The sequence below is a fragment of the Xanthobacter sp. genome, assembly GCF_041911315.1.
Taxonomy (GTDB): Bacteria; Pseudomonadota; Alphaproteobacteria; order Rhizobiales; family Xanthobacteraceae; genus Xanthobacter; species Xanthobacter aminoxidans.
Map to the genome: position 1 here is coordinate 1 of NZ_JAYRPE010000035.1, position 40,483 is coordinate 40,483.

Annotated in this window: 35 protein-coding genes and 1 pseudogene; 20 read left to right on the plus strand and 16 right to left on the minus strand. The window is 68.0% G+C overall.

What is annotated here, in order from left to right; genetic code table 11:
- The coding region (locus ACE3QW_RS11510; protein ID WP_374251620.1) for a site-specific integrase at positions 1-440 on the minus strand (440 nt) is incomplete at its 3' end.
- A 152-nt stretch (positions 441-592) separates the two neighbouring features.
- Between ACE3QW_RS11510 and ACE3QW_RS11515 the strand changes: the two genes are divergently transcribed.
- The 8 genes from ACE3QW_RS11515 to ACE3QW_RS11550 all read left to right on the plus strand — a co-directional run bounded on the left by ACE3QW_RS11515 (position 593) and on the right by ACE3QW_RS11550 (position 8,988).
- The gene (locus ACE3QW_RS11515; RefSeq protein WP_374251621.1) at positions 593-1,309 is read left to right on the plus strand and encodes a PadR family transcriptional regulator; all 717 of its coding nucleotides are present in this window, start codon (positions 593-595) and stop codon (positions 1,307-1,309) included.
- A gap of 156 nt (positions 1,310-1,465) precedes the next feature.
- Positions 1,466-1,735: a helix-turn-helix domain-containing protein gene (locus ACE3QW_RS11520; protein WP_024276957.1), complete on the plus strand. Its 270-nt coding sequence runs from the start codon at positions 1,466-1,468 to the stop codon at positions 1,733-1,735.
- Position 1,736: 1 nt separating this feature from the next.
- Positions 1,737-3,758 carry a hydrogenase 4 subunit B gene (gene hyfB, locus ACE3QW_RS11525; protein WP_374251622.1) on the plus strand — a complete coding sequence of 674 codons (2,022 nt, stop codon included), beginning with the start codon at positions 1,737-1,739 and terminating at the stop codon, positions 3,756-3,758.
- On the plus strand, positions 3,758-4,717 hold the full coding sequence (locus ACE3QW_RS11530) for a respiratory chain complex I subunit 1 family protein (protein ID WP_374251623.1): 960 nt from the start codon (positions 3,758-3,760) through the stop codon (positions 4,715-4,717). Before hyfB ends, ACE3QW_RS11530 begins: the two co-directional genes overlap by 1 nt.
- Positions 4,717-5,442, plus strand: coding sequence for a hydrogenase-4 component E (locus ACE3QW_RS11535; RefSeq protein WP_156026286.1), 726 nt, complete (start codon positions 4,717-4,719; stop codon positions 5,440-5,442). Before ACE3QW_RS11530 ends, ACE3QW_RS11535 begins: the two co-directional genes overlap by 1 nt.
- The gene (locus ACE3QW_RS11540) at positions 5,439-6,896 is read left to right on the plus strand and encodes a hydrogenase 4 subunit F (protein WP_374251624.1); all 1,458 of its coding nucleotides are present in this window, start codon (positions 5,439-5,441) and stop codon (positions 6,894-6,896) included. Before ACE3QW_RS11535 ends, ACE3QW_RS11540 begins: the two co-directional genes overlap by 4 nt.
- 9 nt (positions 6,897-6,905) lie before the next feature.
- On the plus strand, positions 6,906-8,408 hold the full coding sequence (locus ACE3QW_RS11545; protein WP_374251625.1) for an NADH-quinone oxidoreductase subunit C: 1,503 nt from the start codon (positions 6,906-6,908) through the stop codon (positions 8,406-8,408).
- Positions 8,409-8,475: 67 nt separating this feature from the next.
- Entirely contained in the window at positions 8,476-8,988 is a 513-nt protein-coding gene (locus ACE3QW_RS11550; RefSeq protein ID WP_374251626.1) for an NADH-quinone oxidoreductase subunit B family protein, read from the plus strand.
- A gap of 18 nt (positions 8,989-9,006) precedes the next feature.
- Here ACE3QW_RS11550 and ACE3QW_RS11555 read toward each other — a convergent pair whose 3' ends face one another.
- Together ACE3QW_RS11555 and adh are read right to left on the minus strand one after the other, a co-directional pair.
- The gene (locus tag ACE3QW_RS11555; RefSeq protein WP_374251627.1) at positions 9,007-9,948 is read right to left on the minus strand and encodes a phospholipase D family protein; all 942 of its coding nucleotides are present in this window, start codon (positions 9,946-9,948) and stop codon (positions 9,007-9,009) included.
- Between the two features lie 346 nt (positions 9,949-10,294).
- On the minus strand, positions 10,295-11,815 hold the full coding sequence (gene adh, locus ACE3QW_RS11560) for an aldehyde dehydrogenase (RefSeq protein WP_374251628.1): 1,521 nt from the start codon (positions 11,813-11,815) through the stop codon (positions 10,295-10,297).
- Positions 11,816-12,089: 274 nt separating this feature from the next.
- On the opposite strand from adh, the gene ACE3QW_RS11565 reads away from it, so the two are divergent.
- Positions 12,090-14,033 (plus strand): sigma-54-dependent Fis family transcriptional regulator, encoded by a 1,944-nt coding sequence (locus ACE3QW_RS11565; RefSeq protein WP_374251629.1) that lies wholly within the window; start codon positions 12,090-12,092, stop codon positions 14,031-14,033.
- Between the two features lie 15 nt (positions 14,034-14,048).
- On the opposite strand, the gene ACE3QW_RS11570 is transcribed toward ACE3QW_RS11565, so the two are convergent.
- Together ACE3QW_RS11570 and ACE3QW_RS11575 are read right to left on the minus strand one after the other, a co-directional pair.
- Positions 14,049-14,855, minus strand: coding sequence for a TrmH family RNA methyltransferase (locus ACE3QW_RS11570; protein ID WP_374251630.1), 807 nt, complete (start codon positions 14,853-14,855; stop codon positions 14,049-14,051).
- Positions 14,852-15,949, minus strand: coding sequence for a LacI family DNA-binding transcriptional regulator (locus tag ACE3QW_RS11575; RefSeq protein ID WP_374251631.1), 1,098 nt, complete (start codon positions 15,947-15,949; stop codon positions 14,852-14,854). Before ACE3QW_RS11575 ends, ACE3QW_RS11570 begins: the two co-directional genes overlap by 4 nt.
- 18 nt (positions 15,950-15,967) lie before the next feature.
- Between ACE3QW_RS11575 and ACE3QW_RS11580 the strand changes: the two genes are divergently transcribed.
- The 3 genes from ACE3QW_RS11580 (at position 15,968) to ACE3QW_RS11590 (ending at position 19,014) form a co-directional block, all read left to right on the plus strand.
- Positions 15,968-16,981 (plus strand): NAD(P)-dependent oxidoreductase, encoded by a 1,014-nt coding sequence (locus ACE3QW_RS11580; RefSeq protein ID WP_280938457.1) that lies wholly within the window; start codon positions 15,968-15,970, stop codon positions 16,979-16,981.
- A 222-nt stretch (positions 16,982-17,203) separates the two neighbouring features.
- The gene (locus ACE3QW_RS11585) at positions 17,204-18,328 is read left to right on the plus strand and encodes an OpgC family protein (RefSeq protein WP_374251632.1); all 1,125 of its coding nucleotides are present in this window, start codon (positions 17,204-17,206) and stop codon (positions 18,326-18,328) included.
- Positions 18,325-19,014, plus strand: coding sequence for a hypothetical protein (locus ACE3QW_RS11590; RefSeq protein WP_374251633.1), 690 nt, complete (start codon positions 18,325-18,327; stop codon positions 19,012-19,014). Before ACE3QW_RS11585 ends, ACE3QW_RS11590 begins: the two co-directional genes overlap by 4 nt.
- A gap of 116 nt (positions 19,015-19,130) precedes the next feature.
- On the opposite strand, the gene ACE3QW_RS11595 is transcribed toward ACE3QW_RS11590, so the two are convergent.
- Entirely contained in the window at positions 19,131-19,586 is a 456-nt protein-coding gene (locus tag ACE3QW_RS11595; protein WP_374251634.1) for a hypothetical protein, read from the minus strand.
- 168 nt (positions 19,587-19,754) lie between these two features.
- The gene (locus tag ACE3QW_RS11600) at positions 19,755-20,036 is read right to left on the minus strand and encodes a DUF2188 domain-containing protein (RefSeq protein WP_374251635.1); all 282 of its coding nucleotides are present in this window, start codon (positions 20,034-20,036) and stop codon (positions 19,755-19,757) included.
- A 90-nt stretch (positions 20,037-20,126) separates the two neighbouring features.
- Between ACE3QW_RS11600 and ACE3QW_RS11605 the strand changes: the two genes are divergently transcribed.
- Positions 20,127-21,365: a site-specific DNA-methyltransferase gene (locus ACE3QW_RS11605; RefSeq protein WP_374251636.1), complete on the plus strand. Its 1,239-nt coding sequence runs from the start codon at positions 20,127-20,129 to the stop codon at positions 21,363-21,365.
- 1 nt (position 21,366) lies between these two features.
- On the opposite strand, the gene ACE3QW_RS11610 is transcribed toward ACE3QW_RS11605, so the two are convergent.
- Together ACE3QW_RS11610 and mutY are read right to left on the minus strand one after the other, a co-directional pair.
- The gene (locus ACE3QW_RS11610; protein ID WP_374251637.1) at positions 21,367-22,125 is read right to left on the minus strand and encodes an outer membrane protein; all 759 of its coding nucleotides are present in this window, start codon (positions 22,123-22,125) and stop codon (positions 21,367-21,369) included.
- Positions 22,126-22,239: 114 nt separating this feature from the next.
- Positions 22,240-23,334, minus strand: a complete 1,095-nt coding sequence (mutY, locus tag ACE3QW_RS11615; RefSeq protein WP_374251638.1) for an A/G-specific adenine glycosylase — start codon at positions 23,332-23,334, stop codon at positions 22,240-22,242.
- Between the two features lie 86 nt (positions 23,335-23,420).
- Here mutY and ACE3QW_RS11620 point away from each other — a divergent pair, with 86 nt between their 5' ends.
- Both ACE3QW_RS11620 and ACE3QW_RS11625 read left to right on the plus strand, forming a co-directional pair.
- Positions 23,421-23,915, plus strand: coding sequence for a DUF721 domain-containing protein (locus ACE3QW_RS11620; RefSeq protein ID WP_250164888.1), 495 nt, complete (start codon positions 23,421-23,423; stop codon positions 23,913-23,915).
- Positions 23,916-24,163: 248 nt separating this feature from the next.
- Entirely contained in the window at positions 24,164-24,823 is a 660-nt protein-coding gene (locus ACE3QW_RS11625) for a DsbA family protein (protein ID WP_029556588.1), read from the plus strand.
- Positions 24,824-24,910: 87 nt separating this feature from the next.
- Here the strand turns inward: ACE3QW_RS11625 and ACE3QW_RS11630 are convergent, their stop codons facing one another.
- Positions 24,911-25,318: a 4-oxalocrotonate tautomerase family protein gene (locus ACE3QW_RS11630; protein WP_374251639.1), complete on the minus strand. Its 408-nt coding sequence runs from the start codon at positions 25,316-25,318 to the stop codon at positions 24,911-24,913.
- A gap of 107 nt (positions 25,319-25,425) precedes the next feature.
- Between ACE3QW_RS11630 and ACE3QW_RS11635 the strand changes: the two genes are divergently transcribed.
- On the plus strand, positions 25,426-26,301 hold the full coding sequence (locus ACE3QW_RS11635; protein WP_029556586.1) for a LysR substrate-binding domain-containing protein: 876 nt from the start codon (positions 25,426-25,428) through the stop codon (positions 26,299-26,301).
- A 207-nt stretch (positions 26,302-26,508) separates the two neighbouring features.
- On the plus strand, positions 26,509-28,032 hold the full coding sequence (locus ACE3QW_RS11640; protein ID WP_374251640.1) for a YdiU family protein: 1,524 nt from the start codon (positions 26,509-26,511) through the stop codon (positions 28,030-28,032).
- A gap of 448 nt (positions 28,033-28,480) precedes the next feature.
- Here ACE3QW_RS11640 and groL read toward each other — a convergent pair whose 3' ends face one another.
- Together groL and groES are read right to left on the minus strand one after the other, a co-directional pair.
- Positions 28,481-30,127 (minus strand): chaperonin GroEL, encoded by a 1,647-nt coding sequence (groL, locus tag ACE3QW_RS11645; protein ID WP_029556584.1) that lies wholly within the window; start codon positions 30,125-30,127, stop codon positions 28,481-28,483.
- 56 nt (positions 30,128-30,183) lie between these two features.
- Positions 30,184-30,474, minus strand: coding sequence for a co-chaperone GroES (gene groES, locus ACE3QW_RS11650; RefSeq protein ID WP_029556583.1), 291 nt, complete (start codon positions 30,472-30,474; stop codon positions 30,184-30,186).
- 303 nt (positions 30,475-30,777) lie between these two features.
- Here groES and ACE3QW_RS11655 point away from each other — a divergent pair, with 303 nt between their 5' ends.
- Positions 30,778-31,332 (plus strand): hypothetical protein, encoded by a 555-nt coding sequence (locus ACE3QW_RS11655; protein WP_245279315.1) that lies wholly within the window; start codon positions 30,778-30,780, stop codon positions 31,330-31,332.
- 56 nt (positions 31,333-31,388) lie between these two features.
- Here ACE3QW_RS11655 and glsA read toward each other — a convergent pair whose 3' ends face one another.
- Positions 31,389-32,387 carry a glutaminase A gene (gene glsA / locus ACE3QW_RS11660; RefSeq protein WP_374251641.1) on the minus strand — a complete coding sequence of 333 codons (999 nt, stop codon included), beginning with the start codon at positions 32,385-32,387 and terminating at the stop codon, positions 31,389-31,391.
- Positions 32,388-32,802: 415 nt separating this feature from the next.
- On the opposite strand from glsA, the gene ACE3QW_RS11665 reads away from it, so the two are divergent.
- Both ACE3QW_RS11665 and ACE3QW_RS11670 read left to right on the plus strand, forming a co-directional pair.
- Positions 32,803-34,863: a TonB-dependent siderophore receptor gene (locus ACE3QW_RS11665; RefSeq protein WP_374251642.1), complete on the plus strand. Its 2,061-nt coding sequence runs from the start codon at positions 32,803-32,805 to the stop codon at positions 34,861-34,863.
- Between the two features lie 5 nt (positions 34,864-34,868).
- Complete coding sequence (locus ACE3QW_RS11670; RefSeq protein WP_374251643.1) at positions 34,869-36,128, plus strand: PepSY-associated TM helix domain-containing protein; 1,260 nt, start codon at positions 34,869-34,871, stop codon at positions 36,126-36,128.
- Between the two features lie 9 nt (positions 36,129-36,137).
- On the opposite strand, the gene lepA is transcribed toward ACE3QW_RS11670, so the two are convergent.
- The 3 genes and pseudogenes from lepA to ACE3QW_RS11685 form a co-directional block, all read right to left on the minus strand.
- Positions 36,138-37,943, minus strand: coding sequence for a translation elongation factor 4 (gene lepA, locus ACE3QW_RS11675; RefSeq protein WP_024281111.1), 1,806 nt, complete (start codon positions 37,941-37,943; stop codon positions 36,138-36,140).
- Between the two features lie 365 nt (positions 37,944-38,308).
- Positions 38,309-40,126, minus strand: coding sequence for a heme biosynthesis protein HemY (locus tag ACE3QW_RS11680; protein WP_374251644.1), 1,818 nt, complete (start codon positions 40,124-40,126; stop codon positions 38,309-38,311).
- Positions 40,123-40,483, minus strand: a pseudogene (locus tag ACE3QW_RS11685) (hypothetical protein); the annotation flags it as partial. The pseudogene ACE3QW_RS11685 and the gene ACE3QW_RS11680, both read right to left, overlap by 4 nt.

Genomic DNA, 40,483 nt, shown 5'->3' on the forward strand with positions numbered 1-40,483 from the left:
AGCGCGCGGGCGGCCGCGACGGAGACGGGCTTGGGCAGGCCCTTCGGCACCTTGGGCGCGCGCACCGCCGTGAGCGCGCCCACCTTGCCCTGCCCTTCCCGCTCCAGATGCCGGCCGAAGGAGCGTGCGGCGGCGAGCAGGCGCACCAAAGTGCGCGGGGCCACGCCCTCGGCCCGGCGGGAGGCGAGCACGGCCCGCACGTCCGCCGGGGTCAGCGCGGCGAGGTCGGGAAGCGTCGGGCGCTTGCCGAGATGGTCGGTGAGCCGGACGAGCACCACCGAAAGATCGCGCGCGTAGGCCTCCAGCGTCTTGGCCGAGAGCCGCCGTTCGTGGGCAAGGCGCGCCAGCCAGCCCTCGACGGCCGCCGCCACATCCGGCGCGGCGGCACTGGCGAGGCCGTGGGCGGCGCGGGCGGCGCGATCCTGATCTGACATGGCCATGGCGGGAGACTCCGGCGATCGGGTCGATCCTGCAAGCGCGGGCCTTCAGAAAGGCTGAACGGATTTTTCGGAGGGGCCTCTTGTCATCCAGATATATCGAACGATATAACCATCGTCGCTATATCTAACGACATATCTAAGGAGACTTCCGAATGTTCGGATGCAAACGAGACTGGCGGGACGCCCGCCGTGGCCGCGGCTTTGGCGGCGAAATGGGCGGCGACTTTGGTGGACGCGCGTTCGGCGAGCATGAGTTCGCGGGGCGCGGCGGCCACGGCCATGGTCCTGGCGAGTTCGGCGGCCATCGCGGCGGCGGCGGACCTGGGGGACCTGGCGGACGCGGTGGGCGCGGGGGCGGCGACATGTTCCGCATCGGCCGCATGCTGGCCCAGGGCGACCTCAAGCTTCTGGCCCTGTCGCTCATCGCCGAGCAGCCGCGCCACGGCTACGAGATCATCAAGCTGATCGAGGAGAAGACCGCCGGCTGGTATTCGCCGAGCCCGGGCGTGGTCTATCCCACCCTCACCTTCCTGGAAGAGGCGGGCTATGTGACCGCCGAGGCGGACGGCTCGAAGAAGCGCTACGCCATCACCGAGGAGGGCAAGGCCTACCTCGCCGAGAACCGTGACTTCGCCGACGCCATCATCGGCCGGCTGTCCGAGATCGGGCTCAAGATGGGTCGCGTGAAGAAGTGGATGGGCTGGAGCGAGAGCGGCCCGAGCCACGGCGCCGAGCTGCCCCGCCTGGTGGAAGCCGCGCTGGAGAACCTGCGCGACGTCTCCCGCGAGAAGCTGGAGCAGAACCGGGGCGCCGAGACGCGGATCGTCGAGATCCTCGCCCGTGTGGCCAACGACATCCGCGAGGCGTGAGCCGCGCGGCAAGGGCGGGCGGCAAAGGGCGGGCGTCGACCGTTGCGCCCGCTCTCGCGACGAAGTGATGTTTTAAACATCACTAATAATGCTTGATCGCTTAATAGACCGGGTGTAAGCAGCACAAATCACGCTAAACGCCTGCCGTCAGCGATCATGATCACAGCTGCCCAGCTCCGTGCCGCCCGCGCCATCCTCGGCCTCGACCAGCGCGCCCTTGCCGGCCTGTGCGGCCTCTCGCTCCCCACCATCCAGCGCATGGAAGCCAGCGACGGCGTGATCCGCGGCAATGTGGATTCGCTGATGAAGCTGGTGGGGGCGCTGGACGCCGCCGGCGTCGATCTCATCGGCGAAGGCGTGGTGAGCGACAGCGGCGGACGCGGCGTGCGGCTCAAGACGCCGGCCCCCCGGCCATCTGGGGACTGAGATGGCTCTCGCTCCCACAATCCAGCTTCTCGCCGCCCTTTCCGCGGTGGCCGCGCTGCTCGTGCTGGCGGTGGCCGGTGCCGTGCTCGCGCGCGGACCTCTCGGACGCCCCGTGGTCTATGGCGGCGCGCTGGCGGTGACGCTCCTTGCCGCCGTCTCGGCCCTCACCGCCATCCCGGCGCCCACGGGCGGGCTGGTGCTGCCGCTGGGCATTCCGTGGATCGGCGCCAATCTCCGGCTTGATGCGCTCTCCGCCGTCTTTCTCGTCGTGGTGAACCTCGGCGGAGCGGCGGCGAGCCTCTACGGCCTCGGCTACGGCCGACATGACCATGCGCCCGAGCGGGTGCTGCCCTTCTTCCCCGCCTTCCTCGCCGGCATGAACCTCGTGCCGCTGGCGGCGGACGCCTACACCTTCCTGCTGGCGTGGGAATTCATGTCGCTCGCCTCCTGGGCGCTGGTGATCTCCCACGACAAGGAGGCCGGCAATGTGCAGGCGGGCCTCGTCTATATCCTCATGGCCTCGTTCGGCACGCTGGCGCTGATGCTGGCCTTCGGCCTGCTGGCAGCGGGCGGCGGCGGCTTCACCTTCGAAGCCATGCGCGCCGCGCCGCCCACCGGCTGGGCCGGGGCTGTCGTGCTGGTGCTCGCGCTGCTCGGCGCCGGCTCCAAGGCCGGCCTCGTGCCGCTGCACGTCTGGCTGCCGCTGGCCCACCCCGCCGCGCCGAGCCACGTCTCCGCGCTCATGAGCGGGGTGATGACCAAGGTGGCCGTCTACGGCTTCATCCGCATCGTGTTCGATCTCGCCGGCCCGCCGGACTGGTGGTGGGGCATTCCGGTGATCGTCGCGGGCGCCATTGCCGGCGTCGTCGGCGTGCTGCAGGCGCTGCTGCAGAGCGACACCAAGCGCGTGCTCGCCTTCTCCACCATCGAGAATATCGGCCTCATCTTCGTCGGCCTCGGCCTCGCCCTCGCCTTCAAGGCTTCGGGCTTCGGCGGGGCGGCGGCGCTGGCCTTCACCGCGGCGCTGTTCCACGTGTTCAACCACGCGGCCATGAAGAGCCTGCTCTTCTTCGGCGCCGGCGCGGTGCTCACCGCCACCGGGTCGCGGGTGATGGACCGCCTCGGCGGGCTCATCCACCGCATGCCCGTGACATCGGTGGTCATGCTGATCGGCGCGGCGGCCATTTCGGCTTTGCCGCCGCTGAACGGCTTCGCCTCCGAATGGCTGGTGTTTCAAGCCATCCTGCTCAGCCCCGAGCTGCCGGCCTGGGGCCTGAAACTCTCCGTCCCGGCGGCCGGCGCGCTGCTGGCGCTGGCCGCGGCGCTGGCGGCGGCCTGCTTCGTGCGGCTCTACGGCATCGTCTTCCTCGGCCGGCCGCGCAGCGAACAGGCGGCGAAGGCTCATGAGGTGGACGCCTTCTCCCGCGCGGCGATGATCGCGCTCGCCGCCATCTGCGTCGCCGCCGGCCTGTTCCCCGGCCTCGTCATCGACGCGCTCCAGCCGGCAGTGACGGCGCTCATCGGCGTGAAGATGCCGGCGCAGAGCGAGGTGGCGTGGCTCTCCATCGTGCCGGTGGCGGAAAGCCGCTCGTCCTATAACGGCCTCCTCGTCTTCCTCTTCATCGCTTCCTCGGCGCTGCTCACCGCCTTCATCATCCACCGCCTCGCCACCGGCGCGGTGCGGCGGGCACCGCCATGGGACTGCGGCTTTCCCAATGCCGATCCGGTGACGCAATATTCCGCCGGCTCCTTCGCCCAGCCCATCCGCCGGGTGTTCGCCCGCACCCTGTTCGCCGCCCGCGAACGGGTGGAGATGCCGCCGCCCGGCTCGCTCGCCCCGGCGCGCATCGAGATCACGGCGCGCGATCCCGCCTGGGCCTTCCTGTTCCTGCCCCTGGCGGGGCTGGTGGACCGCATCGCGACGCGGGCCAACCGCCTGCAATATCTCACCATCCGCCAGTATCTGGCGCTGGTGTTCGGCGCCCTCGTCCTCCTGCTGCTGGTGCTGGCGCTATGGACCTGATGGCGAACCTCCAGATCGCAAACCTTCTGGTGCAGGGCACCCAGATGCTGCTGGTGCTGGCACTGGCACCGCTGCTCACCGGCCTCGTGCGGAAGGTGAAGGCGCGCCTCACCCGGCGGCGCGGCGCCTCCGTGTTCCAGCCCTATCGCGACCTCGCGCGGCTTCTGAACAAGGAGGCGGTGCTCGCCCACAACGCCTCCTGGCTGTTCCGCGCCGTGCCCTACCTCCTCTTCGCGGCAACCTGGGTGGCGGCGGCTCTGGTGCCCACCTTCGGCACCGGGCTCATCTTCTCCTGGTCGGCGGACCTCATCGCCATCACCGCCCTGCTCGGCTCGGCCCGCTTCTTCCTCGCGCTGGCGGGGATGGATGTGGGCACCAGCTTCGGCGGCATCGGGTCGAGCCGGGAGGTGATGATCTCGTCGCTGGCCGAGCCGGCGATGATCATGATCGTCTTCTCCCTCGCCCTCGTCGCCCATTCCACCCAGCTCTCCACCATCGCCTCGGTGATGGTCGCGGGCGTCGGCCTGCGCGTGTCGCTGGCGCTGGCGCTCGTTGCATTGGCCATCGTCGCGGTGGCGGAGAACGGGCGCATCCCGGTGGACAATCCCGCCACCCATCTGGAATTGACCATGGTGCACGAGGCCATGGTGCTGGAATATTCCGGCCGCCACCTCGCGCTCATCGAATTGGCGGCGCAGCTGAAGCTGCTGCTCTTCATCTCCCTCGTCGCCTGCGTGTTCGTGCCGTGGGGGCTGGCGCCGGCTGGCGCCGGGGCGAGCGCGGTGGTGCTGGGCATGGCGAGCTATGGCTTGAAGCTCGCGGCGGGCGCGGTGCTGCTCGCGGTGTTCGAGACGTCGATTGCCAAGATGCGGGTGTTCCGCGTGCCCGACTTCCTCGGCGCCGCGCTCATGCTGGGGCTGCTCGGCACCCTGCTCCTCTTCGTGTCGAGGATCCTGTGATGGACCGCACGCTGGAAATCGCGCACGGAACGCCGCTGGACGCCGCCCTCTCGGCGAGCCTCGTGTTCGACGTGGCCCATCTGTTCGCCGGCGCGCTGGTGCTCATCAGCTTCCTGATGCTCTATCAGGACCGGCTCTATGCGCTGCTGAAAGTGTTCGCGCTGCAGGCGGTGGTGCTCTCCCTCTCCGTCGGCTGGCAGGCGCTGGCGCAGGATGCGCCGCACCTTTATGTCACCGCCGCCATCGCCCTCGTCTTCAAGGCGGTGGTGATCCCGCTGGCGCTGGCGCGGATGGTGGCTCGCCTCGGCATCCACCGGCAGGTGGAGACGGTGGTCTCCATCGGCCCCACCATGCTCGCCGGCATCGCCCTCGTCGCCCTCTCCCTCGTGGTCATGCTGAAAGCCACCGCCGCGGTGGGCGGCGCGGCCGATGCGCTGGCGCGGGAGGACCTCGCCTTCGCCCTCTCGGTGGTGCTGCTGGGCCTCCTGATGATGGTGACGCGGCGCAATGCCGTCAGTCAGGTCATCGGCTTCATGTCGCTGGAGAACGGGCTCATCCTCGCCGCCACCGGCGCCAAGGGGATGCCGCTGGTGGTGGAGATTTCCGTCGCCTTCTCGGTGCTCATCGCCCTCATCGTCATCGGCATCTTCCTGTTCCGCATCCGCGAGCGGTTCGACACCGTGGACGTGGACGCCCTCGACCGCTTCCGGGGAGGGCGCGCATGAGCTTCCTGTCCGGCCTCCTCGTAGATCCCGCCCCGCTGCTGGTGGCCGTGCCGGCGGCGAGCGCGGTGCTGCTGGCGCTGGTGCCGTCCTATCGCGTGGGCGCTCTGGTCAACGTCGCCGCCTGCGGCCTCACCTTCGCGCTGGCGCTGCTGCTGTTCGGCGCGCCGCGTATCGCGGGGCCGTTCCTCATCGTGGACGACCTCAACATCGTCTTCGTGGTGCTGAACACCTTCGTCGCCTTCACCACCGCATGGTTTTCCGCCGGCTACATCGCCCATGAGCTGGAGACCGGGCGGCTGACGCCGCTCAACCTGCGCTTCTACCACGCCATGTATCAGGTGCTGCTCGGCGCCATGACGCTGGCGCTGCTCTCCAACAATCTCGGCGTCATGTGGGTGGCCATCGAGGTGGCGACGCTCACCACCGTGCTCATGGTCGGCCTCTACCGCACCGAGGCGGCCATCGAGGCGGCGTGGAAATACTTCATGCTCGGCTCGGTGGGCATCGCGCTCGCTTTGTTCGGCACCATCCTCGTCTACATGGTGGCGCAGCCGGTGGTGGGCGAAGGCGCGGGCGGAATGATCTGGAGCGTGCTGATGAAGCGCGCGCGGGATTTCGACCCCGCTTTGCTCAATGTCGCCTTCGTCTTCCTGCTGCTCGGCTACGGCACCAAGGTGGGCCTCGCCCCGCTCCATGCCTGGCTGCCGGATGCGCATTCCGAAGGCCCCACCCCCATCTCGGCGGTGCTCTCCGGCCTCCTGCTCAATGTGGCGCTGTTCGCGGTGCTGCGCTTCAAGTCGCTGCTCGCCGCCCATCCCGGCACGCTGGCTCCGGGGCCGCTGATGATGGCCATGGGCCTCGGCTCCCTGCTGCTCGCCGGCTTCATGCTGTACCGCCGGCGCGACATCAAGCGCCTGTTCGCCTATTCCTCCATCGAGCACATGGGCATCATCGCCTTCGCCTTCGGGCTCGGCGGGCCGCTCGCGAATTTCGCCGGGCTGCTGCACATGACCATGCACAGCCTCACCAAGTCCGCCATCTTCTTCGCCGTGGGCCATGCCTGTCAGGTGAAGGGCACGCAGGAGCTGGCGCAGATCCGCGGCCTCACCACCTCGCACCCGCTGCTGGGCTGGAGCCTCGTCGCCGGCGTCGTCGCCATCGCCGGCCTGCCGCCGGCCGGCGTATTCATGAGCGAGTTTCTGGTGGTGACGAGCGCCTTCGGCGCCCGGCCGTGGCTGGCGCTGATCCTCGTTCTCGGGCTGCTCCTCGCCTTCGGCGCGCTGATGGTGAAGCTCTCCGCCATCGCCTTCGGCGAGCCGAGCCCGGGGACCGATCCGGTGAAGGCGAGTTTCGTGCCCATGGGCGTGCACCTCGCCCTCGTCTTCGCCGCCGGGCTTTACCTGCCGCCCGAGCTGGTCGCGTGGTTCCGCCACGTGGCCGCGGTGCTGGGCTAGGAGGGCGGCATGATCAACCTCTCCGATCTCTTCGCCCGCAACGGCACCCTGTGCCGCCCCTGGCCGCGCGTGAGCGTGAACGAGACCGAATGGACCGGCCTCTGCGCCGAACTGGCCGCCGGCCGGCTCACGCTCTCCGCGTTGTTCGGGGATAGCGGCGCCGTCCACATGGCACTGCTGGAGGAGTCCACCGGCCGCCTCGCTCTCGCGAGCCTCCCCTGCCCCACCGGCGCTTTCCCATCCGTGGCGCGGCACCATCCCCCCGCCGCCCGGCTGGAGCGGACCATCCGCGACCTCTTCGGCCTGACGCCCGTGGGCGCGCCCGATCTGCGGGCGTGGCTCGACCATGCCCGCTGGGGCGTGCGCGCGCCGCTCGGCGCCGCCACGCCCGATGCGGGCGCGGGCGAGGCCTATCCGGTGCTGCCGGTGGAGGGCGAGGGACTGCACCAGATTCCGGTCGGCCCGGTCCATGCCGGCATCATCGAGCCCGGCCATTTCCGCTTCTCCGCCTATGGCGAGACGGTGGTGCGGCTGGAGGAACGCCTCGGCTACGTCCACAAGGGGATGGAAGGCCTGATGGCCGGCCGCGCGCCGGAAGAGGCCGCCCGCATCGCCGGCCGCCATTCGGGCGATGCGACGGTGGCCTATGCGCTCGCCTTCTGCCGCGCCTTCGAAGCCGCGCGCGGCGTCGCGGTGCCGGAGCGCGCCCATGGGTTGCGCGGGCTGATGGCGGAGCTGGAGCGCCTCGCAAATCATCTCGGCGATATCGGCGCCATCTGCAACGATGCCGCCTTCGCGCTCATGCTCGCCCATTGCGGCGTGCTGCGCGAGCGCGTGCTGCGCGCCTCGGCCCGTGCCTTCGGCCACCGGCTGATGATGGACCGCGTGGTGCCCGGCGGCGTCGCGCAGGACATTCCGGCGGAGAGCGTCACAGGCATGAAGGCCATGGTGGCCGAGGTGCGCCGCGCCTTCCCCGCCCTCGTCCGCCTCTATGACGAGACCGCTTCGCTTCAGGACCGCACGGTGAGCACCGGCTTCACCAAGCCGGACTATGTGCGCCAGTTCGGCGCCGGCGGGTTCGTCGGCCGCGCCTCGGGCCGCGGCTTCGATGCGCGCCGCGCTCTGCCCTATCCGCCCTACGACCGGCTGCCGTTCGAGGTGCCGGTGCGCTCCGATGGGGACGTGAACGCCCGCGTGTGGGTGCGCATCCGCGAGGTGGAGGAAAGCCTCGGCCTCATCATCCGCCTGCTCGACACTCTACCCAAAGGCGACATCAACGTGCCCGTGCCGGCGGGCGGCGGCGAGGGCGTGGCGCTGGTGGAGAGCTTCCGCGGCGATGTCTTCGCCTTCGTGGCGCTGGAGAGCGACGGGCGCGTGCGCCGGGCGCATCTGCGCGATCCCTCCTGGTTCCAGTGGCCGCTGCTGGAGACCGCCATCGAGGGCAACATCGTCGCCGACTTCCCCCTCTGCAACAAATCCTTCAACTGCTCCTATTCGGGGGTGGACCTCTAAAAGCGTTTTCAAGCGAAGTGGATTCCGGTTCGCGTGAAGAAAACGCGTAAACGCAAGAAGTGAAACGATGCGGAAGCTCCTGCTTCAGGGCCTCCTCAAGGCCCCCCTCACCGAAAAAGGCCCCGACGACGCGGCGGTGGAGGCCCTTGCGCGCGAGCTCGACGCCGCCGCCCGCGCCCGGCTCGGCCGCAGCCTCTCCATCCGTGAGGTGGATGCGGGCTCGTGCAACGGCTGCGAATTGGAAATCCACGCGCTGGGCAACGCCTTCTACGATCTCGACCGCTTCGGCATTCGCTTCGTCGCCTCGCCCCGCCATGCGGACGTGCTGCTGGTGACGGGACCGGTGGCCAAGAACATGGCCGAGGCCCTGAAGCGCACCTATGACGCCACGCCCGGCCCCAAATGGGTGGTGGCGGCCGGCGACTGCGCCATCAATGGCGGCGTCTTCGCGGGCAGCTATGCGGTGACGGACGGCGCCGGGGCCGTGGTGCCGGTGGACCTGAAGATCCCCGGCTGCCCGCCGACGCCGGTGGACCTGCTGACGGGGCTGCTGGCGCTGCTGAAGGCGGGGGAGGGATGAGCAGACCCCGGACAGCCGCTACCTTAAGAATTTACTGGCGAACTCAGAAAGAGACCAATCTTCTCTTTTACTCTTCTTTCTGGCCACTCTAGCCGCATCTATCCAACGACTAACATCTCCAAAATCGTGACCGTCCATTTTTTCTATTTCTAAACATAGATGAAGATATGTTTTATTTCCATTTTTTATGAATTCTCTCTTTGGATAATCTTTAATTATTTGGAAAAACGACACAGAAATTGGATTGCTTTTCATATCGATGTCGATGATGATCGAACCCGGCTTCAAATCTCCGCATTCCTCGTAGAATGTTAAGTCATCATTCTTCCAATTCTTTTTTTCGATTTCGAGATGTCTATAAGCAGAAGCAGATGCTTCCGGACGATCCCAAACCCAAACCTCTATATCTCGGCCATCGAATTCGGACGGGTCATTAGCCGCCAGATCAATAATTGAACCGTCCTTTAGTGGCAAAATATTCTTTATTTTTCTATATAACAGTTTGGCCTCATCTAAATCTGATTTCGTAATATTTCTGGATTTTGATTCAATAGAATTGTACCATTTCTCTAGATTTTTTATTTTATCAACATTTTCTATCTTTATATTCATTTCATTCAGAACTTCTGATTTAGACCCCTCTGAACCGAGCCCATTCGTCGATGCATTCGATGATCCCAATACAACGCCTTTGTCTGTAAGATACACTTTTGCGTGAATATTGTTATTTGTTTTAATATTATTTCCAAATATCTTATTAAGCTTTTCGATTTCGTCCGGATTGCATCCTCCGCTAAGCAAATTACAGACTATCCGCACGTCATCTGTACGCAATCGATCTAGACCCAGCCTCGTCACTGCATTTTTACCCCAATAGGGCACTGCGATTCTTACCCACTCAGCGGCATCCAGCAGCTTCTTGATTTCCCGCTCCGCTTCCGGCCCGTCCAAAAGCTGCATCGCCCCCCCTCCGGTTCACTGAAATCGGACACACTTTGCATTGGCAGAAGGGTCGACACAACGCAAAGTTGGAGACTGGTCGCGCTACGTCTTCTTCCAAGACCCGACGCCGATGCGCGCACGCCCTCCAACCACCGACGCCGCAGACCCGGGGGAAACGGGTCTGCGGTCGAAGCGCATGGCTGTCGGCCCTCCGTATTTTTTCTTTACTCACGCACACAAAGGAAAAGCCGGGGATGGCCGCTTTTTGAGGCCACCGCGCGCGCCGATGGGACGGTGAAACAAACGCGCGCGGGGCCGCGGCCACCCCCGGTGAAGCCCCGGGAGGGGGCAGTCGGTTCGCCGATCAGAAGAAGCCGAGCTTCTTGGGCGAATAGCTGACCAGCAGGTTCTTGGTCTGCTGGTAGTGGTCGAGCATCATCTTGTGGGTCTCGCGGCCGATGCCGGACTGCTTGTAGCCGCCGAAGGCCGCGTGGGCCGGGTAGGCGTGGTAGCAGTTGGTCCACACGCGGCCCGCCTCGATCTCGCGGCCGACGCGGTAGGCGCGCGAGCCGTCGCGGGTCCACACGCCGGCGCCGAGGCCGAAGAGGGTGTCGTTGGCGATGTGCAGCGCCTCTTCCTCGTCCTTGAAGGTGGTGACGGAGACCACCGGGCCGAAGATCTCTTCCTGGAAGATGCGCATGTTGTTGGTGCCGAGGAAGACGGTGGGCTTCACGTAGAAGCCGTCCGCAAGATCGCCGTCGAGCATGTTGCGCTCGCCGCCGGCCAGCACCTGGGCCCCCTCGGCCTTGCCGATGTCGATGTAGGACAGGATCTTGTGCATCTGCTCGGACGACGCCTGCGCGCCGAGCATGGTTGCGGGATCGAGGGGCGAGCCCTGCTTGATGGCAGCGACGCGGGCGAGCGCCTTCTCCATGAACCTGTCGAACATGCTCTCCTGAACCAGCGCGCGGCTGGGGCAGGTGCAGACCTCGCCCTGGTTGAGGGCGAACATGACGAAGCCTTCCACCGCCTTGTCGAGGAAGTCGTCGTCGTGGGCTGCCACGTCCTCGAAGAAGATGTTGGGCGACTTGCCGCCCAGCTCCAGCGTCACCGGAATGAGGTTCTGGCTGGCATAGCCCATGATGAGGCGGCCGGTGCCGGTCTCGCCGGTGAAGGCGATCTTGGCGATGCGGGTGGAGGCGGCGAGCGGCTTGCCGGCCTCGAGGCCGAAGCCGTTGACGATGTTGAGCACGCCCGGCGGCAGCAGGTCGCCGATGAGTTCGGCCACCAGAAGGATGCTGGCGGGGGTCTGCTCGGCCGGCTTCAGCACCACGCAATTGCCGGCCGCCAGCGCGGGCGCCAGCTTCCACACCGCCATCAGGATGGGGAAGTTCCACGGGATGATCTGCCCGACCACGCCGAGGGGCTCGTGATAATGATAGGCGACGGTGTCGTGGTCGATCTCGGAGAGCGCGCCTTCCTGCGCCCGCACGCAGGCGGCGAAATAGCGGAAATGGTCGATGGCCAGCGGGATGTCGGCGGCCATGGTCTCGCGGATCGGCTTGCCGTTGTCCCAGGTCTCGGCGCGGGCGATCAGCTCGAGATTGGCCTCCATGCGGTCGGCGATCTTGTTGAGCACCAGGGCGCGGTCGGCGGCGGAGGTGCGGCCCCAGGCCTTCTTGGCGGCATGGGCGGCGTCCAGCGCGCGCTCAATGTCATGTTCGTCGGAGCGGGCGACCTCGCAGATCACCTTGCCGGTGATGGGGGAGGTATTCTCGAAATAGCGGCCGTTCACCGGCTCGACGAAGGCGCTGCCGATGAAGTTGCCATAGCGGGCCTTGAAGGGCGAGGTGTGAGTGCTCGACAGAAAGGCTGGGCTGTTCATTGTTTCCTCCCATTGGTGGTGCAGGAGGATTTGCAGCGGCCGTGCCAGTTCTCGAAGGTGCACTGCACGCCTTTATTTGCAGCGCGGGAAGATGCTGCGAAAACTTGATTTTGTCCGCGCCAGGAGGACCTACGCAGAACCCCGACTTTACGGCCGGCGAATAGTCGTGCGAGACTGTCGCGCATAAGAACAAGGTGTCGCGACACCTGTCGCAAAATGCGACAGTCGCCGCGGGAAACGTCGCGCTAGGGAAGTGAAACGAGCCGAGGGACGAATGCCTGCGCCATTTCCGCCCCTCTCGCCGGTGCCGCCACCGGACGAGCTGCTCACCGCCCGCCGCCGGTTCTTTTCCGGCGCGCCCGGGGCGGAGCAGGCGCTCGCCCTCCCCATCATCCGCTCCTGGACCCGTTGCGCCGAGCGCGGCCTGCCCGTGGGCGGCCGGCTGAAGGCCGAGCCGCTGACGCAGGGCGAACTCTCCGTCCGCCGCGAGCGGTATGAGGCGCTGCGTCGTCGCTGCCGGCCGGAGCTGGAGGCGCTGCACCTCAGCGCCAGCGCCGCGGGCGGCATCGTCATCCTCACCGATCCCACCGGCCTCGTGCTCGACACCGTGGGCAGCGCCGATTTCGCCGACCGCGCGGCGCAGGTGGCCCTGCGGCCCGGCGTGAGCTGGAGCGAGGCGGACAGCGGCACCAACGCCATCGGCACGGCGCTGATCGAGCGGCGCGGCATCGAGGTGCGCGGTGCGGAGCATTATGCCGAGCCGCACGGCATCCTCACCTGCGCCGCCGCGCCCATCCACGATCCGTTCGGCGAGCTGGTGGGCCTGCTCGACCTCTCCGGCCCCTCCGCCGTGCCGCATCTCCATGCGCTGGCGCTGGTGGAGCTGGCGGTGGGGCAGGTGGAGCACCGCCTGTTCGAGGGCGCCTTCCCCGGCCGGGACGTGGTGCGCTTCCACGCCGATCCCTCCTTCCTCGGCACCGCGCGCGAGGGCGTGCTGGTGTTCGAGGACCACCGCCTCGTCGCCGCCAACCGCCCCGGCCTCGCACTGCTGGGCCTCGGCTGGGATGCCCTGGGCGCGCGGCGCTTCTCCGAGCTGTTCGAGGGCAGTCTCGGCCGCCCCGGCGACGCCCGCCGCGCCCGCACGCCCAACGGCGCCGTCATGCTGCGGCTGGAGCGGCAGTCGCCGGCCCCGGTGCGGGCTCCCGTCGCCGCGCCGGCTCGCGCCGTGCCCCCCGCCGGCCCCAGCTTCGATGCGGAGACCGAGCAGGCGCTGGGCCGTGCCATCCGCCTGATGAATGCGGGCGTGCCCGTGCTCATCCAGGGCGAGACCGGTTCCGGCAAGGAGGTGTTCGCCCGCCAGATCCATGCCCGCGGCCCGCGCGCGACCGGCACTTTCGCGGCGGTGAACTGCGCGGCCCTGCCGGAAGGGCTGATTGAATCCGAACTGTTCGGCTACGAGGACGGCGCCTTCACCGGTGCCCGCCGCGCCGGCTTCAAGGGCCTGTTCCGCGAGGCGGACGGCGGCGTGCTGTTCCTCGACGAGATCGGCGACATGCCCCTCGGCCTCCAGAGCCGCCTGTTGCGCGTGCTGCAGGAGCGGGAGGTGACTCCGCTGGGCGGCGGCAAGGCGGTGAAGGTGGATTTCGCCCTCGTCTGCGCCTCCCACCGCGATCTGAAAATGCTGGTGGAGCACGGCAGCTTCCGCGCCGATCTCTATTTCCGCATCGCCCAATACACCGTCACGCTGCCGCCTTTGCGCAGCCTCGCGGACCGGGAAGCGCTGGTAGAGCGGCTGTGGCGCGAGATGGCCGGCCCCGGCCCGGATGCAGCGCGTCTCTCGCCGGACTGCCGCGAGGTGCTGGCGCGCCATACGTGGCCGGGCAATTTCCGCCAGCTCACCGGCGTGCTCAAGGTGCTCCTCGCCCTCGCCGAGCCGGGCGAAACGGTGGGGCCGGAAGCGCTGCCCGCCGACGTCCGCGCAAGCGATCTGCGCGCAACCGATCTGCGCAGTCCCGCGCAGCCCCCCGCCGCATCGACGCTCCCGGCCTCTCAAGCGGCCGATCCGGCGCCCGGCCTGTCCGGCGATCTCGGCAGCGTCACCCGCGCCGCCATGGATGCCGCCCTGAAGGAATGCGACGGCAACATCTCCCGCGCCGCCCGCCGCCTCGGCATCCACCGCTCCACCCTCCACCGCCACCTCGCCTCCCGCGGGCATTGAGCGGCGCGGGCGGGCCTAGACCCCCGCCAGATGATGCAGCACGATGCCCGAGGTGGTGGCGACGTTGAGGCTGTCGAAGCCCTCCGCCATGGGGATGGCCACGGTGCGCACCCGCGCCATCACGTCCGCCGGAAGGCCCGGCCCCTCGGTGCCGAACAATGCGGCGACGCGCGGCGGGCGATCGAGACGGGAGAGGGTTTCCCGCCCGGACGGGGACAGCGCCACCGCCTCGAACCCCCGCTCGGAAAGCTGTTCGATGAGCACGCCGGCATCCCGCACCCGCGCGAACGGCACCACGAGGCTCGCCCCCACGGAGACGCGGATGGCCTTGCGGTAGAGCGGATCGCACGAGGCCTCATCGAGGATCACCGCATCGGCGCCGAAGGCCGCCGCATTGCGGAAGATGCCGCCCATATTGTCGTGATTGGTGAGGCCGAGGGCCGCCACCACCAGCGCGCGCGGCCCCAGCCCATCCAGCAGCGCGCCCACGTCCGGCAGCGGCCGCGCCGTGCCCAGCGCGAGGATGCCGCGATGGATGTGAAAGCCGACGATGGCGTCCATCACCGGCTGCGGCGCCACGTAAACGGGCAGGTCTTCCGGCAGAGCGGCAATGAGGTCAGACAGCCGCTCCGCCTGCGCCTGCGACAGCAGCACGGAGGAGAGGCGATGGCCGCCGCGCGTGCCCAGCCGGCCGGCGAGCAGGCGCAGCACCACCTCGCCCTCGGCCATGAAGCCACCCTGCCGCCCCACCAGATCGCGCTCGCGCACCTCCCGGAAACCGGCGATGCGGGGATCGTCGGCCTCGGATACCGGAACGATCATAGGGGCCGGCGCTTCACCGGCACGGGGGCGCAGGTGCTGGCGCGCACCACCAGCTCGGGCGTCATCTCCGCCCGCTCCACGGGACGACCGGGATCGGCGATGCGCTTGAGGGCCAAGGTTGCGGCGGCGCGGCCGTATTCGGGAATGAAGGTGTGCACCGTGGTGAGCGGCGGGTACCACACCCGCGCCTCCTCGATGTCGTCATAGCCGACAAGGGAGAAATCGCGGCCCGCGAGAAGACCGGCCGCCTGCAATTCCATCAGTGCGCCGAAGGCGGAGAGGTCGTTGAAGCACACGGCGGCGGTGGGCGGCTCGTCCAGCGCGAGCAGGCGCGCCATGGCCTTGCGGCCTTCCGCGCGCAGGCCCGGCCCCTCCATCACCAGCGTCGGATCGAAGGAAATGCCGGCCGCGGCAAGGCCCGCCTTGTATCCCGCGAAGCGCTTGCGGCCGGTGGAGATGGCGCCGAAGCCGCCGATCATGCCGATGCGCCGGTGCCCCAGCGCCACGAGGTGGGCGACGCCGAGCGCGACGCCGGTCACGTCGTCGGACCCTGCGAAATCGAAGCCGGAGCCCTCGATCTCGCGCGTCACCTGCACCACGGCGATGCCGGTGGAGGCGAGCGCCTTCAGATCCTCCACCCGCGAATGGGCGGCGGGGGAGACGAGGAAGGCGTCGGGCCGGTATTCCGCCAGCGTGCCCAAGGTGCGGGTCTGGCGCGCCACATCCTCCTGGCTCACCCCCAGCAGCACGGTCTTGCCGGCCTCGGAGAGGGCATCCTCCACCGCCGCCAGCAGCTCGGTGAAGGAGGGGTTCACGATGTCATGCAGGCCGAGGGCGACGATGTTGGTGCGCGCCGTGCGCAGGGCCGCGGCGCCGCGATTGGCCACATAGCCGCGCGCCCGCGCCGCCTCCTGCACCTTGAGGCGCGTCGCCTCGGCGACCATGGGGCTGTCGCGCAGGGCCAGAGAGATGGTGGCCGTGGACAGCCCCAGCTCCCGGGCGAGGCCCTGCAGCGTCACCTTGCCGATGGGCGCACCGGCGGGAGATGCACCGGGGTGAGCGGCACCCGGCGGAGGAGGATTCGTCTCGTCCATGGGCCATCCCTATAGCGGATCTGTCGCGTCTCGCGCCGTCCTTTCGGTCATGCTAAACGATTTAGCGACAACAGCAACGACAGCTGCGACGATACGAATCGGGAGGATGCCATGGCGGGTACGCGGGTTGGTTTCATCGGGGTCGGCCTCATGGGGCACGGCATGGCGAAGAACATCCTCGCCAAGGGCTTTCCCCTCGCCGTCATGGGCCACCGCAACCGCGCGCCGGTGGAGGATCTGGTCTCCCGCGGCGCCACCGAGGTGAAGACCCCCGCCGAGATGGCGGCCCAGTGTGACGTGATCGTGCTCTGCGTCACCGGCGCGCCGCAGGTGGACGAAGTGCTCAACGGCGAGAACGGCATCCTGAAGACCGCCAAGGCCGGCCTCCACATCATCGACACCTCCACCTCCGAGCCGACGCTGACCATGGCGCTGGCGGCGAAGCTGGCGCAGGACGGCATCTTCCTGTGCGACGCGCCGCTCGGCGGCACGCCCATCCAGGCGGAGGAAGGCGCCCTTTCCGCCATGGTGGGGGCGGACGACGCGGCGTTCGCGGTGATCGAGCCGGTGGTGGCGGCCTTCGCCAGCCGCATCGTGCGCGTGGGCGCACCGGGCGCGGGCCACACCATGAAGCTGCTGAACAACTTCCTGTCGCTGGGCTACGGCGCCATCTATGCCGAGGCGCTGGCCATCGCCGGCAAGGTGGGCGTCACGGCGGAGGTGTTCGACAGCGTCATCCGCGGCTCGCGCATGGATTGCGGCTTCTACCAGACCTTCATGGGCTATGTGCTGGACGCGAACGTGAACGCCCACCGCTTCACCATCACCAACGCCCACAAGGACATGCGCTACGTCACCAACCTCGCCACCAACACCGGCGCTTCCGCCTTCATCAGCGCCACGGTGAAGAACCTCTATGCGGCGGCCGAGGGCCTCGGCAATGGCGGCAAGAACGTGCCGCAGATCACCGACGTGCTGGCGCAGATGAACGGGCTTCCCACCGTGCTCGAGCTGAAGGCGGCGGCCGAGTAGCGTTACCGCAATTTACCGTCGCCCCGCCCCGGATTCACACTTCCGACACCGCCGCGCGCCAGCCTTCCCCGGGCATGGCGTGCGGCGCAATGACTCACGGGCAAGGCGGAACCTTCCGGCCCCGAAAGCATTTGCCGCCATATCGCGCCCCCTGCCGGGGGAGCGCCGGCAGGCAATGGGATCGGGAGGCTGCCAGACGTGTCGCAGACCGGGCAACGATTGGTGAGCATCGATTTCTGGCGGGGCTTCGCCCTGCTGACAATCTTCATCAACCATATTCCCGGCCACGTCTTCGGCGGCTTCACCTATCGCAACTTCGGCTTCTCGGACGCGGCGGAACTGTTCGTCTTCCTCGCCGGCATCTCCGCCGCCTTCGCCTATCTCAGGCCCTTCTCCGCCGGCGAGCGCGTGCGCACCACGGCGCGGGTGTGGATGCGCGCCTTCACGCTCTATGCCGCCCATCTGGTGCTGGTGGTGATGTCTGTGGTGGTGGTGGGCGGCTTCGTGGTGCTCACGGGTGACGAGCGCATGCTCGAATGGATGCACCTCGACATCATCCCGCAATATCCGCTGGAATCCCTCGTGGGCATCGGGCTGCTCACCTACCAGCCGGGCTATCTCAACATCCTGCCGCTTTATGTGGGCCTCCTGCTGCTGGCGCCGATCCTGCTGCTGCTGGCGCGGCGCAGCCTTGGCCTTGCCCTTGCGGCCTCGCTCACGCTCTATCTCGTCACCCAGCTCGCTGACCTCGCCTTGCCGGTGTGGCCGGGGGCGGGGGGCTGGTTCTTCAATCCGCTGGCGTGGCAGCTGCTCTTCACCTGCGGCCTCGTGATCGGCGCGCTGATGGATCGCGGCCTGCGCTCCGCCGCCCACCGGGTGCTGGATGTCGCCGCGCCGCTCTATCTGCTGGTGGCGCTGGTGTGGGCGGTCAACGGCTATCCGATGACGGCGGACCTCTCCCCCGTGCCGCCCTTCCTGTGGGATTTCGACAAGACCAACCTCGCGCTGCCGCGCCTGCTGCACGTACTGGCGCTGGCCTATTGCGTGTCGCGCCTGCCGCTGGAAGCGTGGCTGAAGAAGAGCGCGTCGGCCGCGCCGCTCATCCTCATGGGCCGGCATGCGCTGCCGGTGTTCAGCCTCGGCACCGTGCTCAGCCTCGGCGCGCAGGTGGTGCGCCCCCTCGCCGATGGCGCGCTGGCCGTGGATTTGCTAATCGTTGCCGCAGGTTTCTCGCTCCAGTGGTCCCTCGCATGGGCACTCGAATGGCAGCGCCGCGATCGCGCCCCGGCGCAGCAGGCGGCGCCGGTCCCGGCTTCACCGGCCGTGGCGCTCGCGCCCGGGCCGTGAGGCGCGCGGGCGGCGCTTTTCTTTCCGTCTGGCTCCTGCTGTGCCCGCTCGCGGCCGGGGCCACGATCTCCAGCGCCTGCCGGGTGCCGGACATCTTCCTCGCCTTCGACAGCGATCTCGTCCGCACCGAGCGGCTGGTGGATCGCTCGGCCCCCGTGCGCATCCTGATGATCGGCCCCCAGCCCGACCGTCAGGCGCTGTCGGACAAGAAGCGCAGCCGGCTCGAGACGGAGCTGAGCAACCGCCTGCCGAACATCACCTTCACCATCATCGACGAGGGGGCGACGCAGGGCCTCGCACGGGATGATTTCGGCCGCATCCGCTCCGCCGTGGAACGGGTGGCGCCGGATCTCATCATCTGGCAGGTGGGCACCGCCGATGCCCTTGCCGCCACCGATCCCGAGAGCTTCGCCCACACGCTGGAGCAGGCCGCCGACTGGCTGCGCGGACGCAACATCGACCTCGTGCTCATCGACCCGCCCTTCGTGCCGGGCGTGGACCACGAGCACCTCTACGGCCGCATCGTGAAGCAGATCGACGCGGTGTCGGACCGGGAGCGCATGAACGTGGTGCAGCAATACGGTGCCACCTCCTATCTCCAGTCCTCCGCCCGCTCCCCGGCCGAGGGCCGCGCCTGCATGGCGGAGCTGGTCGCCGAGGCGATCGTGAAGGCCGTGACACGCTGAGCGGGGGCGGTTCGGTCTCAACTTTTCCCGGTGTCGTCGCTCGTCGTCAGTATGACCGCGGTAAGAGCGGACACGTCAATTAGAAGTGGTACGACAAAGAAGTCATTGTATTTCGGTCATGGCATTTCGATCCACTCGATCATCTCATGGAGCAGTTCGCTCGTTGGATAGTCTTGTATATCCTCTTCCGAGAAGCCCTTCCTAAGCTGCTCCTCATAATACCAAGCCTGAAAATCGGCGTAAGCGCCTAGGATCTTGCTCGCCCCAACACTCTCGGCACCGGCTTCCGCAACCAGCCAATTGCGCACCTTCCGGACTGCCGTTTCAAAGTTCGCGTTATGGCTGGCGATATCCCAGCCCGCGATATCCGAAAGAGCAGCTTGATAGCGATACGGCCTTTCTTCCAGAATCAAAATCTTTTTATCTTCTCGACCCTGTCCGAAATATTTTCGGCAGCCATAGTCTATTCCTAGCTCAAATGGCATATTGAGCCTGAAGTGCTCGCCTTCTGTGGCGGCCTGACATCTGCTCAGGTCATGGATGGAATACTTTGAGGCCTCCATGAGGCTCACGATTTTATCCAACCTTATCTCTGCCGAGTCAGATCGCTCGGTCGCCAGCCTTGGATAAAATCGTAGGTATAGAACTGCAAAAAGAACCGCCTGCAAGATAGGCTCATAGTCCTTGTCAAACGGGCAATTGACAAATACGCAGCGATCAAAGGGCCGAGGAGGCAAGCGTCACCCTTTCGGCGGGACCGGGTCAGAGCCGAAAGAGCTGCGTTCGCGGATGCGTCCGTCGCGGCCGTGAATATACAGTTCTGTTTGTTGATTGCGAGCCAGTGCGCGGGCCTTATCAATCGCTTCTTGCTGCGTATCGTAGGTTCCCGATGCGCGCGAAGCTCCCGTCCGCCGAACGCTCCAACGCTCGCCGCTGGGAACAACATGCTGACCTTTCTTCGTAGTCATCCGGCATCGCTTTCGTGTCAGGTCATTCACGAGCCCTGAATATAGCTTAGGCATATGATTCCGCCAATGCCCTCCCCTTCACCCGCCCTTAACCCATTGCCGCCATTCTCACGATCGTGAGTAAGCGTTGCGTAGGGTTGCGTCATGCGTAGTGTGGCCAAGGGGGCGGCCGGGCGGACGGCGCGTCAATGTCGTCCGGAGTATCCCGCAATCGCCCCCTTGGCGGCCCCACCGGCCGCGCCAAGGAAGGCGGCTTCTTCGGGAGCGGCTCCTGCGGGAGCGGTTTCGGACCGTGCTCTCCCCCTCAATGAAATTCTGATCGGCGACACCATCGCCCGCATGGCGGCCCTGCCCGCCGGCTCGGTGGATCTCGTCTTTGCCGATCCGCCCTACAACCTCCAGCTCGGTGGCGAGCTGAAGAGGCCGGACGAAAGCCGCGTGGACGCGGTGGACGACCATTGGGACCAGTTCGAGAGCTTCGCGGCCTATGATGCCTTCACCCGCGCCTGGCTGCTGGCCGCGCGGCGGGCGCTGAAGCCCAACGGCACGCTCTTCGTCATCGGCTCCTATCACAACATCTTCCGCGTCGGCGCGCTGATGCAGGATCTGGGCTTCTGGATCCTCAACGACATCATTTGGCGCAAGGCGAACCCCATGCCCAACTTCCGGGGCCGGCGCTTCACCAATGCGCACGAGACCCTGATCTGGGCCGCCCGCAGCGCCGATTCGAAATACACCTTCAATTACGAGGCGCTCAAAGCCGGCAACGAGGATGTGCAGGTGCGCTCCGACTGGCTCTTCCCGCTCTGCACCGGGCAAGAGCGGCTGAAGGACGAGAAGGGTCGCAAGCTCCATCCCACCCAGAAGCCCGAGGCGCTGCTCGCCCGCGTGCTGCTGTCCTCCACCAAGCCCGGCGACGTGGTGCTAGACCCCTTCTTCGGCTCGGGCACGACGGGCGCGGTGGCGAAGCGCCTGCGCCGGTCCTTCATCGGCATCGAGCGCGAAGAGACCTATGCCGATGCGGCGCGCGCGCGCATCGATGCCGTGGAGCCGCTGTCGGAAGAGGCGCTGGTCGCCCCGCCGAGCGCGCGGGAGGCGCCGCGTGTCGCCTTCTCCGCCCTGGTGGAGCGCGGCCTCGTCACCCCCGGCGCCGAACTCACCGACGCCAAGGGCCGCTTCCGCGCCGTGGTGCGGGCGGATGGCACCATTTCCCTCGCCGACAGCCCCAATGTGGGCTCCATCCACCGCGTCGGTGCCCTCGCCCAGGGGGCGGAGGCCTGCAACGGCTGGACCTTCTGGCACGTGGAAGAAGCTGGCCGCCGCCACCCCATCGACATCCTGCGCGCCCGCCTGCGCGCCGAGATGGGCATCGCCGCCGAATAGCTCAGAAGCGGTAGTTCACCCCCGCGCGGACGACGTTGAAGGCGGTGTCCGACGATGCGGCGATGACGAACTCCGGCACCGGGTTGGCCGGGCTGTTGGCAAGCGGGAAGGTGCTGCTGCCAAGGTTCACATAGAGATATTCCGCCTTCACCGACCAATGGGCGTCGATGCGCGTCTCCGCGCCGCCGCCCACGGTCCAGCCCCAGCGGGTGGAGGAGGACGAACCGGCCCACGCATATTGCGCGCCGTTGGCGCCGCCGATGAAAAGGTTCGTGCCCCCATCGCCGAAAGCGAGGCCGCCGGTGGCATAGAGCAGCGTCGCCCCCACCGCATAGCCGAGCCGAGCCCGCACCGTGCCGAACCAGTCGCCGGTCAGCGCATAGTCCTTGACGATGAACTGGCCGGGATTGACCAGCGAGGGGAGGATTTCGCTCCCCGACTGGCTCCGGTCGGCATAGGCGAAATCGGCCTCGAGGCCGGCCACCACCGCGTTCCACTGCCAATTGTAGCCGATGGTCGCTCCGGCGCTGAAGCCGGTGGAGGAGCCGCCCAACGCCGTCTCATACTGGATCGCATGCTTCACGGGATCGGACTGCAGGAAGGTGCCGCCGAGCTGAGGCGTGACGGTGGAGGCATCGATCACCGCGCCGGCGGTCACGCCCGCATAGAAGCCCTGCCAGGAGAGTGGCGCGGCGGCCGCCGCAGGCGCCGGCGCCTTCACCGCAAGATCTGCCGCGCACACCGGTGCGCATGTTGCCATCACGGCCGCAATAGCCAGTCCGAACCGCATTTTCTGCCCCCAGTGCCCGCAAACACGAGCTTAGCTTTACGAGGCTCATGATGCCCTATGCAAGTACCCTCCGCCTGTCGCGTCTCATTGATCGTCGAGATGCGCGAGCACCTTGCGCATGACCGAGGGCAGCGCCTCCGCATCGAACCCCTCCGGCCGCACCCAGCGGTGCCCCTCCGGCGCGGGCGCTCCAGCGGGGAGATCGGCGCGCAGCACCTTCAGCGTCAGCGCGAAATGGGTGAAGACGTGCTCCACCACGCCGGGCAGCGCCCGCCAGCGCGCCTTGAGCGGTGCGTGGCTCTCCGGCGCCTCCGGCTTCGGGCCCCAGGGGGTGGAGGGCACCTCCGTCATCTTCGCCAAGAGCCCCTTGTCCGGCCGGGTGCGCAGCAGCACCGCGCCATCCGCCCGAACGGCGAGAAAGGCGACGCCCTCCCGCTTCGGCTTGTCGCCCTTGGGCGCCTTTACCGGATAGAGTGCCGCATCCCCCGCCGCCCGCGCCTCGCACGGCTCCATCCACGGGCAGAGCGAGCAGGCGGGCGAGCGCGGCGTGCAGATGGTGGCGCCGAGATCCATCATCGCCTGCGCGAAATCGCCGGGGCGCTGCGCCGGCGTCAGTGCGGCGGCCAGCGCCTTGATTCGCGGCTTGGCGCCGGGCAAAGGCTCGGCCACCCGATAAAGCCTTGAGACGACGCGCTCGATATTGCCGTCCACCGGGCTCGCCTTGAGGTCGAAGGCGATGGAAGCGATGGCCGCCGCCGTGTAGGGGCCGATGCCGGGCAGGTCGAGCAGCGCCGCCTCGTCGTCCGGGAAGCGCCCGCCATGGCGCGCCACCACCGCCTGCGCGCAGGCGTGCAGGTTGCGGGCGCGGGCGTAATAGCCGAGCCCCGCCCAGGCGGAGAGCACCTCCTCCAGCGGCGCGGCGGCCAGATGCGAGACCGTGGGCCAGCGGGCGAGGAAGCCGGTGAAATACGGCCCCACCGCCTTCACCGTGGTCTGCTGGAGCATGATCTCGGAGAGGAAGACGTGGTAGGGGTCCGCCGTCCGGCCCGGCTCGGCCCGCCAGGGCAGGCGGCGGCGGTGGCGGTCGTACCAGGCGAGGAGCGCCGAAGGGGCCGGGGTTCCGGATCTGGAATTTCGGGCACCGCTTGCGGCCGCGCGTGCGGCGGGGGAGGATGTCATGCGGCCAAGGTGGCCGCGCCCGCGTGCCGGGGCAAGGGGTTCGGTGCCCCGTCGCCCCACCATCCCGTCCGTCCGCCGGAGACGCCTTGAACAGGTCCAACTTCACCCGCCGCTACCGAGGCCCGCGCCCCCTCGCCGATTTCGTGGCGCCGGGGATCAGCGACCTGTGCGGCCGCGCCGGCTTCTCGGTGGTGGAGGTGGTGACCCACTGGGACGAGATCGTCGGCCCGGACCTTGCGCCCCGCTGCATCCCCCTCAAGCTGCAATGGCCGCGGGAGGACGGAGCGGCGGCCACCCTCGTGGTGCGGGTGGAAGGCGCCTACGCCATCGAGCTGCAATATGCCGCCGGCATCGTGGTGGAGCGAATCAACGCCTATTTCGGCTGGCGCTGCGTCGGCCGCCTCACCCTGCGCCAGGGCCCGGTGCCCCAGCGCCACGCGCCGCCACCCGTGCCGCCGAAACCGGACAAGGCGACCATCGCCGCCGTGCGACACGAGATCGGCACCTTCGAGGACGAGGCGCTGGCCGAGTCGCTCGCAAAGCTCGGCGCGCTGGTGCGGCGCGAGCAGCGCGGCGGCTAGGGGGCGGGTGCTGACCGGCCGGCGTTCACCCGTCCGTTATCTCGGGCGCGCGGCGCGGGCCTTTCCCGCCATAAGGGCGACATGATAGAGCGCGAAGGCTCTTCTGCAGGTTCGGCGGTGCGGTGCCGGACTGTTCCCGTTTCCCGTTCTGATGCCCTAACGGAACCGGCGATGCGGCCAAGACCAGGCAAGCCCAGGAAAGCCCGGGGAAGCCCGGTCGCCAGCCGCCGGACCATTCGGAGATGTCCATGATTGTCGATCGCCGCCGTTTCCTGGTCACCGCAGGTCTCGCCGCGCTGGCGGCCGGGCTCGGCCTGCCGCTCTCCTTCGATCCCGCCGCGGCCCAGACCGTGGAGCAGGCCAAGCTGATCGCCCCCGAGGCGAGCCCGCTGCCGGAGAAGGCGCTGGGCAGCGCCACGGCGCCGGTCACGGTCATCGAATATGCCTCGATGACCTGCAGCCACTGCGCCGCCTTCCACACCGGCACCTTTCCGGAGCTGAAGAAGAAGTACATCGACACCGGCAAGGTGCGCTTCATCTTCCGCGAATTCCCGTTCGAGCCGGTGGCCACGGCCGCCTTCATGCTCGCCCGCTGCATGCCCGAGGACAAATATTTCCCCATGGTCTCGACCCTGTTCGAGACGCAGAAGACCTGGGCCTATAGCACCGATCCGGCCGCCGGCCTCCTCGCCGTGGCCAAGCAGGCCGGCATGAGCCAGGCCGATTTCGAGAAGTGCCTCACCGACCAGCAGCTCGGCGAGAAGGTGCAGGAAAGCGCCCTCTACGCCAACAAGGAGCTGGGCGTGAACGCGACCCCCACCTTCTTCATCAATGGCAAGAAGGTCTCCGGCGCCCTCGGCATCGCCGAATGGGACAAGGAACTGGCGCCGCTGCTCGCCGGCAAGTAAGTTCGCCAGCCTGATCTAGAAGGGCCGGTGCGCTGCGCCGGCCCTTTTGATTTGCGTGTTGCTGACGCTCAGGCGCCGCGCGGGCTTTCACGCCGCCCGGAGCTTCCTCTCCACATAGCGGCTTTCCTGCGTGCGCCCGCCATAGCCATAGGCATCGGCCTTCACCTCGCGCACGAGGATGTAGCTCTCCTCGTCCAGATCCGGCAGCAGGCCGGACATGGCGGCGAAGACGGCTTCCAGATAGGCGCCCTTCTCGTCCTTGGTGTTGGTGCCGTCCACCACGAGGATGTCGAGGGAGAAGGACGTCCGCCCCTTCGCCGACAGCGCCTCCCCGCCCACGAACCAGTGCTCGGCCGGGACGAAGGAGACGGCCACCGCCGTCACCTTCGGGTCCTTGCGCAGGATGCGGGCGGTGAGACCGGACAAGGTGGCGGCGACATTCGCCGCGAGGGCGTCGTCCGGGGCGCCGGACAGCTTCACGTTCAGGATGGGCATTTCTTCCTCCAGGGCTGCGATCGGTGCAGCGATGGCTTCTTGTAGGCCGCCCAAATCCATGAGAAAAATTGAATTCTAAAATTCCAGAGATTTGCTAATCTCATATCATGATCCGCAATCTCGACCTCGACCTCATCCGCAGCTTCGCCGCCGTGGCCGATCTCGGCTCCATCTCCGCGGCGGCGCGGAAGGTCGGACGCAGCCAGTCCGCGGTGAGCCTCCAGATGGACCGGCTCGCCGAGGCGGTGGGTTTCTCCCTTCTGGAGCGGCGCGGGCGGGCGGTGTCCCCCACCCTGCGCGGCGCCGCCTTCCTGGAGGATGCGCGGCGCCTGCTCGATCTCAACGACCGCATCCTCACCCAGCACGTCCACGGCGCCTTCGCTCAGCCGCTGCGCCTGGGCTTCGTGCAGGACGTGGGCGAGCAGGTGCTCCAGCGCATCCTCTACCGGCTTTCCGCGAGCTTCCCACAGGCGCCCATCACGGTGCGGGTGTGCACCACATCCACCATGCTCGACATGCTGCGGGCCGAGGAGCTGGACGTGGCCGTGGGCTTTCGCAGCGAGAGCGAATTGCCCGCCTCCCTGCTGCTGCGCGAATCCATGGTGTGGATCGCCGCGCGCCATCTTCGCCTCGACCGGGAGGCGCCGGTGCCCCTCGTGCTGTTCGAGCACCCGTGCTCCTGCCGCACGGCCGCCATCGCTGCGCTGAATGCCGCCGGGCGGCCGTTCCGCATCGCCTTCACCAGCCCCAGCCTGCCGGGCCTGATGGCGGCGGTGGGGGCGGGCATGGGCGTCACCGTGCGCTCGCCGCGGGCGCTCAGGCCCGACCTCGCCATCGTTGCCGACCTCGACCGCGCGGCGCTGCCGGACATGGAATTCCTGCTCTACACCCGCCCCGGCGTACGCCCCCCGGCGCTCCAGAAGGTGGAAGAGGTGCTGCAGGAAGAATTGCGGCGCGAGCATCCGTTGTACGCGGTGGCGTGACCCAGCCCGCGCGGCGACTGAGCGAGGGCAACGCCCCCAAGGCCCGCGCGGCGCCTGAGCGAAGGCAGCACAAAAACCCCGCGCGGCGATTGAGCGAAGGCAACGCATAACTCGCCCCAACTGGACAGGCCGGGACGAACCCGGCACCCTTTTCTGATCGTTCGGTCCGGGACTGCCCCTTTTCGAGCCCGGCGGAGATTGCCCCCAATGACCACCAGCGCCACCCCACAGCCGCCCCTGAAGGCGTCCCCTGCCTTCCCGTTCGACAATTCCTATGCCCGCGACCTCGCCGGCTTCTATGCGCCCGTTCTCCCCACTCCGGTGGAGGCGCCGGCCCTTGTGAAGGTCAACACCGCCCTCGCCGAGCTGCTGGGCCTCGACCCCGCACACCTTGCGACCCCCGAAGGCGTGGCGGTTTTCGCCGGCCTTGCGGTGCCGGAGGGGGCGGAGCCCATCGCGCTCGCTTATGCCGGGCACCAGTTCGGCCATTTCTCGCCGCAGCTGGGGGATGGCCGCGCCATCCTGCTGGGCGAGGTGGTGGGAAGGGACGGGCTGCGCCGCGACATCCAATTGAAGGGCTCCGGCCCCACCCCCTTCTCCCGCCGGGGCGACGGGCGCGCGGCGCTCGGGCCGGTGCTGCGCGAATACATCGTCAGCGAAGCCATGGCGGCGCTGGGCATTCCCACCACGCGGGCGCTGGCGGCCGTCACCACCGGCGAGCGCGTGGTGCGCGATCGCGCCCTGCCCGGCGGCGTGCTGGCGCGGGTGGCGGCGAGCCACATCCGCATCGGCACCTTCCAGTTCTTCGCCTCCCGCAAGGCGTTCGACGCGGTGAAGCAGCTCGCCGACTACACCATCGCCCGCCACTATCCCGACCTTAAGGGGGCGGAGACGCCCTATCTCGCCCTGCTCGACGGCGTGATCGGCCGGCAGGCGGCGCTGGTGGCGCGCTGGCTGTGCGTCGGCTTCATCCACGGGGTGATGAACACGGACAACATGTCGGTGTCGGGCGAGACCATCGATTACGGCCCCTGCGCCTTCATGGACGCCTACGACCCCAACACGGTCTTCTCCTCCATCGACGAGATGGGCCGCTATGCCTATGGCAACCAGCCGGACATCGCCCACTGGAACCTCGCCCGCTTCGCCGAATGCCTCATACCGATCATGACGCCTTCTTTGGGGGACGACCGGGAGGCCGCCATCGCCGCCGCCAACGCGGCGCTGGGCACCTTCCCCAAGCGCTTCTATGCGGCCTATCACGCCGGGCTTGCCGCCAAGATCGGCCTGCCGGAGGCAAGCGAAGCGGATGTGGCCCTCGCCCATGACCTTCTCAACGTGATGATCGGCTCCAGGGCCGACTTCACCCTCACCTTCCGCCGCCTCGGCGCGCTGGCGGAGGATGCGGACGCGGGGGGCCCGGTGCGCGACCTGTTCCTCGACCGGCCAGCCTTCGACACCTGGGCCGAACGCTGGCGCGCGCGCCTTGCCGAAACCGGCCGGTCCGGCGCCGACATCCGCGCCGGGATGGATGCGGTGAACCCGCTCTTCATCCCCCGCAACCATCTGGTGGAAGAGGTCATCGCCGCCGCCATCGAGCGCGGCGACCTTGGCCCCTTCGAGCAGCTGAACGCGGTGCTGGCGCGGCCCTATGCGGATCAGCCCGACTTCGCCGCCTATGCGGGGCTGCCGCCGGCCATGGAGGGGTATCGGACGTTCTGCGGGACGTGAGGGGGTGATGTGGACAGTCCTCGCGCCCCGGACGCATGGAGCGTGAGCGGAATGCGAGCCGGGGCCCAGCGCAAAGGGCCGCCGTAGGCGCTTCCGGCCCCAGCGCTCTCAAGCATTGCCCCGCTGCGCGGGAACTCGTGCGCTGGCCCCCGGATCCGCGCTCCGGCTGCGCCGTCGCTTGTCCGGGGAACCGGCGGCGACATCCCGTCCCGCCCTCGCGTCCCGGACGCATGCAGCGTCAGCGGAATGCGAGCCGGGACCCAGCGCAAGAGTTCGCCGAAGGCGCTTCTTTACCCCGGCGCTCTCAGGCGTTGCCCGCTTCGCGGAAGTTTCGCGCTGGCCCCCGGATCAGCGCTCCACCTTCGGTGTCGCTTGTCCGGGGAACCGGCAAAAGAAAAGGGCGCGGCCGAAGCCGCGCCCTCTCCCAATTCCCGAATGGGAAGATGGATCAGAAGTCCATGCCACCCATGCCGCCCATGCCGCCGCCGGGCATGGAGGGCATGCCGGAGTCGCGCTTGGGAAGCTCGGCGACGAGCGCCTCGGTGGTGACGATCAGGGCCGCGATGGAGGCGGCGTCCTGGAGGGCGGTGCGCACGACCTTGGCCGGATCGACGATGCCGGCGGCGATCATGTCCACATACTCTTCCGTCTGGGCGTTGAAGCCGAAGGACGGATCGTTGGACTCCTGCACCTTGCCCACCACGATGGAGCCTTCCACGCCGGAATTCTCGGCGATCTGGCGGATGGGGGCCTCAAGGGCGCGCAGGACGATCTTGATGCCGGCCTTGATGTCGGCGTTGTCGGAGGTGACCTTCTCCACCGCCGCCTTGGCGCGGAGCAGGGCGACACCGCCGCCGGGGACGATGCCCTCTTCCACCGCAGCGCGGGTGGCGTTGAGCGCGTCGTCAACGCGGTCCTTCTTCTCCTTCACCTCGACCTCGGTCGAGCCGCCGACGCGGATCACCGCGACGCCGCCCGCGAGCTTGGCCAGACGCTCCTGGAGCTTCTCGCGGTCGTAGTCCGAGGAGGTCTCCTCGATCTGCGCCTTGATCTGGTTCACGCGGGCCTCGATGTCGGCCTTCTCGCCGACGCCGTCCACGATCGTGGTCTTTTCCTTCTCGAGGATGACCTTCTTGGCGCGGCCGAGCTGGGCGATGGTGACGTTCTCGAGCTTGATGCCGAGATCCTCGGAGATCACGGTGCCGCCGGTGAGGATGGCGATATCCTCGAGCATCGCCTTGCGGCGATCACCGAAGCCGGGAGCCTTCACGGCCGCGACCTTCAGGCCGCCGCGCAGCTTGTTGACCACGAGGGTGGCGAGCGCCTCGCCTTCCACGTCCTCGGCGATGATGACGAGGGGACGGCCGGTCTGCACCACGGCCTCGAGGACCGGCAGGATCGGCTGGAGGCCGGAGAGCTTCTTGTCGAAGATCAGCAGGAAGGGCTCTTCCAGGTCAGCGATCATCTTCTCCGCATTCGTGATGAAATAGGGAGAGAGATAGCCGCGGTCGAACTGCATGCCTTCAACCACTTCGAGCTCGGTCTCGGCGGTCTTGGCTTCCTCGACGGTGATGACGCCTTCGTTGCCCACGCGCTGCATGGCGCCGGCGATCATCTCGCCGATGGAGGCATCGCCGTTGGCGGAGATGGTGCCGACCTGCGCCACTTCGGCGGAGGAGGAGACCTTCTTGGCGCGGGCGCGGATGTCGGCGATGGCCGCGGCGACGGCGAGGTCGATGCCGCGCTTCAGGTCCATCGGGTTCATGCCGGCGGCGACCGACTTGGCGCCTTCCTTCACGATGGCCTGGGCCAGAACGGTGGCGGTGGTGGTGCCGTCGCCAGCGAGGTCGTTGGTCTTGGAGGCGACCTCACGCACCAGCTGCGCGCCGAGGTTCTCGAACTTGTCCTCGAGCTCGATCTCCTTGGCCACCGACACACCGTCCTTGGTGATGCGGGGGGCGCCGAAGCTCTTCTCGATGACCACGTTGCGGCCCTTGGGGCCGAGGGTCACCTTCACCGCATTGGCGAGGATGTCGACGCCGCGCAGCAGCTTCTCGCGCGCGTCCGAGGAGAACTTTACTTCTTTGGCAGCCATAACGGCCTCCTTGTGATTCTGTTTCGGTGGACCGGCTCAGAAGCGCGGACGACAAGTCACTTGGCGATGACGCCGAGGATGTCGCTTTCCTTCATGATGAGCAGGTCCTGGCCGTCGATCTTGACCTCGGTGCCGGACCACTTGCCGAACAGCACGCGGTCGCCGGCCTTCACGTCGAGCGGGACGAGCTTGCCGCTCTCGTCACGGGCACCGGCGCCCACCGCGATCACCTCGCCCTCCTGGGGCTTTTCCTTGGCGGTGTCGGGGATGATGATGCCGCCGGCGGTCTTCTGCTCGGCTTCGATGCGCTTGACGACCACGCGGTCGTGCAGAGGACGGAAGGACATGGGTCGTTACCTCTTCGGGGGGAGCGCGAGCCTTGGCCCGCCGTTCTGGCACTCCCGAATGAAGAGTGCCAAGCTCGTCGCGGAGATAAGGGCGCGCCCGGCGAACGTCAAGGCGCGCTGCAGCAATCGGTGGGCTAGCAAAGCGGTAACGAGCCGTGGGATAAGCTGTTCAGGAGCTGAGGCTTGACGGCGGGCGGGGGCGATGCGGACGGCATCGACGTCGACGGCGCAAGCCTTTATGGTCAGGCGACTGCCTGGGTGGTCGCATTCTTGTTCCAGGCGGCGGGAGGCCTCGGAAAGCACATGACGAAGATGGTTGCGGGATCCAAGTCTGCTTTCGAGCGATCTGCGTTCGGGCGGTCCGCGTTCGGATGGACGGCCTTCGGGCGGCCGCGCGCCGCGCTGGCCGGCGCTGCCCTTGCCGTGCTGGCCCTCGGCCTCGCCGGCTGCGAGACCACCCCTTCCGCGCCCCCGCCGGCCGCGCGCCCGGTCTTTACCAGCCCGATCCCGCCCGACCGCCTCGTCGGCCGCTGGGGCCTCGCCGCCTATCACCGGCCGGACGACGCCACCCGCACCGAGGCCCAGGCCAAGGCTTCCTGCGGCAACCAGCCGTATGTTATTACCGCCGGCACCAATGGCGGCGTGATGATGTACCTCGCCGACGACAACAAGCTCACCGAGCTGGTGTCGAAGCAGGTGGGCAACGGCCCGGTCTACATCGGCCCGCCGGATGACCCGGCCGGCGGCGAGCGCGACCGTCAGGTGGTGCGCTTCGACGGCAACATCCTGGTGCTGAAGTTCGTCGATCCGGAAGTGGCCAAGCGCTACGGCACCATGGTCTACGTGCGCTGCTCGTGACCTGAGGGGCCGCGCGCCCCTCACCGCCCGAAGGCGGCAAAAAACCAAAGCATGGCTCAGCGCCCGAGGGCGCTGAGCATGGCCGACCCCCGGTTGGTGGGGTCGAAGACGTGCAGGCCCAGTTCCTCGGCCAGTTCCCGGAAGGCGGCGATGCCGCGCACGGAATTGCCCCGCCCGTCGAGCCGCGGTGAATAGGTGGCGATGCCGAGCTGGCGGTTGACCACCCCGAGGATGCCGCCGCCCACCCCGCTCTTGGCCGGCACGCCCACATCGAACGCCCAGTTGCCGGCGAAATTGTACATCCCGCAGGTGAACATCACGGCCAGCGTGGCGCGCACCGCGTCCACCGCAAAGGCCGTCGTGCCGGTGAGCGGGTTCTCGCCGATATTGGCCAGTGTCGCCCCCATGCGGGCGAGGTCGCTGGCCGTCACCAGAATGGAGCACTGGCGGAAATAGAGGTCCAGCGTCGCGTCCACCCCGGCGGTGAGCGCGCCGGCGCTGGTGAGGAGGTGGGCGATGCCGCGGTTGCGGTGGGCCGTTTCCGCCTCCGAGCGGAACACCGCCTCGTCCACCGCGAGCCGCCGCCCCGCCGCCGCTGAAAAGCGATCCAGCACGAACTCCAGCGCCTCGGCGCCGAGATGCTCCACCAGCAGGCCGGACACGGTGATGGCCCCGGCATTCACCATGGGGTTGAAGGGCCGGTTGGTCTTGGCATCGAAGACGATGGCGTTGAAGGCATCCCCCGAGGGCTCCACCCCGACGCGGGAAAGCACCTTGTCGCGGCCCGCCACCTCGAGGGCGAGACAGAAGGCAAATGCCTTCGAAATCGACTGGATGGTGAACGCCACGTCGGCATCCCCCACCGAGACCACCTCCCCCTCCACCGACACGGCGGCGATGCCGAAGCGGTCCGGGTCCACCCGCGCCAGTTCGGGAATGTAGTCGGCGAGCGCGCCGGAGGTGTCGGCGCGGGTGCGCTCATAGGTGTGGCGCACCACCGTCTGAAGCCCGTGGCCGACCGGCGCGGCGGGAGCCGCGTGCGGGCTCGTATCCATCTTTATCCCCCTTGCCGGCCGCGCACCTGGACCACGGGTCCGCGGGGCCGTCCCGGCGAGCGAAGCACAAGCTGTGCCACGGCGGACCGATCCGACGCGCCCAGTGCTTTGCGCCATAAGGAGGAAAAGAACCTGACTGGAATTAGTCTATTTCAAACCAGTCCACAGATCAGAAGCGTTATCGTTTGTAGGCGATCCAATATTACCCACGATGCCACCCTACTTATTGCCCCAGCGGTATCTGATTAATAAAAGATCATAAAGTAGTCCCAATTGCCCCGAGCCCGAAATGTCCGTTTATACAGTCTCTCCGCCCCGGCCCCGCCGTCGAAACAACGGCCAATCCGGTGGCGCAAGCCGGCATAGTCACGCGGCGGGGCCCTTCTCGACACTTGCGGTTACAGCCAAATCCCTGTTGGTCTCTTCGGCCCTGGTCGCGCCCTTCGCCTTGGGCACGGCGCGGGCGCAGGAGGCGGCGCCATCCGTCGCCCTGCCCACGGTAACGGTGGAGGGCGTGGCCGAGACCGCCTGGGGGCCGGTGGACGGCTATGTGGCGACCCGCTCCGGCGCCGGCACCAAGACCGACACCCCACTCATCGACACGCCACGTTCCGTCTCCGTGGTCACGCGGCAGGAGATGGACGACCGGGGCGTCCAGAACGTGGTGGACGCCGTCTCCTACACGGCCGGCGTGCTCACCGGCTCCTATGGCTATGATCCGCGCTTCGACGACATCTACATCCGCGGCTTCTCGGTGTCGGCGCGCGGCAATTTCCGCGACAGCCTCGCCCAGCCCAGCGCCAATTTCGCCTCCTGGCGCACCGAGACCTACGGCCTCGAACGCATCGACGTGATCAAGGGGCCCGCCAGCGTGCTCTACGGCCAGACGGTGCCGGGCGGCCTCATCAACCGCATCTCCAAGATGCCGGTGGACACGCCCTTCGCGGAAGTGGAAGGCCAGCTCGGCGATCCCGCCTGGTCGCAGGCCGCGTTCGACGTGGGCGGCCGCGCCACGACGGACGGCAGCGTGCTCTACCGCCTCACCGGCGTCGCCCGCGCCGCCGACGGCACGGTGAGCTACAGCACCAACAACGCCCTGTTCCTCGCGCCCTCGGTGACGTTCCAGAACGACACCACGCGCCTCACCATCCTCGGCAGCGTGCTGGACAGCCGCACGCCCTCGAACACCCAGTACTGGCAGACCCCGACCCAGCTCACGAAGATCCCCATGGGGACCACGTACAACGCCATCCAGCAGACGCAGGAGCAGATCGGCTACCAGCTGGAGCACGCCTTCAACGACGTGTGGAGCGCCAAGCAGAACGTCCGCTACGGCCATATCGACAACCACAGCATGTGGATGGACGCCAATGGCGTGGTCAACGGGCCGCTCATCTCCATGACGGCGACCAACTACGTGGAGACCGTCAACAGCTTCCAGGCCGACAACCAGCTGCAGGCCAAGTTCACCACCGGCCCCGTCGAGCACAAGGTGCTGGGCGGCGTGGACTATCTCTGGCTGGACAGCTCCTACGGCATGGGCGACGGGCCGGCGGGGGACGTGAACATCTTCAACCCCGACGTGCCCAACCTCCTCGTGATGCCGGCCATCACCTCGCGCGACGGCGCGGGCCTCAACCAGGTGGGGCTCTATCTCCAGGACCAGATGGCGTTCGGCAACGGCTGGCGCTTCCTCATCGGCGGGCGGCAGGATTTCGCCTCCACCACCCAGAGCAGCTTCGGCATCGACACCGCCAACCGCGACGACCAGGCCTTCACCTGGCAGGCGGGCCTGCTCTATGCGTTCGAGAACGGCGTCTCGCCTTATGTGAGCTACGCTACCTCCTTCCTGCCCTCCATCAACGTGGACCAGAGCGGCCAGTTGCTGGAGCCCTCCAGCGGCGAACAGTACGAGGCGGGCGTGAAGTACCAGCCCACCGGCGGGCGCAGCTTCTTCACCCTCTCCGCCTACCAGATCACCCAGAACAATTACGCGGTGCCGGACCCGGTGAGCTTCTTCTATCTCCCGGTGGGCAATGTCCGCGTGCGCGGCTTCGAGGCGGAGGCGCTGGTGGAGCTGGCGCAGGGGCTGGACCTCACCGCCGCCTACACCTTCACCCAGGGCGAGATCATCAACAGCCTCGACCGGCCCACCATCGGCAACACGCCGCCCAACATGCCGGCGCACATCGCCTCGCTCTGGGCCAAGTACACGGTGCAGGACGGTGACTGGAAGGGCTTCGGCGTGGGCGCCGGCATCCGGTACATCGGCCCGTTCTGGTCGGATACCAACAATCTCTACAAGAACGGCGCGCAATATCCGGTCGACGCCGCGCTCTATTACGAAAAGGACAATTGGAAGTTCCAGCTGAACGGCAAGAACATCTTCGGCCAGCAGAACGCGCTGCTGAACGAGGGCTATTGGTACTGGCAGCAGGGACGCTCGGTGATCGCCTCCGTGCGCTATCGCTGGTGAGCGCCGTGACGAAGACGGCGCCGGCCAAGCCCGCAGCAGCCAAGCCTGTGCCCGCCAAACCCTTCAGCCTGCGGCCGGCTCTGGTGTGGGCGCACCGCATCCTCGGCCTCTCCACCGCGCTGTTCCTGGTGATCGCCGGGCTGACCGGCAGCGTGCTCGCCTTCCACCACGAGCTGGACGAGTGGCTGAACCCCTCGGCCTACCGCGCCACGGCGGTGGGCACGCCGCTCTCGCCGGACGCGCTGGCGCGGGCGGTGGAGGCCCGCCATCCCGACGGGCGGGTCTGGTACATGGCGCTGGCGCCGGCCGGTCATCCGGCGGATGTCGCCGCCATGGGCCCCATCGATCCCGCCACCGGCGAGGCCATGGACATCCCCGCCGACAGCTTCCAGGTGGACCCGGTGAGCGGCGAGGTGCTGGCCGCGCGCCTGTGGGGCGCCTGCTGCTTCTCCGCGCTGAAGGTGATGCCCTTCCTCTACGAGTTCCACCACAACCTCAGCCTGCCGGGCGTCTATGGCGTGCTGTTCATGGGGGTGGTGGCGCTGCTGTGGCTGGTGGACGGCTTCGTCGGCTTCGCGCTCACCCTGCCGCGCGGCCGGCCGTTCCTTGCCAAATGGCGCCCCGCCTTCACCATCAAGGGCGGCAGCGCCTTCCGCCTGAACCTCGACTGGCACCGCGCGGCCGGGCTCTGGCTGTTCGTGGTGCTGATCGCCCTCGCGCTCTCCTCGGTGGCGATGAACCTGCGGCAGGAGGTGGTGGAGCCGGTGGTGGGGCTGTTCTCGAAGCTCACGCCCACCCCCTTCTCCGGCGCCCCGCTGGCGCCCCTGCGCGAGCGCACCCTGCCGTTCGACACGGTGCTGGAGGCGGGGCTCAAGGAGGCGCGAGCCCGTGGCTGGCAGGAGCCGGCGAGCGAGATCTTCTACTCGCCCCATTACGGCGTGTTCGGCGTCGCCTTCGGCGACCACGACGATCCCATGGACACGCGCTGGCTCTATTTCGACGGCGCGACGGGCGCCTTCAGGAGCGCCAACCTGCCGGGCGTGGGCTCGGCCGGGGATGTGTTCCTCCAGCTCCAGTTCCCCATCCATTCCGGCCGCATCTTCGGCCTCACCGGGCGCATCATCATCGCGGTGATGGGCGTGGTGATCGCCGGCCTCGCCATCACCGGCGTCGCGGTGTGGTGGATGAAGCGCAAGGGGCGCGTGGGCCGGAAGGGGAAGGCGAAGGCCGCCGCCGCCCGGACCAGGGTGATGCCGGCGGAGTGAGCCCCCTGCTCACTCGTCCATCTTCAGCGCGGCGATGAAGGCTTCCTGCGGAATCTCCACCTTGCCGAACTGGCGCATCTTCTTCTTGCCTTCCTTCTGCTTGTCCAGAAGCTTGCGCTTTCTGGTGATGTCGCCGCCGTAGCACTTGGCGGTCACGTCCTTGCGCAGGGCCTTGATGGTCTCGCGGGCGATGATCTTGGCGCCGATGGCGGCCTGGATGGGGATGTTGAAGAGGTGCTGGGGGATGAGGTCCTTCAGCTTCTCGCACATCACCCGGCCGCGCGCCTCGGCCCGCGTGCGGTGGACCAGCATGGAGAGGGCGTCCACCGGCTCGGCATTGACGAGGATGGACATCTTCACGAGGTCGCCGGGGCGGTATTCGGTGATCTGGTAGTCGAACGAGGCGTAGCCCTTGGAGATGGACTTCAGCCGGTCGTAGAAATCGAACACCACCTCGTTCAGCGGCAGGTCATAGGTGACCATGGCGCGCGCGCCCACATAGGTCAGCTCGATCTGGTTGCCGCGCCGGTCCTGGCACAGCTTGAGCACGCTGCCGAGATAATCGTCCGGGGTGAGGATGGTGGCGCGGATCCACGGCTCGTGGATCTCCTCGATCTTCACCACGTCCGGCATGTCGGCCGGGTTGTGCAGGTCGATGGTGGTGCCGTCCGTCATCTCGATCTGGTAGATGACCGAGGGAGCAGTGGCGATGAGATCGAGGTTGAACTCGCGCTCCAGCCGCTCCTGGATGATCTCCAGGTGCAAGAGCCCGAGGAAGCCGCAGCGGAAGCCGAAGCCGAGCGCGGCCGAGGTCTCCATCTCGAAGGAGAAGCTGGCGTCGTTGAGGCGCAGCTTGCCCATGGCGGCGCGCAGATCCTCGAACTGGGCCGCATCCACCGGGAACAGGCCGCAGAACACCACCGGCTGCGCCGGCTTGAAGCCCGGCAGCATCTCCGCGCAGGGGCGCTTCTCCTCGGTGATGGTGTCGCCGACGCGGGTGTCCGCCACTTCCTTGATGGAGCCGTTGAGGAAGCCGATCTCGCCCGGTCCCAGCTCGTTCAGCACCACCATCTTGGGGGTGAACACGCCCACCCGGTCCACGTCATAGGTGGCGTCGGCGGCCATCATCTTGATGCGCTGGCCCTTCTTGAGCACGCCGTCGATGATGCGCACCAGCACCACGACGCCGAGATAGGTGTCGTACCAAGAGTCCACCAGCAGCGCCTTCAGCGGCGCATCGCGGTCGCCCATGGGGGGCGGCAGGCGGGTGACGATGGCTTCCAGCACCTGATCGACATTGAGGCCGGTCTTGGCGGAGATGCCGATGGCGTCCGACGCGTCGAGGCCGATCACGTCCTCGATCTGCGCCTTCACCTTCTCCGGCTCGGCGGCGGGCAGGTCCACCTTGTTGAGGACCGGCACGATGTCGTGGTTGTTGTCGATGGCCTGGTAGACGTTGGCGAGCGTCTGCGCCTCCACGCCCTGGGAGGCGTCCACCACCAGAAGCGAGCCCTCCACGGCGGCGAGCGAGCGGTTCACCTCATAGGCGAAATCCACATGGCCGGGGGTGTCGATGAGGTTGAGGACGTAGGTCTCGCCGTCCTTGGCCTTGTAGGAGAGGCGGACCGTCTGCGCCTTGATGGTGATGCCGCGCTCGCGCTCGATATCCATGCTGTCGAGCACCTGCTCCGTCATCTCGCGCTCGGAGAGCCCGCCGGTGATCTGGATCAGGCGGTCGGCGAGGGTCGACTTCCCGTGGTCGATATGGGCGACGATGGAGAAGTTGCGGATGTGCTTCTGGGCGCTGGCGGTCATCCGCGCCGCATAGCATCGGCGCGGGGCGGCCACAAGGCGAAGGCGCGATTAGGGTCGCGCGGAGGGTATCCCCTGCCCTTTGCCCGCAGGTTGCGAGGAACCCAGGCATCCCCTCATCCGTCACGCGGCTCACGCCACGTGCCACCTTCTCCTGAAAGGGGAGAAGGAAGGGTGGTTCATTCCCGATCAGAATGAGAGTGCCAGACTCCCCGTCAGCGCCCCCTCTCCCCTTGCGGGAGAGGGTTGGGGTGAGGGGTGTTTCTCCGCCCATCCCGTATTGTGAGGACCTGAGCCAGCCCCCTCATCCGTCACGCGGCTGCGCCGCTCGCCACCTTCTCCCGCGAGGGGAGAAGGGAAAAGGCCGCTCACAGCCCCATCAGGCGGCGGGACTTGGAGCTGGGGTCCGGCTCCTCCGTCGCGTCCGCCTCGGGGCCGGGATCATCAGGCAAAGGCGGCAGGGCGACGATGGCGTCGGCCTTCTTTGCGTTCTCGGGCCTGCCGGTCTCGGGCTTGCCGTTCTGCCTCGCCCGGGCGCGGGCACTGTCCGCGCCATTGCCGGCGGGCGGAGCGAGGATGACCGGCACCGGCTCCGCGGCCTTGCCGGCCTTGGGATCGGGCATTTTGGGGTCGGTGATTTTCGATGCGGGGGCCGCACCGGCGGCGACGGGCTCAAGCGGCACGGGCGCCTCGGCCACCACCACCGCCGCTCCGGGGGCCGCAGCCTCCGCCGCAGCAGTCTCCGCCGCCTTCGTCTCCACGGCCTTCAGCTCGGCCAGCTTCTCCTCGGCCAGCTTCTGCTCCGCGATCTTCTTCTGCTCGGCGAACTTGGCGTCCTCGCTGGCGCGGACGGCGGCGATGGCCGCCTTCACCCGCTCCGCCTCGTGCTCCAGGATCGGGGTCGCGGAGACGCCGGGCGGTACCTCCCACACGAAGGCGTCGAGCCGGCCGGACACCGGCGACACCGGCGCCCAGCGGTCGGAGACCACGCCATCGGCGATCCAGGCGGGATCGCGATTGGCGCGCACGGCGCGGGCGGTCCACTCGCGGGCCTTGCCGATATCGGCATGCTCGGCCGCTTCCAGCTCCGCCATCAGCAGGCAGACGCGCTGGCTGGGATCGTCCAGCAGCGGCTCCAGCACGAGGCGGGCCTGACGGAATTCCTGCGCATCGATGGCCGCACGGGCGAGCGCGATGGCGCTTTCCCGCTGGGAGGGCGCCTTGTTGGCGAGGGTGCGGATGCGCTTGAGCCTGTCGAGGGCCGCATCGCCGGGGCGCAGATAGGCTTCCACGTCGGCGAGTTCCGGGTGCGGGTTGGCGGCGAACGCCGTCTCGACGATCTTCGCTGCCTTGCGCAATTCCCCGGCGGCGCCCAGCAGGCGGCCGGCGCAGGCGGCGGCGGGCACAAGAGTGGGGGCGAGGCGCACCGCCTCCACCGCCTTCTCGCGGGCGACCAGCGGGTCGGTCTGTTCCAGCGCAATGGCCTCGGCGGCCAGCAGTACGGCGCGGCGGCGCTTGTACTGGGCCTTGTCGATGCCCTTCTGCGCCATCTGGCGTTCGAGAACCGTGCGGGCGCCGGCATAGTCCCCGGCGGCGCAGCGCGCCTCGATCACCGCATCGGCGGCCCAGCCGAGCGTCGGAGCGGCGGAGGCGGCCTCCTCGGCGATGGCATAGGCGGCGGCCTTGTCGCCGGCCTTGCGGGCTTCCATGTGCAGGCCGCGCAGGCCGAGCAGGCGGGTGGAGGGATCGTCCACCATGGCGCGGAAGGCGGCGATGGCCACCTCCGGCTTGCCGTCGAGCTGGGCGGCCTGGGCGGTGAGGAGATGGGTCAAAGGCTCGTGCGGCAGGAGCCGCGCGGCGTCATGGCGCGCCTGCCGGACGGCGGCATTGTCGCCGATGCCCACCGCGAGCAGGCCGCGCGACACCGCCTGCCAGCCCTTCTCGCGCTTGCGACGGCGGGAGAAGGCAGCGATCAGCTTGGGCGAGCGGACGAGCAGCGAGAGCAGCCGCCACAGCAGCAGCAGCACGCCGGAGACCACAGCGATGACCGCGAGGGCCACCGGCACGGTGGTTTCCACCCGCCAGCCCTCCCACACCACGGCGATCTCGCCCGGCCGGTCGGCGAGCCAGGAGACGCCGAAGGCGGCGGCGGCGAGGAGGATCAGGAGCAGGACGAGGCGGATCACGGCACCTTCCCCGAAATGGCAGCCAGCTGCTGCTGGAAAAGAGATCCGGCGGCCTTGACCGCGGCGGCCCGCGCCTCGATGTCGCGGAGGACGGCGAGGCGCAGCTGCACGCTGTCGGGCAGCTGTTTCAACGTCTTCAGGGCCTCGTCGAGCTGGCCGGCGCGCACCTGGGTGACGGCGGTGCCGAGGAGCCCTTCCGAATCCACCGAGCCGGGGCCGGTGGCGGGGCGCACCTTCACGAGGTTTTCGGCCGAGGACATCAGCCGGTCCATCAGCGAAGCGCTGGTATTCGCCGGGGCGGGCGCGGCGGCGCCGAGGGCGGCGGCCCCTTCCTGGGCGAGGCGGGCGGCGAGCGCG

Coding starts and splice junctions, on each gene's coding strand:
- groES (WP_029556583.1), bottom strand. CDS start 30,474: ATGTCCTTCCGTCCTCTGCACGACCGCGTGGTCGTCAAGCGCATCGAA.
- ACE3QW_RS11530 (WP_374251623.1), top strand. CDS start 3,758: ATGGCGAACCTCCAGATCGCAAACCTTCTGGTGCAGGGCACCCAGATG.
- ACE3QW_RS11575 (WP_374251631.1), bottom strand. CDS start 15,949: ATGGACGAGACGAATCCTCCTCCGCCGGGTGCCGCTCACCCCGGTGCA.
- ACE3QW_RS11565 (WP_374251629.1), top strand. CDS start 12,090: ATGCCTGCGCCATTTCCGCCCCTCTCGCCGGTGCCGCCACCGGACGAG.
- ACE3QW_RS11520 (WP_024276957.1), top strand. CDS start 1,466: ATGATCACAGCTGCCCAGCTCCGTGCCGCCCGCGCCATCCTCGGCCTC.
- ACE3QW_RS11550 (WP_374251626.1), top strand. CDS start 8,476: ATGCGGAAGCTCCTGCTTCAGGGCCTCCTCAAGGCCCCCCTCACCGAA.
- ACE3QW_RS11605 (WP_374251636.1), top strand. CDS start 20,127: ATGCGTAGTGTGGCCAAGGGGGCGGCCGGGCGGACGGCGCGTCAATGT.
- ACE3QW_RS11570 (WP_374251630.1), bottom strand. CDS start 14,855: ATGATCGTTCCGGTATCCGAGGCCGACGATCCCCGCATCGCCGGTTTC.
- ACE3QW_RS11625 (WP_029556588.1), top strand. CDS start 24,164: ATGATTGTCGATCGCCGCCGTTTCCTGGTCACCGCAGGTCTCGCCGCG.
- lepA (WP_024281111.1), bottom strand. CDS start 37,943: ATGACCGCCAGCGCCCAGAAGCACATCCGCAACTTCTCCATCGTCGCC.
- ACE3QW_RS11535 (WP_156026286.1), top strand. CDS start 4,717: ATGGACCGCACGCTGGAAATCGCGCACGGAACGCCGCTGGACGCCGCC.
- ACE3QW_RS11635 (WP_029556586.1), top strand. CDS start 25,426: ATGATCCGCAATCTCGACCTCGACCTCATCCGCAGCTTCGCCGCCGTG.
- ACE3QW_RS11545 (WP_374251625.1), top strand. CDS start 6,906: ATGATCAACCTCTCCGATCTCTTCGCCCGCAACGGCACCCTGTGCCGC.
- ACE3QW_RS11630 (WP_374251639.1), bottom strand. CDS start 25,318: ATGCCCATCCTGAACGTGAAGCTGTCCGGCGCCCCGGACGACGCCCTC.
- groL (WP_029556584.1), bottom strand. CDS start 30,127: ATGGCTGCCAAAGAAGTAAAGTTCTCCTCGGACGCGCGCGAGAAGCTG.
- ACE3QW_RS11640 (WP_374251640.1), top strand. CDS start 26,509: ATGACCACCAGCGCCACCCCACAGCCGCCCCTGAAGGCGTCCCCTGCC.
- ACE3QW_RS11555 (WP_374251627.1), bottom strand. CDS start 9,948: ATGCAGCTTTTGGACGGGCCGGAAGCGGAGCGGGAAATCAAGAAGCTG.
- adh (WP_374251628.1), bottom strand. CDS start 11,815: ATGAACAGCCCAGCCTTTCTGTCGAGCACTCACACCTCGCCCTTCAAG.
- ACE3QW_RS11540 (WP_374251624.1), top strand. CDS start 5,439: ATGAGCTTCCTGTCCGGCCTCCTCGTAGATCCCGCCCCGCTGCTGGTG.
- mutY (WP_374251638.1), bottom strand. CDS start 23,334: ATGACATCCTCCCCCGCCGCACGCGCGGCCGCAAGCGGTGCCCGAAAT.
- ACE3QW_RS11515 (WP_374251621.1), top strand. CDS start 593: ATGTTCGGATGCAAACGAGACTGGCGGGACGCCCGCCGTGGCCGCGGC.
- ACE3QW_RS11610 (WP_374251637.1), bottom strand. CDS start 22,125: ATGGCAACATGCGCACCGGTGTGCGCGGCAGATCTTGCGGTGAAGGCG.
- hyfB (WP_374251622.1), top strand. CDS start 1,737: ATGGCTCTCGCTCCCACAATCCAGCTTCTCGCCGCCCTTTCCGCGGTG.
- glsA (WP_374251641.1), bottom strand. CDS start 32,387: ATGGATACGAGCCCGCACGCGGCTCCCGCCGCGCCGGTCGGCCACGGG.
- ACE3QW_RS11655 (WP_245279315.1), top strand. CDS start 30,778: ATGACGAAGATGGTTGCGGGATCCAAGTCTGCTTTCGAGCGATCTGCG.
- ACE3QW_RS11600 (WP_374251635.1), bottom strand. CDS start 20,036: ATGCCTAAGCTATATTCAGGGCTCGTGAATGACCTGACACGAAAGCGA.